Origin of the sequence: Mycolicibacterium duvalii (assembly GCF_010726645.1) — a bacterium.
In the GTDB taxonomy this organism is placed as follows: Bacteria; Actinomycetota; Actinomycetes; order Mycobacteriales; family Mycobacteriaceae; genus Mycobacterium; species Mycobacterium duvalii.
This window is the reverse complement of sequence record NZ_AP022563.1, coordinates 684,352-742,022: the sequence shown is the minus strand read 5'-3', so window position 1 is coordinate 742,022 and position 57,671 is coordinate 684,352. Positions and strand designations below refer to the sequence as shown.

The window sequence follows — 57,671 nt, the reverse complement described above, 5'->3', positions numbered from 1 at the left end:
TGCCGCCCCATCGCCAGCAGGAACGCCGGCATCATGCGCAGTTCCTCGCGCGGGGTCTGCCGCCACCGGCCGGGCGGATCCCACAGCGCCGCGGCCCCGAGACCGCCGTCGCGGCCGGCGACTTCGGTCGCGTCGCCGGCCAGGAAGTGATGCCGGGTCATGGCCGCGAAGATCCGTGGCAGCGCCCGGGCGCGACGCGCGTCGTCGGGCATCATCCACGTCATCAGCGGATCGTCGTAGAACGCCCGGCCGAGCACCCGCGCCAGCGATTTCACCTCGGCGCGGCGCGCAGGCGCGACATCGATCGTCATCACGGGCAGACTACGCCGCAGGACCCTCAGCCCTGGGTGATGTAAGCCTGCAATTGCTGGTGTTCGTGTTCGAGCTCTTCCATCCGGGTCTTGACGACGTCGCCGATGCTCACGATGCCGGCCAACCGCCCCGCCACCATCACCGGCACGTGCCGGACCCGGTTGGTGGTCATCAACGCCGCCAGGCTGTCGACCGAATCGTCGGGTGAGCAGGTCGCGACCAACGCGGTCATGATCTCCGACACCGGCCGCAGCAGCAGTTCGGCGCCGATCTCGTGGAGCTTGCGCACGACGTCGCGCTCGGACACGATGCCCAGCACTCCGTCCGGGGAGACGACGACCATCGCACCGATGTTGTGCACGGTCAGTTCGTTGAGCAGGCCGGAGACGGAGGTCTCCGGCGTGACGGTGGCTACGGAGTGACCCTTGTTGCGCAGCACGTCGGCGATTCGCATGAAACCCTCCTGGTGATCCAGCTCACACCCGGTCACACCAGGCTAGATCCCTTCGGGTGCGCCAGCCAACCCCTCGGCTGCGTCAATTTCGCCCTGCGCCGCGGGCTTCCCGGTATATGTGAGCCTCATGATCGAAGTGACTCTTCTCGGCACCGGCAGCCCGATTCCCGATGCCCGCCGCGCCGGTCCGTCCACGCTCGTCCGCGCGGGCGAACAGATCTTCCTGGTCGACTGCGGCCGCGGGGTGCTGCAGCGAGCCGCGGCCGTCGGGGTCGGCGCCAACAACCTCACGGCGCTGCTGATCACCCACCTGCACAGCGACCACATCGCCGACCTCGCCGACGTGCTCATCACGCGCTGGGTGTCGAACTTCGATCCGAACCTGCCGCCGTTGCCGATCATCGGTCCGCCCGGGATCGCCGAGGTCGTGGAGAGCACGCTGGCCGCGATGCGCTTCGACATCGGCTACCGCATCTCGCACCACGACGACCTGACCGCGCCCCCGCAGGTCGAGATCGAAGAGGTGGCCGACGGCGTGGTGTGGGGTCGCGACGGCGTGCAAATCCGGGTCGGTCCCACCGACCACCGCCCGGTCACCCCGAGCATCGGCTTCCGGGTCGAGCACGGTGGGGCGTCGGTCGTACTCGCTGGAGACACCGTGCCGTGCCAGTCCCTCGACGAGCTGGCGGCCGGCGCAGGCGCGCTCGTGCACACGGTGATCCGCGAGGACCTCATCGAAGCCCTGCCGATGCAGCGGCTGCGCGACATCTGCGGCTACCACTCCTCGGTCGAGCAGGCCGCCGACACCGCGGCCCGCGCCGGGGTCGGCATCCTCATCCTGACCCACTATGTCCCGGCGATTCAGCCGGGCCAGGAGGAGGACTGGCGCGCGTTGGCGGCGACCGTGTTCGACCGTCAGATCGAGATCGGAGACGACCTGCACCGGGTGCAGGTGCACCCGGGGGTGGGCGCTAAGCCAGCCGGGTGATCTCGACGATCACGTCGAGGTCGGTGGAACCCTCACCGGAGTAGATGCCCTTGAGCGGGCTGACGTCGGCGTAGTCCCGTCCCACCCCGACGCTGATGTACTGCTCGTTGATGTGGGCGTCGTTGGTGGGGTCGTAATGCCACCATTCGCCGGTCCACGCCTGGATCCAGGCGTGGCTCTGCCCGTCGACGGTGTCACCGATCGTGGCGTCACGTGAGGGGTGCAGGTAGCCCGAGACGTAGCGCGACGGTATCCCCATGCCGCGCAACACCATCAGTGTCAGGTGGGCGAAGTCCTGACAGACGCCCCTGCCTTCCCGCAGCGCCTCCACGCCCGAGGTGTGCACGCCGGTGGTGCCGGGCACGTACTCCAGCTCGCCCTGCGCCCAGCGCGCCGCCTCGATCACCGCCTCGGCGGGTTCGTGATACTTGGCGATCTTGCGGCCCACCCGCTCGATGCGCTTGCTGGCCGGCGCGTAGTGCGTCGGAGCGAGCACCTCGTCGTATTTGTCGACCGCGGCGTCGGTGGCCAGATCCGACCACGTCACCTTGGCCTTGGGTTCCTCCGGCGCGTCGGTCTCGACCACCGACGAGGCGGTGACCTCGAGCTCGGTGTGCGGTGCGTGCAGGTCGAACGCGGTCACCGCGGTGCCCCAGTAGTCGACATAGCGGTAGTTCCGGGTCGCCGGCACCGTCTCGACCCGGTTGAGGATGACGTTCTGCCGGGAGTCCGATCGCGGCGTCAACCGGGCCTCATTGAACGACGCCGTCACCGGCGACTTGTACGCGTAGCCCGTCGAGTGCACCACCCGCATCCGCCACATGTCAGATCTCCCCTTCCTCGATCACCAGCGCGTCGTGGCCGGCGTCGGTCCATGCCACCCAGGGCGCGGAGTGGAAATACTGCAGCGCCAACGCTTCTCCGACCTCGAAGCAGGTATTCTGCAGTCCCGCCAGCCGCGTTTCCAGAGTGTCCACCACCGCTCCGGGCTGCAGGAACTCGAGCTCACTGCGGGCCCGGCCGAGCAGTCGCTGCGCCTCGGCCGTGGCGCCGAGGCGCCCGTGCGGACGCTTGAGCAGTTCGTCGAGGCTGTGCTCGGCCAGCTTGAGCGAGTAGAAGATCGAGCGCGGGAACAAGCGGTCGAGCAGCATGAATTCCACCACGCGGCCGGCGTCGAGCGCGCCGCGGTAGGTCCGCAGGTAGGTGTCGTGGGCGCCGGCGGACCGCAGCAGCGTCACCCACGTCGGCGACGATCCACTGTCCCCGACGCGCGACAGCAGCAGACGCACCGTCATGTCCACCCGCTCGAGGGCCCGCCCGAGCACCATGAACCGGTACCCGTCATCGCGGGAGAGTGTCGAATCGGCCAGTCCCGCGAACATCGCGGCGCGGCCCTCCACATAGGACAGGAACTCGTGCGGTCCGAACCGCTTGGCGGCGCGTTCCCGTTCCGGCAGTGCGTTGTAGGTGCTGTTCAAGCACTCCCAGATCTCGGTCGACGTGACTTCCCTGGCTCCGCGGGCATTTTCGCGGGCTGCTGAGATGGCTTCGACGATCGAACAGCCACCGTAGGTCTCGCGGCTGAACGCCACGATATCGGTCAGCGACCACACGTCCAGCGGCTCGTCGGGGGGCTCGATGCCGAGCACCCGCAGCAGCGTGCGCGACGCCCAGTCCGGGTCGACGCTGGAATCCTCGAGCAGCTGATGCACAGTGACGTCGAGGATCCGGGCGGTGTCATCGGCACGCTCGACGTAGCGCCCGATCCAGTACAGCGATTCGGCGTTCCTGGCCAACATGGCTGTCTCCTACTGCTGCTGCTGCTGTTGCTGCTGCTGGTTGTTGTCGGACCCGGTGTCGGTTCGGCTCTTGCTCGGGGCGGCCGCAGGAAGTGAGCGCACCACCTCGGCCGCGCCGAGTTCGCGGTCCGCACCCGACGTACGAGACGCCAGCACCCAGGTGTCCTTCGAACCCCCGCCCTGGCTGGAGTTGACCACCAACGAGCCTTCGGGCAGCGCCACCCGGGTCAACCCGCCGGGCAGCACCCACACGTCGTCGCCGTCGTTGACCGCGAACGGACGCAGGTCGACGTGACGTGGCGCCAGCGTGTCGCCGATCTGGGTCGGCACAGTCGACAGCTGCATCACCGGCTGCGCGATCCAGCCGCGCGGATCGGCGATGATCTTCTTGGTGATCGTGGCGAGTTCCTTGTCCGAGGCTTCCGGGCCGAAGACGATGCCATACCCGCCGGAGCCTTCGACCGGCTTGATCACGAGCTCGTCGATCCGGTCGAGCACCTCCTCCCGCTCGGCGTCGAGCCAGCACCGGAAAGTGTCGACGTTGGCCAGAAGCGGCTTCTCCCCCAGGTAGTACTCGATGATCGTGGGCACGTAGGTGTAGACGAGTTTGTCGTCACCGACGCCGTTGCCGACCGCGCTGGAGATCACCACGTTCCCGGCCCGGGCGGCGTTGAGGATGCCTGCCACGCCGAGCACCGAGTCGGGCTTGAACTGCATCGGGTCCAGGTAGTCGTCGTCGATGCGCCGGTAGATCACGTCTACCTGGCGTTCGCCCTCGGTGGTGCGCATGTACACGGTGTTGTCGCGGCAGAACAGGTCGCGGCCCTCGACGAGCTCGACGCCCATCTGGCGGGCCAGCAGCGAGTGTTCGAAGTACGCGGAGTTGTAGACCCCCGGGGTCAGGACCACCACGGTCGGGTCGGCGACGTTGTTGGCCGCGGCGTTGCGAAGCGCACGCAGCAGATGCGCGGAGTAGTCACCGACCGCCCGCACCCGGTGGGTGGCGAACAGGTTCGGAAACACCCGCGCCATGGTGCGCCGGTTCTCCATCACATAGGACACACCCGACGGCGACCGCAGGTTGTCTTCCAGAACCCGGAAACTGCCCTGCTCGTCGCGGATCAGGTCGATTCCGGCGACGTGGATCCGCACGCCGTTGGGCGGGACGATGCCGACGGCCTCGCGATGGAAGTGCTCGCACGAGGTGACCAGCCGGCGCGGGATGACACCGTCACGCAGTATCTCCTGCTCGCCGTAGATGTCGTCGAGATACATCTCCAGCGCTTGCACCCGCTGCCGGATGCCGCGCTCCAGCCGGGTCCACTCAGCCGCGGAGATGACCCTGGGCACCAGGTCGAGCGGGAAGGGGCGTTCCTGACCGGACAGCGAGAAGGTGATGCCCTGGTCGGTGAACGCGCGGCCCAGCGCCTCGGCGCGGGCGCCGAGTTCGGACGCGTCGGACGGCGCCAGCTCCTTGTGGATGCCCTTGTAGGGGCCACGCACGTTGGCCTGGCCGTCGAACATCTCGTCGAAGGCTTCGGCGTAGGTGCCCAGGGCGTTGTAGCCCCCGAAGACGCCGTCATGCCGTTTGGCGGCTTTGGCGTTGCTACGTGCGGTCTTGACGGTCTCGGTCGGCAACGTGCCCCCTGCTCTGTGATGAGTACCTTCGGTGCGAGCGCTTGCTGCCATGCTGCAATACAATCGCCGTTCCGGCAGGCCAGCGACGCTCGCTTTGGGACTTCTACCCATTCGCTGCTACCCTGAACAGTCGCTGCCCCCAGGCGGGCGCCCACAGACTCCAGTTACCCCGTCGAGATTTACGAAGGAATACACGCGTGGCCAACATCAAGTCGCAGGAGAAGCGGAACCGCACCAACGAGCGCCGCAGACTGCGCAACAAGTCGGTGAAGTCGTCTCTTCACACGGCGGTCCGTGGATTCCGTGAGGCTGTCGAGGCCGGCGACAAGGACAAGGCCGGCGAGCTGCTCGTGGCCACCAGCCGCAAGCTCGACAAGGCGGCCAGCAAGGGCGTCATCCACAAGAACCAGGCCGCCAACCGCAAGTCGGCGCTGGCCCGGGCACTCAACAAGATCTGATCGGTCGTCTCAGTCGCTGACCAGCGACGCGACCCTGCGTACCGCCGTTTCCAACGCGTAGTCGGCGTCCGCCGCTGCCCCTTTGACGTCGGCGTTCAGTGCGGCCACCAGCCGCATCGCCTCGGCCACCGAATCCCGTGACCAGCGTCGCGCCTGCTTCTGCGCTTTCTGCACCCGCCACGGCGGCATGCCCAGCTCGCCGGCCAGCTGGAAGTGGTTGCCCGACAGCGGCCCGACCCGGGCGATGGTGTGCACCGCTTCGGCGAGTGCGTCGGCCAGCACCACGTGTGGTTCACCGGCCATCATCGCCCAGCGCAGCGCCTCGGCAGCGCCCGCGACGTCCCCGACCACCGCCTTGTCGGCGATGTCGAACCCCTTCACCTCGGCTTTGCCCGAGTGGTAGCGGCGCACCGCCGCGGCGTCGACGTCACCGCCGGTGTCGGCCACCAGCTGCGAGCACGTCGCGGCCAGCTCCCGGATGTCGGAGCCGATCGCGTCGAGCACCGCAGTGACGGTGTGGTCGTCGACCTTGACGCGCAGCGCCTTGAACTCCCGACGGACGAAGTCTGCGCGCTCGGCGGCCTTGGTGATGCGCGCGCACGGGTGCACCTGCGCGCCCAGCTTCTGCAGCTTGTCGGCCAGCGCCTTGGCCCGCCCGCCACCGGAGTGCACGACCACCAGCACGGTGCCGGCGGGCAGGTCGGCGGCGGCGTTCTCGATGAGCGTCACGGCGTCTTTTCCGGCCTCGGCGGCTGACTCCAGCACCACCACACGCTCGTCGGCGAACAGCGACGGGCTGAGAAGCTCGGCGAGTTCACTGACGCTGACCTCGCCGGCGCGCAGCCGGTCGACCGGTACGTCGGAGGTCCCCGCCGCGACGCGGACCTGCCGCAGCACGGCCGCCACGGCGCGCTCGACCAACAGTTCTTCGTCCCCCAGAACCAGGTGCAGTCCCGCCAGTTCAGTCACGCCACGATGGTGTCACGCCGACCCGACACCGCCCAATGCCAGCCCGCCGCGACGACGATCGCGCTCACCGCCACGACGGCGACCCCGGCCACCCCCGACGGCACAGGAACCGACGCCGCCGGTAGCGCGGCACACCAGCGCGCCACCGCGAGCAGCCACCACACCTCCGGCCCGGTGAATCGAATGAGCAGCTCGGCACCGGCCGGCCACACCGGGCACAGCGCCGCGGCGGCGGTGCCGAGCACTGTGACCGGCGGGATGACCGGCGCCGCAGCCAGATTCGCCAGCACGGCCACCAGACTGACCGATCCGGAGATGCCCGCGACCAGCGGAGCGGTGACCAGCTGGGCCGCGGTCGCGACGCTGACCGCTGCCGCCAGCGGCCGGGGCCAGCCGCGGTCGACAAGGCGCTGCGACCACACCGGCGCGATCAGCACGAGTGCGGCGGTGGCCGACACCGACAGAGCGAACCCGACGTCGACCGCCAGCTCGGGCGCACCGACCATCAACGCCACCACGGTGGCCGCCAGCGCCGGCAACGCTTGGCGACGGCGGTGCGACAGCACCGCCAGCAGCGTGATGGCGCCCATCACTGCCGCGCGCAGCACGCTGGCCGAGGGCTGCACGACGATGACGAAAGCCAGCAGCGTGAGCGCCGCGAGCCCGACCGCCGCCCGCGGCCCGAGCACTGCCGCCGACAGCAGCACCGCGCCGCACACGATGGTCACGTTCGCGCCGGACACCGCCGTCAGGTGGGTAAGCCCCGCCACCCGGAACTGCGCGGTCACCGGCGGCGGCACCGTCGAGGTGTCCCCGAGCACCAGTGCGGGCAGCATGGCGGCCTGGTCGGCCGGCAGCGCCGACCGGGTGGCGTCGGCGAAAGCCGTGCGCACCGCCTGCGCAGCCCGGTGCACGTCGGCGGCCTCCCCAGGCACCGGTGGCCCTGTGGCCGATAGCACCGCGACAGTCAGGTCTCGGCGCTTCGGGGCGCTCGCGACGGCCCGGAAGGCCGCCGGCTGGCCCGGTTGCAGGCGGGCGTACTCGGTTCCCGAGGCGAACACCAGCACCCGCCCCGAGGACGGGACACCGTCGACGTTGTGCAGCACACCCCGGAACATGGTGCGTCCCCCGGCGAGCACGCGCGGTGTCTCGGCCGGGGAGACCACCACCGAGATCGCCGACCCGGTGCCGGCGGTGAGCGGATGCCGACGCACCGCATCTTCGCGCAGCGTCACCGCGACCGCGAAGCCCGCACCGACGACCGCCACGGCGAGCACGCCGGCGACCCAGGTCGGCCGCTGCCCGATCGACCGTCGCCGCGACGCCCACCACCCCGCCGCCGCCGTCGCGGCGACCGCCACCGAGGCGGCCAGCGCCGCCCCGCCCCCCGCCCAGGTGATGCCGGCGGCGGTGACGACCCAGCTGGTCATTGCGGCCGGGACCAGCCTCAGGTCCATCGCCGTCAGACCCGCACGTGGTCACGCAGCTTGTCCAGCCGGGCGGGACCGATCCCGTCGACGTCGCCGAGCTGGTCGACGCTGTCGAAGCGGCCGTGGGCGTCGCGCCACGCCACGATCGCCGCCGCGGTCACCGGCCCGATACCCGGCAACGTGTCGAGCTCCTCGAGCGTCGCGGAGTTCAGATCGACCAGCCCCGTTGCGCCACCCGCCTGCTCTGCCGGCGCAGCGGCCGGCGCCGCCGGGTCGGACACCACCGAGCTGCCCATCTGCCCGGGCTGGCCGGCCGGCGCGTCGATACCCACGACAATCTGTTCGCCGTCGGCGACGCGGCGGGCCATGTTCAGTCCGAGGACGTCGGCACCGTCTACCGCGCCGCCCGCGGCCTCGAGCGCGTCGGCGATTCGGGCACCGGGCGGCAGGGTCACCAGGCCGGGCGTGTGCACCAGGCCCACGACGCTGACGATCACCGGGTCGGCCGGTGTCGGAGCCGCCGACTGCGCGCTCGACGATGCGGCCATCTCCACCGGCGGCAGCTTGGCCGCCACCACCGGCGGCGGCCGATCGCCGATCAGCGTCACGACGGTCACCAGGATCGCGACCACCGCCACCGTGCCCAGGGCGAGCACCCCGGCCCGGCCCGGGTCAGCCCGGATCTTGGCCAGCCAGGCCGCCGGCGACGACGTTGTCGTCGGCGGCTGGTCCGGCAACCAGCGGGACAGCGACCGCTCCGAGGTCTCGTCGGCACCGGTGACCTCGTCGTCGAGTTCGGGCCCGAGCCGGCGGCGGAGCCGGTCTGTGGCAGATTCGGTGGACATGGGCCCGACCGTATGCGCGCGGTCGGACTCCGCGGTTGCGCCAGCGCGGTCGCAGCGGTCCGGCTGTGGATGAAGTCCGCTTTGGGGATGGCCATGGCTACGATGACTTCTCAATGAACCGACGAGCCCCGATGATCGCTGGTGTCGCGTTCGCGGTGCTCTACGCCACGGCCGTGCTGATCCTGCCCGCCGCCGGGGGCGGCGACCCGTCCGTACTGCGGGCACGAGCTCTGCTGCTGGTGTTCGCGGCCCTGGCGTTGGGATGGCTGGCCGCGGTGGTGCGGGACCGGCTGACGGGTCCACCGGCCCATCTGTTCACGATCGGTGCCACGTTGTTGCTCGCGCAACTCTGCGTGGCGACCTGGTTGAGCGCGGGCCCGGCGATCCGGCCGGGTCAGGTGACCGAGGGCACCGCGGCGACCCTCGCTGACCTCGCGTCGCTGTGGCTACCGACCGCGACCATTGGCCATATCCTGGTGGCGGTCCCGATTCTGTTGGCCGCCAACGACGATCACCTGCCCCGCTGGATCGGAACGGCAGCGGCGGTGTTCATCGTCGAGCAACTCATCGAGACGATCACCATCATCGGTCCGCCCGGTAGCTTCATCTCCCCCGGCGGTCCGATGAACGTGTACCTCGGTGCCAGCTTGACGGCGGCGTTCTTCGGCGCGCTCGGCGTCGCGGTGTCACGGTCGCGTCCCGAGCCGACGGACATCCGCGACGAAGTAGTGTCCGACGAACCGGTAGGAGAATGAATGGCCTTGCCCCCGCTGGTACCCCGCCCGACAGTCGAGCCGTCGGCCGCTCGCGACCTTCGTGCCGAGGTGCGCGCTTTCCTGGCCGAGCAGCTCGCCGCCGGCGCGTTCCGACCCGCAGTGGACGCCTGGCTGACCGGGTGGGACGAGAACTTCACCGCCGCGCTCGCGGCTCGGGGCTGGCTGGGGATGACGGTGCCCCAGGAGTACGGCGGGCACGGGCGGTCGTTCCTCGAACGGTTCGTCGTCACCGAGGAACTGCTGGCCGCAGGCGCACCGGTCGCCGCGCACTGGATCGCCGACCGCCAGATCGTGCCGTCACTGCTGAAATACGGCACCGAAGTACAGAAGTCACGGTTCCTTCCGGCCGTCGTGCGCGGCGAATGTTTCTTCGGGATCGGCATGAGCGAACCCGATTCCGGTTCCGACCTCGCCAGCGTGCGCACCCGTGCCGAGCGGGTCGACGGGGGATGGACACTGACCGGCACGAAAGTCTGGACCTCAGGTGCCCATCGCGCCCATGCGTTCATCGCGTTGGCCCGCACCGCGCCGGTCGATTCAACTCACCGGCACGCCGGCCTGAGCCAATTCATCGTCGATCTCCGCGGGCCCGGCGTCGACATCCGCCCGATCGAATCGATGAACGGGGCTCACCATTTCAACGAGGTGATCCTCGACGGCGTGTTCGTTTCCGACGACATGGTGTTCGGCGCGATCGGCGATGGTTGGCATCAGGTCACCTCCGAGTTGGCGTTCGAGCGCAGCGGTCCGGAGCGGCTGCTGTCCACGTTCGTCCTGCTCGACGCCTACGCCGCGGAGGCGGCCGCACACCGTGCCCCCGCCGACGCCGAACTCGGCCGGTTGGTGGCCCGCATCGCGGGGCTGCACCAGATGTCGGCCGCGGTGGCAGGAGCACTGCAGCGCGAGGAGCCGGCCGATATCCCGGCCGCGGTGGTCAAGGTGTTGGGGACTTCGACAGAGGGTGACATCGCCGAGTTCGCGCACCTGGTCACCGACCCCGAGGCCGACTTCGCCGATCTGGTCTGCGGCGCGGTGGATCAGCGCCCGGGCTTCACCCTGCGGGGCGGCACCAACGAAGTGTTGCGCGGTGTGATCGCGCGCGGATTGGGGATCCGGTGAGTGTCGTCGATGTCGACCCCGCCCTGCTGGACATGATGGAGGCGGTGTTCGCCCAGCACGGGCGCGACCACGATCCCACCGACCTGTGGAACCGGCTGGACGGTCTGGGTCTGGTGCGGCTCACCGGGCCGGAAGCCGCCGGCGGTAGCGACGCGGGGTGGCCCGAGGCGGCAGCGCTGCTGTCGACCGCGGTGCGCCACGGTGTGCGGATTCCGTTGGCCGAACACGATCTTCTCGCCTGCTGGCTGCTCGACGCCGCGGGTATCGGAGGCGACGCCGCGCCGCGGACGGTGTGCGTGCTCGACCGAGACGGGGTGGCCCGCGCCGTGCCGTGGGCGTCACACGTGCGACGCATCGTGGTCGTCACCGCGCGCGGGGACGACTACACCGTCGCTGACCGAGACATCGCCGAGGTCTCGATCACCAGCGGCGCCAATATGATCGGCGAGCCTCGCGACACGGTCACGGCGACCGACGGCGTCACCGGGGCGGAGGTGCCGGCGGCGTTGGTCGAACAGCTGCGACTCAAGTCGGCGCTGGTTCGGGCGATCCAGGTGTGTGCGGCACTGGACGGTGCGCTGGCCTCCTCGATCGAGCACACCCGGTCACGCGAGCAGTTCGGCCGGCCGTTGACGAAGTTCCAGGCTGTGCAACATCTTCTCGCCGACATGGCGGCCAAAGCCGCACTGGCCCGCACCGCCACCGAGGCCGCCCTGGCCACTGCGGTCGAAAGTGACTGGTCGGCAACCCAACTGGAGTTCCTGGTCGCGGTGGCGCGGTCGTGTGCGGGCCACGCCGCGTCGGTGGTGGTGCGCCACGCGCACCAGCTGCACGGCGCGATCGGGACCACCAAAGAACACCGACTGCACGAGTTCACGCGGGCCGCCCTGGCCTGGCGCTCGGAGTTCGGCACGGTGCGCGACTTCGATGAGCAGCTGACGCGGCTGGCGATCGGTGCCGGCCCCGGGAAGCTGTGGCCGACGATCTGTCCGTGATTCAGCGCACCACAACCGAGCTCGGCTCGCGAGGAGCGCCCAGCATGTTGCGGTGAGACGGCGGTCGCCGCCCGCCTTCGTCGGTGATGCCGTAGCGTTCGGCGACCTCGGCCGCGATCACCGCGTGACCGCTGACCGCGGCACTACCCGGGTCTCGGTACAGCGCATCGATGACTCGGCCGGCGAACTCGGGGGTTTCGGTCTGGGCGCTGAATTGGGCCAACGCGTCGGCATTGTCGCGGAAGGCCGCTCGCAACCGATCGGTGAGCAGGATGCCCAACCACAACGACACGACGGTGACCGTGGTGTCGGCGAAGTCGACCGCCATGTCGGCGACCATCTTGTCGACACCGGCTTTCTGCGCGCCGTATGCGGGGCCGTGCATGTAGCAGACCGATCCCGGCGACGACGTGAACACCATCAAGCCGCGCTCCTGAGCGGTCAACAACGGTGCCGCGTGCCACGCCGCGACGTAGGAGGAACGCAGCCCGGTATCGAGCACGTCGGCCAGCTCGATCGGCTTCTGCCAGAACGGTTTCGGGTCGACCAGGTGGTCCGAGACCGCGGCAGCATTGTTGACCAGCAGATCGAGCCGCCCGCACTCGCCGTGTACCCGTTCGAACACCCGGCCCACGGCCGCATCGTCGCGGTGATCGACCACCAGACCGACGCCCCAGGCCGGTGACTCCTCGATACTGCGCCCGGTTCCGTACACCCGCCAGCCGGACTTCGCGAGGGCGTTCGCGATCCCCTGGCCCGCGCCGCGGCTGGCGCCGGTCACCACCGCGACCGGCGCGGTGTCGTCGGTCACGGCGCCTCCACCCGCAGGGCGACGCCGACAGCGCCGGCGCCGACGTGGATGGACAACAGCGGGCCCATATCGGCGACGGTCAGCGAGGAGAGCTGCGGAAGGCGTTGTGTCAGTGCGGCACCGAGTTTGTCGGCGTCGTCGTGGTTGTCGACGTGATGCACCACCACCTCGGCCGACCGCTCCCCGACCACCTCGACGACGCGGGCCACCATCGCTGCGTGCGCCTTGGTCACGGTGCGGATCCGCTGGTCGAGCACCAGGCGGCCGTCGATGTCCAGGCGTAGCAGCGGTTTGAGTGACAGCGCCGTGCCCAGCCAGGACGCCGTGGTGCGGATGCGACCGCTGCGGCGCAGGTTGTCGAGCCGGTGCACCACGAGAAACACGTGAGTGTGGCGCACCGCCGCGCGTGCCGCCGCCTCGACGTCGTCGAGGCCGTCGCCGGCGCGGGCACTGCGAGCCGCCTCCAGCGCGATCAATCCCACACCCATCGCCGCTGAGCGTGAGTTGACCACCCGCACCGCGGGGCCGAATTCACGGGCGGCCATCACCGCGGCGCTGTACGTGCTCGACAGTGCCGCGGAGATGTGGACGGCCACGACACCGTCGCCGCCGCTGTCGGCGAGGGCCTGCCGGTACACGTCGGCCAAGTCGGCCGGCGTGGCTCCGGCGGTGGTGACCTTCGGCCGGGCGTGCACGTCGAACGGAATCTCGTCGCACCCGTCCCGGAGATCCTCGCCGTCGATCAGGACGTGTAGCGGCACCTGGCGGATGTCCCAGCGGGCGAGCTCGTCGGGATGCAGACGCGACGACGAATCGCTGACGACTACAACGGGCATGGACGGTCATCCATGCGAATCGGGAACCTGAACACCGGCTTCGGCCAATCCCTTGAGCATCAAATCGGCAACCGCCTGGTGCGCTTCGAAGTTCCAATGGATTCCATCGGGATTGCCCCGGCCGCCGAGCACCTCGTCCTCGACCGCCGCCTTGAGATCGACCAGCGGAACGTCGTGCTCGGTCGCCCACCGGGTGATCGCCGCGACGGTGCCCGCGCGACCGTGATGGGCCATTCCATAGGTCGGCGCGATGTGCACCGAGGGCAGCGACGCCACGACCGGAATCCCGGGACGATTGAAATCAATGGCTGCTCTTGTCATCTCGAGATATTCGACGCTCAGGTGCGGCGGCAGCGCTGGCCGGGCCACCGGAGACAGCCGCGGCTGCACCCAACCGTATCCGTCGCGGGCCCAGCGGCGCAGCGGCGCCGGCCGCACGTAGCGGATGAGTTCACGCAGCGCGGTCGGCAGCGGCGACGGCAACGAGTCCATACCCGAGGTCGCGAAGATCACCGCGCCCGCGCGCGGCAGCGCGGCCCACGAGCGCGGGTCCTGGGTGGCCGCCCACCACACGTCCCGACTAGTCCACCCGATCCGCCCGATCAATTCCACATCCCAGTCGAGTTCACGGGCAACGAGATTCGGCCAGATCCTGGGGTCATCGGACGGCAGTCCGCCGGTGGGCCCGTAGTAGGACAGCGAGTCACAGAAGACCAAAAGCGTGCGGCGCGATGCGGTCACTACAGCACGTCCCCCGCCACCTGCGCCGAGGCGTTCCACACGTCCAACCGCCAATGGACGTCGTCGAAGGACTCTGCTGCGCCACCGGCCCGGGTGTGCCCGGCCAGCTGCACCCAGCTGGCGTTGCCCATGCCGCCCAGCGCGGGCCAGTTGTCCACCGGAAGACCCAGTAATGCTGCGGTCAGCGCCGCGATCAGTCCGCCGTGGGCGACCAGGACCACCGGACGGTCGTCAAGCCCCCAGTCCGCCTGCTGGTCCACCAGTTCCCTGACCAACGGCACCCCGCGCCCGGCGACGTCGACGCGGCTCTCGCCGCCGTGCGGCGCCCACCGCGCGTCCTCGCGCCAGGCCAGTCGCGCACCGGGGGCGGCGGCGTCAACCTCCAGGTGGGTCATGCCCTGCCAGTCCCCCAGGTGGGTTTCGCGCAGTCGGGTGTCGATGTTGACCGGAAGTCCGCAGCGGTCGCCCAGTGCGACGGCGGTGTCGAGCGCGCGCCGCAGATCCGACGACACGATCAACAGCGGTTCCCGCTTGGCCAGCGACTGCGCCGCTGCGACGGCCTGATCCCGGCCCAGCTCGCTCAGTTCCGTGTCCAGCTGCCCCTGCATGCGGCTTCCCGCGTTGTATTCGGTCTGGCCGTGGCGCAGCATGACCAGGCGGCGGATCGTCATTCGGTGTCCTCGCCGGCGCCGGGGGCTCCGAGATCCACCTCCAGGACCGGGCAGTCCCGCCAGAGCCGGTCCAGCGCATAGAACTCGCGTTCATCGGTGTGCTGGATGTGCACCACGATGTCGACGTAATCCAGCAGCGTCCACCGGCCCTCGCGGGTGCCTTCGCGACGGGCCGGCTTGTAGCCCGCCTGCCGCATCTTCTCCGCCACCTCGTCGACGATCGCGTTGACCTGCCGGTCGTTGGCTCCCGACGCGATGACGAAGAGATCGGTGATGACGAGCTGGTTGGACACGTCGATGACGACGATGTCCTCGGCGAGCTTGGCCGCCGCCGCCCGCGCGGCGACTGTCGCCATGTCGATGGCTTCCTGTGTAGCGGTCAGGGATGCTCTCCTTGTCCTGCGTTGCCGGAACTGCGGTACAGCTTGCGCTTGGCGACATACTGCACCACACCGTCGGGAACCAGATACCAGATGGGTCTCGACTGCCGGGCGCGTAGCCGGCAGTCTGTCGACGAGATCGCCAGCGCGGGCACCTCGACGAGGTGCAGCGCATCGGACGGCAGTTCGGCCATCGCCGCGGTGATGTGGCTTCCGTCGAGCTCGTAGCCCGGCCGGCTGACGCCGATGAAGCTGGCGATCGCGAACATCTCCTCCCAGTTCTGCCAGGACAGGATGGAGGCCAGCGCATCGGCGCCGGTGATGAAGTACAGGTCCGCGTCGGGGTTGTGGGCCCGCAGATCGCGCAGCGTGTCCTTGGTGTAGGTCGGTCCGCCCCGGTCGATGTCGACCCGGCTGACCGAGAACTGCGGGTTGGATGCGGTGGCGATGACCGTCATCAGGTAGCGGTCTTCGGCGGCGGTGACGTCGCCGCTGCGCTTCTGCCACGGCTGGCCGGTCGGGACGAACACCACCTCGTCGAGGCCGAAGAGGTCGGCGACCTCGCTGGCCGCTACCAGGTGCCCGTTGTGGACGGGGTCGAAGGTGCCGCCCATCACGCCCAGCCTTCTCCGCCGTTGGCCGCCTGCTTGCACAAATAGCCAGCTTACGGGACCTCCGATGTCCGTCACCTGCTCGGTTGCGATGAGCTACGCGGGCGACGACAGTCAGTTCATCGTCCATCGACGACGAGGAGAACCATGGTGCAACTGGTGAAGGTGCAGAACTTCAATGTGTCGCGCGACGGTTTCGGAGCGGGCAGTGATCAGAGTCTGGAGCACCCGTTCGGGCATGCCGACCCGACCATCATGTTCGCGTGGGCCGGCGCCACCGCGAGTTGGCCGAACCGCACCGATCCCGGCGGAAGCCGCGGTCTCGACGACTACTTCACCCGGGATTTCGCCAACAACATCGGCGCCGAGATCATGGGCCGCAACAAGTTCAGCCCGCACCGCGGGCCGTGGACCGACCATGACTGGCTCGGCTGGTGGGGCGACGAGCCACCCTTCCACACCCCGGTGTTCGTCATGACCCATCATCTGCGGCCGTCGTTCACGCTGAGCGACACGACGTTTCACTTCGTCGATGCCGAACCCGCCGAGGTGCTGGACCGTGCCAAGCGCGCGGCTGACGGCAAGGACGTCCGGCTCGGGGGCGGCGCGGCGACCATCCGGCAGTTCCTCGACGCCGACCTCGTCGACACGATGCACGTGGCGGTGTCCGACATCGAACTCGGAGCCGGGTCACAGCTGTGGCGCTCCCCCGACGAATTCGACGATCGGTTCCACCACGAGGTGGTGCCGAGTCCCAGCGGGGTGACCCACCACCTGCTGTGGCGGCGCTGACCGCACCGGACGTGCCCTCACAGGGGTGAGGGCGTCACCGAGAGAACCGTGACGGTTCCGTCCTGGCCGTTGGCGACGTACACCCGGTCGCCGGCGGCGGCGACCACCGCGGCGACCGGGAAGTCTCCGACAGCCAGCGTTTCGACCACATCGCCGGTGGCGGTGTCGATGATCGAGACTGTGTCGTCGGCAGTGTTGGTGACGAGAAGCAGCGAACCCACCGGAGTGAAGGTCAGCGCGGTCGGGAAGTCGCCGACGGCGATGGTGTCGCTCACCGCGCGGGTGGCAGTGTCGATCACCGAGACGGTGTCGACCTCCGCGTTGGCGACATAGGCGATCGTCCCGTCCGGGCTGAAGACGAGTTGCCGTGGGCTGTCGCCCACCCCGAAGGTGTCGGTCACCTGGTGGGTCGCAGTGTCGACAACCGACACCGTGTCGTCGGATGCGTTGCTGACATAGGCGAAGGCGCCATTCGGAGCGAACGCGATGCCGCGCGGCTCCTCACCCACCATGACGGTGGTGATCACGGTGTTGGTGGCGGTGTCGATGACATTGATGAGGTCGTCACTCGGTCCGAGCCGGCTGGTGACGTAGACCAGCGAGCCGTCCGGGCTGACCGCGATGGCGTCCGGCTGGGCCCCCACTGCGATCGTCTTGACGACCGCGCCCGTCGACGTGTCGACGACGGACACGGTGTTGGCGATGTTGTTGGCGGTGTATACGCGGTCACCGTCCGGGTCGACGGCCACCCCGGTGACGAACGTGCCACCGTTGGCTGCGGTGACGCCGTTGGTCGCGGTGTTGATCACCGACACAGTGCCGTCGAGGCGAGCCACGTAGACGCGGGATCCGTCCGTGGGCGCCGCGGCGGCGACGGGAGTGGATCCCACCGCGATGGTGGTCACCACCTCGACGTCCGGCGGCGCCACCGGGGCCGGGGGTGCCACCGTCACTGTCGAGACCGTGTTGTCGGCGGCGTTGGTTACGAACGCGCGACCGTCGGGCGTGAACACCACTCCGTACGGTGAATCGCCGACTGCGAACGTGGTGATGACCGTGTTCGTGGCGGCGTCGATCACCGACACGCTGTCGTCGTTGTAGTTGGCGACATAGACCACCGTGGCATCGGGGCTCACCGCGGCGAAGGCCGGTGCCGACCCGACCTCGACGGTCGCAACGACGGCATTGGAAGCAGTGTCGATCACCGAGACGGTGTTGTCATTCATGTTGACCACGTAGACGCGGGTCCCGGTTGGGCTGACCGTCACCGTGTTCGCGTTGTCACCGACACCGACGGTCGCGACCTCGGTGTTGGTGGTCGTGTCGATCACCGACAGAGTGTCGTCGGTCTGGTTGACCACGTAGACCCGGCTGCCGTCGGGGCTGACGGCCACCCCGAACGGGCCGGCGCCCACGTCGACGGTGTCGATGACGGTGTTGGTCGCGGTGTCGATCACCGAGACGCTGGCGTCGAAGGGGGTGGCGACGTAGACCCGGGTTCCGGTGTTGTTGACCGCCACGCCCAGCGGGAACTGGCCCACGGAGATGGTATCGATCACGGTGTTGGCGCTGGTGTCGATCACCGACACCGTGCCGTCGATGCCATTGGTGACGTACGCGCGGTCTCCGACCGGGCTGACCGCAATCCCGAACGGGAAGTCGCCGACGGCGATGGAAGCGATCACCTCGTTGGTGGCGGTGTCGATCACCGACACGTTGTCGTCCACCTGGTTGGTCACATAGATCCTGCTGCCGTCCGCGCTGGCGGCCACCACCTGGGGCAGCTCGCCGACCCCGACCGCCTCGCTCGCGACCGGCAGGGCCGGCCCGATGGGCACATCCTCGACGGCGACGGTGACTGCCGGGTTGACGCCGTCGCTGATCTCCACGGTGAACGAGTCGACGTCCGCGGCCGGGGTGTCGGAGGCGGCCAGGCGCGCAGCCAGCGTCGGGATGTAGGTGAAGGTGCCGTTCGGGTTGAGCAGCAGTGAACCCGACAGCGGCGCGTCGGTGACGGTGTAGGTCAGCGCATCGCCGTCGGGGTCGATGGCGTTGAGCGAACCGGCGACGGCTCCGTCGGCATCCGGCATCCCGAAGGTCGGTGCGGCGGTTGGCGCTTCGTTGTTCACGACGGAACCGACGGTGACCGTGACGGTGGCTGTGCCGGTCCCGCCCCTGGGGTCGGTCACGGTATAGGTGAAGGTGTTGACCCCGCTGAAATCGGTGTCGGGGGTGTAGATCACCGACTGCCCGTCGAAGGCGATGGCGGCTGTTCCGTTGAGCGGTTCGCCGACTGCGGTGATGGTGAGCGCACCGTCGGCGTCACTGTCGTTGGCCAACACGTCGATCACGTTGTCGGTGCTGTCCTGGTCGACGGTGACGGTGTCATCGCCCACCACCGCGGGAGTGTCGGGGGTACTCACCAGCGAGATCACCGACACGGTGTCGTTGTCGTAGGTGGTGACCAGAGCGAAGGTGCCGTCCGGGCTGAACGCAACACCGGTCGGGGTGACGTCCTGGAAGGAGTAGTCCAGGACGACGGTGGAGATCACCGTGCTGGTGGCGGTGTCGATCACCGAGACGGAATCGCCGCTGTAGTTGGCGACATAGGCCAGGGTGGAGTCAGGGCTGACCGCCACCGTGGTCGGGAAGTCGCCGACGTCGACAGTGGCGATGACGGAGTTGGTGGCGGTATCGATCACCGAGACCGAGTCGCCGTCGCCATTGGTGACATAGGCACGGGAGCCGTCGGGGCTGACCGTCACCCCGAACGGGCCCAGACCCACGTCTATGGCAGCGCCGACCGCGGTGTTGGTGGCGGTGTCGATCACCGTGACCGAGTTGTCCCAGGTGTTGGCCACGTAGACGCGACTGCCGTCCGGAGCCACCGCCACGCGGACCGATCCCAGTCCGGCATCGGGCGTCGCGATCACGGTGTTGGTGGCGGTGTCGATCACCGACACGCTGGCGTCGTAGAAGTTCGCGACGTACACGCGGCTGCCGTCGGGACTGACCGCCACGCCTTCCGGGTTGTAGCCCACCTCGATGCTTTCGCTGGCGTGGGTGGTCGTGTTGACCACCACCAGGGTGCCGATGCTGTCGAGAATCGGTCCCGTCCTCGTCAGGTAGATGTGGGTGCCGTCGGGGCTGATCGCCATCTGCTGGGTCCGGCTCGCGATGGGGATCGTGTCGATCACGGTGCTGGTCGCGGTGTCGATCACCGAGATGATGTCGCTGCTGCCGCCGTTGGCGACGTAGGCCCGGGACCCGTCCGGACTGAACACGACACCATCGGGATTCGTAATACCGGCGATGGTGTCCGTGACGGCCGGGGCGCCCGGCAGGATCGGCAGGTCGGCGACGGTGACGGTGACCGCCGGGTTGACGCCGTCGCTGATCTCGACGGTGAACGAGTCGACATCAGCGCCCGGGGTGGCGAACGCGGCCAGCCGGGCGGCCAGCGTGGGCGTGTAGGTGAAGGTGCCGTCGGAACTCAGCAGCAGCGAGCCCGACAGAGCCGCGTCGGTGACCGTATAGGTCAGCGCGTCGCCGTCGGGGTCGGTCGCACCCAGGTCGCCGGTGATGACACCGTCATCGTCGGGCATTCCGAAAGTCGGTGCAGCGGTAGGTGCTTCGTTGTCGCCGATGGCGCTGACGGTCACGGTGACGGTGGCGGTGGAGCCGCCGTTGAGGGTGTAGGTGAAGGTGTCGGTGCCGGTGAAATCGGTGCCCGGGGTGTAGTTGATCTGGTCGTCGACGATGGCCACCGTTGCACCGTTGCCGCCCTGGGTCACGCTTTCGACGTCCAGTGGCCCACCGTCGACATCGGTGTCATTGGCCACCACATCGATGGTCACCGTGGTGTTCTCGGCCGTCGACGCCGAATCGGCGACCGCGACCGGCGCGTCGTCGACCGGGCTGATCGTCACCGTCACCGTCGCGCTGTTGCTGACCGCCCCCTCCACATCGGCCACCGTGTAGGTGAAGCTGTCGGCCACCACCTCCGCACCATCGGACACATAGGTGACGGTGCCGTCCGGATTGGCCGTCACCGTGCCATGCAATGGCTGGGACACCACGACCGAGGCCGGATCCAACTCACCGTCGGCATCGGAATCGTTGGCCAACACATCGATCACGACCGTGGACCCCTCGGCCACCGTCGCCCCGTCGGCACCGGCCACCGGCCTGATGTTGGGGTCGGGCTGTCCGTACACGGTCTGCCCGTCGCCCGGCCCGGTGTCGGCGATCAAGCTGCTACCCAGCGAGATTGCCGTGTTATCGGTGCCGGGGCCCGCGATCGCCACGGAGTCCGTCCCCCACACCAGGGCGGTGTTGTCCTCGCCGAGCGCGCTCGCCGAACTCGACTCTCCCCGCACTCTGGCGACGCTGCCGGCGCCGTCGGCGATAGCGGTGTTCTGGTCGCCGGAGATCCGGGCCCGCGCGTTGGTGGCCTCGGCGACGTTCCCGTCGCCGGAGATCCGGGTTGAGGCGTTGCCGTCGCCGTCGGCGTCGGAGACCCCGGTGTTGTCGTCACCGTAGATGCGCGCCAGCGCCACGGAGTCCTGATCTGCCGCAGCGGATCCAGAATTACGGTCACCGCGGATGGTGACCCGCGCGAGCGAACCCTCGGTGGCCTCGGCGGTGGCGTCGTTGTCGAAGCCGGTCAATGACACCGCGGCCCGGCCGCCGTCGGCGACCACGGTGGCGTCGTTGTCGTACCCGACGATCCGGGCGTCGGCGCTGCCGCCGGCTGAGGATAGCGACACCGTGTTTCCGTCGAAAAGGATGCGTGCACTGTTGCCGGATCCGGCGCTGTCGACGGTGTTGTTGTTGCCGACTACCCGCGCACGGCTGAAGTCTCCGTCGACATCGACGGTGTTGGTGTCGCCGCTGACGCGCACCCCGGCACTGCGCCCATCCGCAGCGCCGGTGTTGCCGTCACCGCGCAGCGAGACCGACGCCGAGCCGCCCGACGCATCTCCGTCATTGTTGTCACCGACGATCCGCACGCTGTTGAACCAGCCACCGGTCGCCGTCGCCTCGTTGTCGTCGCCGTACACCCGGGCGCGATTGAAGTTGCCGTCACCGGCCTCGGCGGTGGAGTTGTCTCCGCGGGCGACTGCGCGATTGAACAGACCCGTCGCCGTCGCGGTCGCGTTCTCCCCGTACGCGATCGCAATCGAGCCGAAGCCCTCCGAAGTGGCATAGGCGGTGCCGGTCTGCACGATCTGCCGCCCGCCGATGGAGATGCTGACATTGGCAAAGGTGTCCTCGAGCTCACGCCGGACCCACGCCAGCACGCCCCACATCGCCGGCGCCGCCGCCGGTGCCGCGGGCGCGGAGGCGGGCGCCATGAACGGTGCGATCACGGCCGACAACAGCGAGCTCGCCACACCCAGGAAGGTGCCCGGCTGGGCCTGCAACGCCTTGTCGGGCGGCGGCGTCACCGGCGTGCTGTCGGCGCTGGAGCGAGTGTCCGACATCGGAACCATCGACACCTGGGCGGCCGCCGCCAGTGGCTCGGTGGATGGGCCGCCGTTCGATGGCGACAACGGCGACTCGCCGTCGACGTCGAACCGTGCCGCCACCGCGCGCCGCTCCCGAGTCGGCTCGGCTGACACAGGCGCGGACTCGGCGTCGTGCGACGTCTCCCGGTTCGCGGCCGGGTCGGCTGGCACGCGGGTGGCCGGTGGTGACGACTTCCGAGAACCCGACCGCGGCGCCGAGTCGTCGTCGCTGACCGGCGCAGCGAGTTCTTCGTCGACGGGCTCGTCGGCCACCTCGGCGTCCCCGTCTCCCCCGAGCTCGTCGAGCTCGATCAGATCGTCGAGCTCCTCGTCCGCCTGCTCGGCATCCGCGTCGCCGTCGGCCGAGTCTGTGTCGACGTCGATGTCGGACGTGTCGCTGGAGATGTCGTCGGCGCTGTCGACGGAGGCCACCGGTTCGCGGTCGGTCACCGCCGTCGACGGGCCCGCCTTCCGCGGTGAGGACGTCGCAGTGTCACTCTTGGTCGACGAGCCGGCAGACTCGGTGTCGGCGGCTGCGGTCCACGGCGCTGCGAAGAGCATGACGCCCACACCCAGCGCCGCGGCCAGCCCGCCCACCCGGCCGATACAGTCCGCCGCCGAACGCGGCGACCTGTGCGATGTGGCTGCTGCCGATCCGAAGACCTGCCCGACGTTGTGCGTGTTCATCCGAACCCCCGACTCGCCGAAGAAGCAGACCCGCCAACGCGCACCGGGCACGGGTCGACTCTGCGGAAGCGTTGAATATTGACTCTGATGAAACTAGGGCGCTGCGCTTGTCCGTGAATCAGGGAAATCCCTATTTCTTTGCTGTCCGGCAGTCAGGTGCTTCTCGGACGCGCCGAGGCATGAACGCTGCCAGCAGCGAGGCTTCGGCGTTGGCATTGATGCGGGCGTCGACCCCGACACTGACACGGTCGGCGGGGAAACCGGCCCGCGCACACACCTGCACGACCGACTCCAGCGACGGTGCCCAGAACAGGCTGTAGAGCACCTCGTCGACGGGCGCGCACACCGTGAACAGCAGTCGCGCGCCCGTGGCTTCCGAGGCGGCCGCGAGGTCGAGTTGCGTCATGGCCTCGTCGAGGGGCGGGCCGGCAAGCTGTGGCCGATAGCATTCGGCCAAGTACCAGCCGTCCGTAGCGGGTGCGGACATCACGATTCGACGTTAGAACCGGTGAACCCGGGTTGAATCAGGGGTTTCCCTAACGTCGGTTCCTCGCCGATTCGTCGCATAGACCGCGCGCTGAGCGTCAATATGTGCCATAGTCGAATGAGTCCAAACTTCAGGCTGCAGAACACGCAGGCGTAGCCGGCGTGTGAGTTTGCGAGGCGGCCTGCCCGGCAGTACGCATGGGTGGCGGGTGCGGGTTGACAGTTGGTTCGCGCCTACCCGCGAGGAGGCGCAGCAGTTATGCCGCTACGGCTGGTCAGCCGTCCGGGCGAGGACGGCGCGGTCGCCGGCTTACTGGATCGTGCCTGCGCTTCCCCATCGGCTCTGGTGCTCGAGGGCGAGGCCGGTATCGGCAAGACCACCGTGTGGTTCAACGCGCTCGATCTCGCGCGACAGCGCGCGTTCACCGTGCTGTCGGCCCGGACCGCCGAAACCGAGTCGGTGCTGGCTTACGCGGGGCTCGCCGATCTTCTCGGCACTGTGGACGTTTCCGCGTGGACGAACCTGCCGCCGGCCCAGCGGCTCGCGCTGGAACGGGTTCTGCTGCACAGCGACGACGGCCGTCACGAAACGGACCGACGCGCGGTGGCCGCCGGATTCCTCTCGGTGATCGAGGGTTTGGCCCAGCAAGCCCCGGTGTTGTTGGCCGTGGACGACCTGCAGTGGCTGGACGCTTCGAGTAGGCATGCGGTCGCGTTCGCGGCCAGAAGACTGCGGGGCCGGGTCGCGGTATTGGTCACCGAGCGCATTGATCCCGCCGTGGGCAGTACATGTGCGTGGCTGCAACTGCCCCGCCCCGAGGATCTCACGCGGGTGCGCGTCCGTCCGCTGAGCTTGGGCGGATTGACCGCGGTGGTGTCCGACCGGCTCGGGCGCTCGGTCTCCCGACCGAAGATGGTGCGCATCGCCGAGATCTCGGGCGGCAACCCGTTCTACGCCCTCGAGCTGGCTCGGGTGATGGGCACCGGCCCGGCGGGCGCCGGGGCTCCGTTGCCGAGCACGCTCGCCGACCTGGTGCGCACCCGCGTCGGCAGTGTCACGTCCGACGTCGGGAACTTTTGCTGGCAGCGGCGTGTGTGAAGTCTCCGACCATCGAGTTGGTCGCGCGCGCGGTCGGCGAGGACACCGAACGGGCGGCAAAGCTCCTGGAGGAAACCGCCGACGAAGGCCTGGTGTCCATCGAGGGCCAGCGGATCCGCTTCACGCACCCGCTCCTGGCCAGAGGCGTGTACACCCGAGCCAGCCACACCCGTCGCCGCGCATTGCACCGTCGCCTGGCCGACCTGGTCGACGAGCCGGAACTGCAGGCCCGGCATCTGGCCTTGGCGTCGGTCAAGGGTGAACCCAAAACGCTGACCACACTGGACAAAGCCGCGAAGACCGCTCGGGCGCGCGGGGCTCCCGCGGAAGCGGCCGAACTGCTCGACCTTGCGCTGGGGCTGGGCGGCGACACCTCTGAGCGGCGAATCCGTTCAGCTCAATACCACTGCGATGCAGGGGATTTTGCCCGGGCGCAGGATCTGTTGGAGACCACCATCGACCAGTTGGCGCCCGGCACGCAGCGGGCCGAGGCGCTGAGCCGCCTCGCCGCGGTGGCGGTGTACGACAGCAACTTCCGTCGCGCCGCGGACCTGCTCGAGCGCGCCCTCCACGAAGTCGGGGATGACGCGACCTTGTGCGCGCAGATCCTGGTGACTCTGGCGTTCGCCCAGTTCAACAGCGGCCAGATGCCGGCTGCGGCGCAGACCGTGGAGGCCGCGGTCACTGCTGCGGCGGAGGCCGACCAGCCCGAACTGCTGTGCCAGGCGCTGAGCCTGCGGGTCAACCAGCGCTTCCTGCGCGGGGAAGGTCTCGACGAGGAGAGCTTGCAGCGCGCGCTGCAATTGGAGACGCCGGACCTGCACATGCCGATGGCTTTTCGTCCCAGCGTGCAGAACGCGTCGTTCCTGTCCTGGACGGGTCAGCTGGAGGCGGCGCGCGCCGAGTTCGCCGAGATCCGGCGACGCTGCATCGAACGCGGCGAAGAGAACGACCTGCTGCACGTCACGTTCAACAGCTTTCAGGTGGAGGTGTGGCTGGGCAATGTCTCCGCGGCCGCGGAGATCGCCCGGGAGGCAATGGAGCGGGCCCGTCAGCTCGGTGGGGACCTCGCACTGGCCATGGCACTGACCATGCGGGCCGTCCTCGCCGCGCTGGCCGGCCGCGAAGCCGACACCCGGGCGGACGCCGACGCTGCGTTGGCGGCCAGTATGCGGTGCGGCGCCTACTTCCTGACGGTGTGGCCGCTGACCGCCCTGGGCATGCTCGAGGTGTCACTGGGCAACCACGACGCCGCCCTGACCACGCTCAAACCGCTACAGGCACAGCTGGATGCGATGCCGGATGCGACCGAGATCATCACATCTTCCTATGTTCCCGACGCTGCCGAGGCCATGATCGGCGTCGGAATCCTCGACGACGCCGAAGAGTTGATCGGGCGGCTCGAACGCAACGGTCGACGGCTCAACCGGGCGTGGATGATGGCCACCGGGGCGCGCTGCCGCAGCATGCTGCTGGCCGCGCGGGGCGAGCTCGCCGGCGCCGCCGCAGCCGCGCGGTCCGCGCTCACCCACCATGACCGCGTGGCGATGCCGTTCGAGCGCGCACGCAGCCTGCTGGTGTGGGGTCAGCTGCAACGGCGACAGCGGCGACGCGACGCCGCTGCCTCCACCATCCGGGAAGCATTGACCATCTTCGAGGATCTCGGTTGTGCGATCTGGGCCACGCGCGCCCGCACCGAGCTCGATCGCGTCGCCGTCGCCCGCAGACCGGAGACCGGCCAGCTCACGGAATCCGAACGCCGAATCGCCGAGCTGGCGGCTTCGGGCCGCACCAACCGGGAGATCGCCACCACCTTGTTCATCAGTCCCAAGACGGTGGAAGTCAACCTGTCCCGCGCCTATCGCAAGCTGGGCATCCGCTCCCGCGCCGAGCTGGCGCGGCGGATCGACCAGCCTCCGGAGGCCGGCGGCACCCGGTGACGCCTCAGACCGGCAACAACGCGTCGATCACCGAGGCCAGCTGCTTGGCCGACCGGCATTCGTGCATGGTGATCAGGTCCTCGTAGCGGGGCACCGCCGAATCACCGCTGCCCCACAGGTGCCGTGGCTCGGGGTTTAGCCAGTGCGCATGCCGGCTTGCATTGACCATGTGCGCCAGCAGTTCGGTCTCCGGGTTGCGGTAGTTGTTGCGGCCGTCGCCGAGGATCAGCAGAGCGCTGCGCGGAGAGAGCACGTTGGGGTACTTGTCGAGGAACGACACGAATGCGTGCCCGTAGTCGGAATGCCCGTCGCGGGTGTAGACCCCGGCCTCGCGGGTGATGCGCTGAACCGCGACCGCGAGATCGGCGTCGGGGCCGAACAATTCGGTGACCTCGTCGGTGGTGTCGATGAAGGCGAAGACGCGGACCCTACTGAACTGCTGACGCAGCGCGTGTACCAACAGCAGGGTGAAGTGGCTGAAGCCGGCCACCGAGCCCGACACGTCGCACAGCACCACGAGCTCGGGCCGGGCCGGGTGCGGCTTCTTGAGCACCACGTCGATCGGGACGCCGCCGGTGGACATCGACTTGCGCAGCGTCTTGCGCAGGTCGATCTCCCCGGCGCGCGACCGGCGGCGCCGTGCCGCCAGCCGGGTGGCCAGCGTGCGCGCCAACGGGGCGACGACGCGGCGCATCTGGCGCAGCTGCTCGCCGGATGCCCGCAAGAACTCCACGTTCTCGGCCAGCTGCGGCACACCGTAGGTCTGCACATGGTCGCGGCCCAGCTGCTCGGCGGTACGCCGTTTCGTCTCTGCTTCGACCATCCTGCGCAACTGCGTGATGCGTTGCGCAGCAAGCGCTTTGGCGATCTGCTCCTGGGTCGGGGTGGGCTCGTCGCCGTACGGTGCCAGCAGTCCGGCCAGCAGCCGCCCCTCCAGGTCGTCCAGGCTCATTGCCTTGAGCGCCTGGTATGACGAATACGACGGTCCACGGCTCGAGTTGTACCGCCCGTAGGCCTCCACGATCTGGGCGATCATCGCGGCCAACCGTTCGTCGAGGTTGGCCAGTTCCTCGTTGTCGCTGAGCATGTCGACCAGCGCCTGGCGCAGCGCGTCGATGTCCTCGGGTGGCAGCCCGTCCTCGGAGTCGGCGTCGTCGTCGAGGACCGTCTTGGCGCCCAGCGCAGCCGGGAAGTACAGGTCGAACAGCACGTCATAGGTCTCGCGGTGATCGGGGCGGCGCAGCACCGCACACGCGATGCCCTCGCGCAACACCTGCCGGTCCCCCAGCCCGAGCGTGGCCATCACCCGGCCGGCGTCGACGGTTTCCGACGGACCCACCGAGATCCCCTGCGCACGCAGCGCTTCGACGAACTCGACGAGGTGCCCCGGAATCCCGTGCGGGGCCAGCGGCTGGGGCGGGCGGGTGCGGCGGACGGCCATCAGTTCAGCCTCAGCTCCCCGGCCGCCTTTACCTGGTCGGACTGGTGCTTGAGGACGACGCCCAGCGTCGCCGCGATGACCTCGTCGTCGATGGTGTCGAGGCCCAGCGCCAGCAGGGTGCGGCCCCAGTCGATCGTCTCGGCCACCGACGGCAACTTCTTCAACGCCATGCCGCGCAGCACCCCGATGATCCGCACCAGCTCGTCGGCCAGATGGGCCGGCAGCTCCGGCACCCGGGACAGCAGGATGCGCCGCTCCAGGTCGGGATCCGGGAAGTCGATGTGCAGGAACAGGCAGCGCCGCTTGAGCGCCTCGGACAGCTCGCGGGTGGCATTGGAGGTGAGCACCACCAGCGGGCGCCGCTCGGCGGTGATGGTGCCGAGCTCGGGCACCGTTACGGCGAAGTCGCTGAGCACCTCGAGCAGCAGGCCCTCGATCTCGATGTCGGCCTTGTCGGTCTCGTCGATCAGCAGCACCGTCGGCTCGGTGCGCCGGATGGCGGTCAGCAACGGCCGGCTGAGCAGGAACTCCTCGGAGAACACGTCGCCTCGGGTGCGGTCCCAGGCTTCACCGTCGCCTCCGGCGCCTGCGTTGCCGGCCTGGATGCGCAGGATCTGTTTGGCGTGGTTCCACTCATAGAGCGCCCGCGCCTCGTCCACGCCCTCGTAACACTGCAACCGCACCAGGCCCGAACCGGTGGACTGCGCGATCGCACGCGCCAGTTCGGTTTTGCCGACCCCGGCGGGACCTTCGACCAGCAACGGCTTGCCCAGCCGGTCGGCGAGGAATACCGCAGTCGCGGTGGCGGTGTCGGGCAGATAGCCCGTCTCGGCCAGCCGGCGCGCGACATCATCGATGTCGGCGAACAGCGGCACGGTGTGTGCGGGAAGACTCACGTGTTCACTCCTGTCTAAGCCGGACGGGTGTGGCCGTCTCCCCAGACGATCCACTTGGTCGAGGTCAGCTCCGGCAGCCCCATCGGGCCTCGCGCGTGCAGTTTCTGGGTGGAGATGCCGATCTCGGCGCCGAAACCGAACTGCTCTCCGTCGGTGAACGCCGTCGACGCGTTCACCATCACCGCCGCGGCGTCGACGCGGTCGCTGAACCGTTGCGCCGCAGCGAGATCGGTGGTCACGATGGCTTCGGTGTGGCCGGTGCCGTATTCGTTGATGTGCGCAATGGCGCCGTCGACTCCGTCGACCACCGCCAAAGCGATGTCCATCGAAAGGAATTCGGCGCGCAACTCCTCCTCGGACGGGTCGACGTGCACCGTCACGCCGGCCTGCTGCAGCGCCGCGGTCAACCGTGGCACCGCCGTCTCGGCGACGGCCGCGTCGATCAGCACCGACTCTGCGGCGTTGCACACGCTGGGGCGGCGCGTCTTGGCGTTCAGCAGGATCTTCTCGGCCATGTCGAGGTCGGCCGACTTGTCGACGTACACATGGCAGTTGCCGACGCCCGTCTCGATGGTGGGCACCTGCGCGTCGCGCACCACGGCGTCGATCAGGCCCGCACCCCCACGCGGAATGACCACGTCCACCAGCCCTCGCGCCTGGATCAGGTGGGTGACGCTGGCGCGATCGGAGCTGGGCAGCAACTGCACGGCGTCGCAGTCGAGTCGCTCGGTGGCCAGAGCGGCGCGCAGCGCGTTGACCAGCGCCTCGTTGGAGTGCGCGGCCGACGAGCTGCCGCGCAGCAACACGGCGTTGCCCGACTTGAGCGTCAGCCCGAACGCGTCGACCGTGACATTGGGGCGGCCCTCGTAGACGATGCCGACGACCCCGAGCGGCACCCGCTGCTGACGCAGCTGCAGACCGTTGACCAGCGTGCGGCCGCGCAGCACCTCCCCGACGGGGTCGGGCAGGCTCGCGACCTGACGCAGTCCGTCGGCGATCCCTTCGATGCGGCTCGGGTTCAGCGCCAGCCGGTCGAGCATCGACGCAGGCGTCCCAGCGGCGCGCGCCGCGGCCAGATCGGTCTCGTTGGCATCGAGGATGACCCGCGTGTTCATCAAGACGTGGTCGGCGGCCGTGCGCAACGCGCGGTTCTTCACCTCGGTGCTCAACGTGGCCAGCGCGCGGGCCGCGCTGCGGGCGCGCCGGGCCGCGTCATGGACCTGTTCCCGCAGATCGGGTGCTGATGGTGCCTGCACACTCATCAGGCCAGGGTATCGGGTCGTGCGCTGCGCACCCGGTCAAGGGTGACGGTTGTGCGACCCCCGATCCAGTCCCTAACGTCGTCGGACGTGGCGCGGGTGTGCGTGGTCGGCAGCGTCAACGCCGACCTGATCTTCACCGTGGAGGAGCTGCCGCGTGCCGGCCAGACGGTGCTGGCGTCCGGACTGACCACGGTGCCGGGCGGCAAGGGCGCCAATCAGGCCGTCGCGGCAGCGCGCGCCGGCGCCGAGGTGGCGCTGGTGGCTGCGCTGGGCAGCGATGCCACGGCCGGCGACCTGCGGCGCCATCTGCTCGACAACGGTGTCGACGTGACCGCGGTCGGCACGGTGTCCGGCCCCAGTGGAACCGCGGTGATCGCCGTCGACGCCGCGGCCGAGAACACCATCGTCGTCGCACCCGGCGCCAACGCACACCTGAGTGCCGGCTCGCCCGGCCTGCGCGAAGCGGTCACCGTCGCCGACGTGGTGCTGTTGCAGCTCGAGATCCCGCTCGAGACGGCGGTCGCCGCGGCCCGAATGGCTCGCACCGCCGGGGCGGTGGTGCTGGTCAACGCCTCGCCGGGGGGATACGACCCTGCGCAGTTGGCCGCGCTGGCCGCGCACTCCGACGTGGTCATCGTCAACGACAGCGAGGCGCCCGGTTGGCTGGACGACGACCGGCTCCTCGTCGAGCACCTGGTCATCACCCGCGGCGCGCGCGGCGCCCGCCACATCACCGCCGGGCGGGCACACGACATACCCGCCCCCGCGGTGCGGCCGGTCGACACCACCGGCGCCGGCGATGTGTTCGCCGGCGTCCTGGCCGCCCACTGGCCGATCGGGCCCGAGGTTGCCCTGCCGCGTGCGTGCGCGGCGGGAGCATTGGCGACGCTGGTGGCCGGGGCCGGCAACTGCGCGCCCTACAGTAAGGCGATCGACAACGCCATGACAGGAGCTCCCGATGACCACCGCGCCCCGCCCCCCTGATGGTGACTGGCTCGGCACCCCCTTCCTGAGGTTCACCCGCGAAGCCGGTTTCGGGGTGTGCACGCTGGACCGTCCCGAGGCGCGCAACGCGATGACCCCGGCGATGTACTTCGGCATCCGCTACGCGGTGCGCCACGTCGACGCCGACCCTGACCTGGCGGGCCTGCTGATCACCGGTACCGGGGACGTCTTCGCTCCCGGCGGTGATATGGGCGGCGGCGACGGGTCCGACGACTGGCTGACGTTCGGCTCGGCGCTCGGCATGGACGTCACCCCGTTCGAGACGCTGCGCCAGTCCACCAAACCCGTGGTCGCCGCGGTCAACGGGCTGTGCCAGGGCGGCGGGCTGCAGATCGCGCTGTGTTCGGACATGGCGGTGGTCAGCGACCGGGCCACCTTCCGCGTGCCCGAACTCTTCCGCGGCATCGCCGACACCTACTACAGCCACATGCTGGCCCGCCTGATCGGGCCGGTGCGCACCCGGGACCTGATGTTCACCGGCCGCACGCTGACGGCGGCCGAGGCCCTGGACTGGGGTCTGGTGGCCCGCGTGGTGCCCCACGACGAACTCCCCGACGCCGCCCGGGAGGTGCTGGCCCAGTGCTGTCGCACGGCACCGCACGCCCGCACGGTCATCAAGTCCAGCCTCGACAACTACCTCGGGCTCTACGACCGCATCGGAATGCAGGCCAGCCTGGGCGCCCCAGAATCGATCGAGGGTTTCCTGGCGTTCAAGGAGCGCCGGTCCCCGAACTGGGTGCACCCGGATCTGCGCCTCGACGGCCGGCTGTGAGCGGTCGGAGTAGCTGAGGACCAAAGCCTCTGGCGGCGACGCGGTCGCCGTGCGACCGTGACATCGTGGATCACCTGACGACCCTGGACGCGGGCTTCTTGGAGGCCGAGGATTCCGATCCCCACATCAGTCTCGCCATCGGCGGCGTCGCGGTCCTGGACGGGCCGATCCCTCAATTCGATCGTCTGACAGAGGTTTTCGCCCAACGCGCGGCGCGATTTCCCCGACTGACCCAGCAGCTGCGTCTGCATCCTCTCGACCTGGCCGCACCGGAATGGGTGCCCGACAACGGCTTCGACATCACTCACCACATCCGGCGTGCGGCCCTTCCGATGCCGGGTGACGACGACGCGCTGCACCGCCTGGTCGCCGACATCATGGAACGGCGGCTGGACCGGGACCACCCGCTGTGGGAGTGCTGGGTGATCGAGGGACTGGGACGCAGGCGCTGGGCTTTGCTGCTGAGGATCCACCACTGCCTGGTCGACGGTATCGCCGCAACCCATCTGCTGACCGCGCTGTGCGACGAAGCCCACCACACCGACCGCCGCGTGGTCAGGGTCTCCGAGCAGTCCCCGCCGCCGGGCCGGCCGAACCCGGTCACCTGGTTGACCGGTGCCATCAACACCGTGGCCGGGCTCGGCGCCACGGCTGCCAACGCTGTGCGCGGCGTGCTGGATATCGCCGGAGGCCTGCTGAGCCCGTCGGCCTCGACGCTGAACGGGCCGATGGGTGCCATGCGCCGCTATGTCTCCGCCGAGGTGCCCCGTGCTGATGTGGAGCGCATCTGCGCCCACTTCGATGTCACGGTCAACGACGTCGCGCTGGCGGCCATCACCGACAGCTACCGCTCGCTGCTCCTGGGCCGGGGCGAGCGGCTCCGACGGGACTCGCTGCGCACACTGGTCCCGGTGTCGGTGCGCAGCGACGACGCCGCGGACCGACCCGACAACCGGGTCTCGCTGATGTTGCCGTGTCTACCGGTGGATGAAAGCGATCCCATCCGGCAACTCGAGGCGGTGCACTCGCGGCTGAATCGGGTGAAGACGAGCGGACAGCGGCACGCCGGCAGCGCGGTCTTCGCGGCCGCTGGCCTGGTGCCGTTCCCGCTGTCGGCGTGGGCGGTGCGCGCGTTCACCCGGCTTCCGCAGCGCGGCGTGGTCACGTTGGCCACGAACGTGCCCGGCCCGCCCGAGCCGCTGACGGTGCTGGGCTGCCGGATCACCAAACTGCTGCCGATCCCGCCGCTGGCGCTGCAGCTGCGCACCGGCATCGCGATCCTGAGCTACGCCGACCGGCTGGCGTTCGGAGTTCTGGCCGACTACGACGCCGCCCCCGACGTGGACGTGCTGGCCCGCGGTATCGAAGGCGCGGTGGCGCGCCTGGCCGATCTGACCACGGTGCCGCACCGCAGCACCCCGCTGGGCACACTGGCCCTGGTGCCCTGACCGCTGCTCAGCTCTCCGGGACCGACCGCTCGATCTCCTCGAGCCAGGTCCGCGCCGACATATCCGACGGCGCCCGCCAGTCGCCGCGCGGCGACAGTGACCCGCCGGCCGACACCTTCGGACCGTTGGGCAGCGCCGAGCGCTTGAACTGGCTGAACGAATAGAACCGCTGCGCGAAGACCTGCAGCCAGTGGCGGATCTCCTTCAGGGAGAATGAGGGTCGCTCGTCCTCCGGCAACCCGACCGGCCAGTCACCGCGCTGAGGGTCGCTCCAAGCATGCCAGGCCAGAAACGCCACCTTCGACGGCCGGAAACCGTACCGCAACACCTGGAACAGGGAGAAGTCCTGCAGGACATACGGTCCGACCTTGCTCTCGCTGCTCTGGATTTCCTCGTCCTCACCGGCGGGCACCAGTTCGGGGCTGATCTCGGTGTCGAGCACGGACTGCAGCACCTCGTTGACCGTCCGGTCGAACTGCTCCGACGAGATGACCCACCGAATCAGGTGCTGGATCAACGTTTTCGGGACCCCGCCGTTGACGTTGTAGTGCGACATCTGGTCGCCGACACCGTAGGTCGACCACCCCAGCGCCAGCTCGGAGAGGTCGCCGGTGCCCAGCACGATGCCGCCGCGTTGATTGGCCAACCGGAACAGGTAGTCGGTGCGCAGACCAGCCTGCACATTTTCGAACGTGACGTCGTAGACCTTCTCCCCGCGGGCGAACGGGTGGTCCATCTCGGAGAGCATCAACTGCGCGGTGGACGAGATGTCGATGGTCTCGAAGGTCACCCCGAGGGCTTCGGCGAGCCGTGTCGCGTTGTTCTTGGTTCGGTCGCCGGTGGCGAAACCGGGCAAGGTAAACGCCAGGATGTCGCTGCGCGGCCGCTGCTCACGATCCATCGCGCGCGCCGCGACGATCAACGCGTGGGTGGAATCCAGGCCACCGGACAGACCGAGCACGATCTTCGGGTAGTCCAGGGCGCGCAACCGCTGTTCGAGCCCGGATACCTGGATGTTGTAGGCCTCGTAGCAGTCCTGCTCCAGACGGGCCGGGTCGGCCGGCACGAACGGGAAGCGCTCCACCTCGCGCAGCAGGCCGATGTCCTCGGAGGGCGGGTCGAGGTGGAACTCGATGCGCCGGAACGAGTCGTCGTCGATCACATGCTGACGGCGGTTGTCGTCGAAGGTGCCCATCCGGATGCGTTCGTTGCGCAACAGTTCGACGTCGACGTCGGCCACCGAGCGTCGCGCCCCCTTCGGGAACCGTTCGGATTGCGCCAGGCACACCCCGTTCTCCCAGATCATCGTCTGCCCGTCCCAGGCCAGGTCGGTGGTGGACTCTCCCTCCCCCGCCGCGGCGTACACATAGGCGGCCAGGCACCGCGACGACGCCGAACGGGCCAGCAGGCACCGGTCCTCCGCGCGGCCGATCGTGATCGGGCTGCCGGACAGGTTGGCCAGCACCGTCGCTCCGGCCAGCGCCGCCTCCGCACTCGGGGGGATCGGCACGAACATGTCCTCGCAGATCTCGACGTGCAGCACGAATGCGGGGATGTCCTCGGCCGCGAACAACAGATCGGGCCCGAAGGGCACGTCGGTTCCGCCGAGCCGGATCTCACCGGCTTCGTCGTGGCCGGACGCGATCTGGCGCTTCTCGTAGAACTCCCGATAGGTCGGTAGGTAGGACTTCGGCACCACCCCGAGCACACGGCCCCGGTGGATCACCACCGCGGTGTTGTAGATCCGGTTGCGGTGCCGCAGCGGGGCCCCGACCACCAGTACGGGCATCAGGTCGGACGATCCGGCCACCACCGCCGACACCGCCTGTTCGGCGGCCTCGAGCAGCGCGTCCTGCAGCACGATGTCCTCGATGGAGTATCCCGTCAGGTTCATCTCCGGGAACACGGCCAAAGCCACACCGTCGTCGTGGCATTCGCGGGCGATGCCCAGCACCGTCTCGGCGTTGGCTGCCGGCTCGGCCAGCGCGGTGTGGTGGGTGCATGCGGCGACCCGGACGAAGCCATGCCGGTAGGCGGAGTAGAAATCCATGCCTCATTGTTGCCCGTAAACCAAATGGGGTATGCACGTGGCCATGAGCAACACCGCGGTGCTGATCATCGACATGATGAACACCTACGATCATCCCGACGCCGAGAAACTGACGCCCAGCGTCGAGGCGATCGTCGACCCGTTGGCGAAACTCGTCGCCGACTCCCGGTCCCGTGACGATGTCGACCTCATCTACGTCAACGACAACTACGGTGACTTCAGCGCCGAGTTCAGCGACATCGTGCGCTCGGCGCTCAACGGCGAACGCCCCGACCTCGTCGAACCGATCGTTCCGCAGCACGGGTGCCGGGTCATGACCAAGGTGCGTCACAGCGCCTTCTACGCCACGTCGCTGGCCTATCTGCTCAATCAGCTCAAACCCGAGCGGGTCGTGCTGACCGGGCAGGTGACCGAACAGTGCATTCTCTACACCGCGCTCGACGCCTACGTCCGCCACTTTCCGGTGGTCATCCCCCGCGATGCGGTAGCCCACATCGATGCCGAGCTGGGCGATGCGGCGCTGCGGATGATGGAGCAGAACATGAGCGCCGAGCTGATCGCCGCCGCGGACTGCCTGCACTGACCAGCGGTGTCGGTATCGGCGCCTACTGTGGAGGCCGTGGAGTCACCCGAACTGGTCGCGCTGCTGCGGGGTCGGCGCGTGGCGGTGCTCACCGGCGCGGGCATGTCGACCGACTCGGGCATCCCCGACTACCGCGGGCCCGACTCGCCGCCCAGCAGCCCCATGACCATCCGGCAGTTCATCTCCGATCCGGTCTTCCGGCAGCGGTACTGGGCGCGCAACCACGTCGGCTGGCGCCACATGGACCAGAAATTGCCCAACGCCGGGCATCGGGCGCTCGCCGCGCTGGAACGTACCGGCGTGGTGACCGGTTTGATCACCCAGAACGTGGACCTGCTGCACACCAAGGCCGGCAGTCAGGCGGTGGTCGATCTGCACGGCACCTACGCGAGGGTGGTCTGCCTGGATTGCGGGCACACGATGTCGCGCGCCGCGCTGCACGACCTGCTCGACGCCGCGAATCCAGGATTCCTGCAGCGCGCCGAGTCGGTGGGCGCCATCGCGGTGGCCCCGGACGCCGACGCGATGCTCGACGACACCGCGCAGTTCTCCATCATCGACTGTCCGGCGTGCGGCGGCATGCTCAAGCCCGATATCGTCTACTTCGGCGAAAGTGTCCCCAAAGCACGTGTGGAGGTTGCTTTTTCGATGGTCGACAGCGCCGATGCGCTGCTGGTGGCGGGGTCGTCGCTGACGGTGTACTCCGGCTACCGCTTCGTCCGGCACGCCGTTGCGCGTGGTATCCCGGTCGCAATCGTCAACCGCGGCCGTACCCGCGGAGACAACCTGGCGACGGTCAAGGTCGACAACGGCTGCTCGCCGATGCTGGCGTTGCTGGCCGACGAACTCCCCGCACTGGCGACCCCCGCGTGAATCGATGAGCACACCACTGGCACGCTTGCGCCCGGACACGGGACCGGTTCGAGGCCGCTGGGGCTTGGGCTTCGGCGATTTGGCCGCGCGCCTGACCCGTGCCCCCGAACCCCTCGACGGCGTACTGCGTCAGCTCAACCACTTCGGTGCTCTGGTGATCAGCGACGACGCGGTCGAGTTCGACGGCGACTCGGTCGACTGGTCCGACATCAAGGACATCGAGACCCACAGCCTCATCGGTTATCTCGCCTCGGGCGCTCTGGACAAACAGATCGGCAAGCTGCCCCTGCCCTGGTTCCCGGGCCGGCGGCTTCTGCTGGGTCTGGCCTCGGATGCCGCGCTGACCGCATTGGTCGCGCTCACCGGCGACGCGTTCAGAAACGTCTTCGAGGTGCGCATCCCCGCGGAGGTCAACTACAAGGCCCTCCTGCGCCACCGCACACTCAGCCCGGGCGTGCTGTCCACGCTGCTGATGGCCGACCCCGCCGTGCGCGACGCACTGATACAGACAGCCAAGGCCCACGGCGTCACTGTTCGTCGAGCTGACAGCGACGCCGTCGACGATGCCGAGGAGAGACTCAGGCGCATCAAGGCCGTCTGGGACAGAGTCGCCGAGATCTCCGAAAACCGCTCTCGCTGAGCCAGATACGTCTTTTTTGTCAGACCCTGCTGCTTGTATGGGGTCATGTCTTCCACTGCGCTGTTGGCCGATGACGAGGTCGAGCCTGCGTCGAGTCGGGCGGCTCGGTTGGATGCGTTGTTCGACGAGTTGTCGGAGTTGGCGGGGCAGCGCAATGCCATCGATGGCCGGATTGTGGAGATCGTGGCCCAGATCGACGGGGACGGGTTGTGGGGCAACACCGGGTGCCGGTCGATCGAAGCGTTGGTGGCGTGGAAGATCGGGTGTTCGCCGAACAACGCCGAGACCGTGACCGCGATCGCCGACCGGCTGGCCGAGTTCCCGCGCTGTGCGGCCCTGTTGCGGGAGGGCCGGTTGTCGTTGGATCAGGTCGGGGTGATCGCCCAGCGCGGCGGGCAGGGCTCCGATGCCCACTATGCGGGGTTGGCCGAGAACATGACGGTGGCGCAGTTGCGCACGGCGGTCAAGGTCGAGCCGCAACCGGCGCCGGTGCCGCGCGGTGAGCCCCAGCGCGGGATCAGCAAGACCACCAAGGGTGAGTTGATCCGGTGGACGATCACGCTGTCGACCCTTGAGTCGGCGAAGTTCGAGGCCGGGTTGGCGTCCCAGCACGATGGGCTGATCGCGGAGTGGAAACGCGACCACGCCGGTGAGGACTCCGCCGACGCCGCCCCTCGCGATGATGAGGACGATGACGAGGATGCGGTCGGTGTGCGGCCGCCGATGCCGACGCGGGTGGATGCGTTCACGGCGTTGGTCGAGGCGGGGTGGGACGCCGATGTGGCGGCCCGCCCGCACGGGCAGCGCACCACCGTGGTGGTCCATGTCGACGTCAAGGACAAGGTCGCCTCGCTGCATCTGGGTCCGCTGCTCTCCGATGCCGAGCGCCGCTATCTGAGCTGTGATGCCACCTGCGAGGTGTGGTTCCAACGCGCGGGCCGGGTGATCGGGGCCGGGCGCAGCACCCGCACCATCAGCCGGCGGTTGCGCCGCGCCCTGGAGCGCCGCCATCGCACGTGCGCGGTGCCCGGATGCGGGGCCACCCGCGGCCTGCACGCCCATCACCTGCAGCACTGGGAGGACGGCGGAGCCACCGAGTTGGACAACCTGGTGCTGCTGTGCCCGTGGCATCACCGCCAACACCACCGCGGGGTCATCACCATCACCGGACCCGCCCCGACCATCACCGTCACCGACCGCCAAGGCCGACCGCTGCAGCCCGGCTCGCTGGCCCGCCCACCCACCCAGCCACCCCCCGACGTCCCGCCCTATCGCGGCCCCACCGGCGAACGCGCCGGCTGGAAGTGGTACCACCCCTACGAGCCACCACCACCCAACGCCAACTGACTCGTCCGCTGATGGCACTCGCCGTCACGAAGCGTCAAAAGCCTTTGTCGCACAAAAACTTCGTGCACCATCACGTCGTCAGGGTCAGACCGCGACCAGATCGTCGGCGTGCACCGCGGGCCGGCGCATCTCGGCGGGTAACTGCGAGGTGGAGCGGCCCAGCATCCCCGCCAGCTCGGTGGCGTCGTAGGCGACGACACCGCGAGCCACCATCGAGGCATCCTGCGCCCGCAGCTCGACGACGTCGCCGCCGTAGAAACGGCCCGACAACGCCGTGATGCCGGCCGGGAGCAGTGAGCGGCGCTGCCGCACAACGGCGTTCACCGCTCCATCATCGAGGGTCAGGGTGCCTGCCGCTTCGGCGGCATAGCGCACCCAGAAGCGGCGTGCCGACATCCGCTGGGCCCGGGGCGCGAACACGGTGCCCACCGAGGCATCGGTCAACGCGGCCGCGGCATCGGATGCCGCGGCCAGCAGCACCGGCACCCCGGCATCCGCGGCCAGCAGCGCTGAGGACAGTTTGGAAACCATCCCCCCGGTTCCCAGACTGCTGCCGCGTCCGGCGGTGACCCCGTCCAGGTCGTCGGGTCCGGCCACCTCGGGGATGAAGCGTGCCGGGTTGTCCGCGGACGCCTTCCGGGGATCCCCGTCGTAGAGGCCGTCGATATCGGAGAGCAGGATCAGCGCGTCGGCGCCGACCAGGTGAGCCACCAGCGCCGAGAGCCGGTCGTTGTCGCCGAAACGGATCTCGTTGGTGGCCACGGTGTCGTTCTCGTTGACGATCGCCACCGCGTGCAGCGCGCGCAGCCGGTCCAGCGTGCGCGCGGCGTTGGTGTGCTGCACCCGCATCGAGATGTCATGCGCAGTCAGCAGCACTTGGCCGACGGTGCGCTGATAGCGGGTGAACGCAGCGCTCCAGGAGTTGACGAGCGCCACCTGCCCGACGCTGGCGGCGGCCTGCTTGGTGGCCAGGTCGGTGGGGCGCCGGCTCAGTCCGAGCGGTTCGATCCCGGCCGCGATCGCACCGGAGGACACGATGACCACGTCCGAGCCGGCCTTCATCCGGGCCTCGATCGCGTCGGCGAGACCCTCCAGTCGGCTGGCGTCGAACTTTCCCGACGACGTGGTCAACGCGGTGGTCCCGATCTTGACGACCACCGAACGTGCGGTCCGGATGGCTGTCCGGTGAATGGAGTCGACGCTCACTGATCGCTCTCCCGACGAGCTTTGCGGGCGGCCTTCCGCTCGTCGGCCGAGATCCGGCCGGTCTGTTCCAGGCGCGCGTCGGTGCCGCGCCCGGACAGCGGAACGTCGACGCCGGCCGGGGTCTGGGGCTCCCAGTCGAAGGTCATGTCGCCGATCGTGACGGCGCAGCCGGGTTTGGCTCCCAGCTTGAGCAGTTCGTCTTCCACACCCAACCGGGCCAGCCGGTCACCCAGGTATCCGACCGCCTCGTCGTTGTCGAAGTTCGTCTGCGCGACCCATCGGCGCGGGCGGGTGCCGTGCACGATGAAGCCGCCGTCACCGTCGGCTTCCACCGAGAACGCCGTCTCGTCGACGGGGACCGGCCGGATCACCGGCCGGCGCGCCACCACTTCCGGCTGCGCCGCGCGGTACGTCGACACCATGTCCCACAACGCGAAAGTCAACGGCCGTAACCCTTCTCGGGTCACGGTGGACACCTCGAAGACCGGCCAGCCGAACTTCTCGGTGACGTCGGCGCGGACGAAATCGGCGAGTTCGCGCGCGTCCGGAACATCGATCTTGTTCAGGACCACCGCGCGGGGCCGCTGCGCGAGGTCACCGAGCGTGCTGTCACCCTGCAGGGTCGGCGTGTACGCGGCGAGCTCGGCCTCCAGCGCCTCGATGTCGGACACCGGGTCGCGGTCGGGTTCGAGGGTGGCGCAGTCGACGACATGCACCAGCACCGCGCACCGCTCGATATGACGCAGGAAATCCAGGCCCAGACCGCGGCCCTCGGAGGCGCCCGGGATCAGCCCGGGCACATCGGCGACGGTGAAGGTGTGTTCCCCCGCCGAGACGACGCCCAGGTTCGGGACCAGCGTGGTGAACGGGTAGTCGGCGACCTTCGGCTTGGCCGCCGAGATCGCCGAGACCAGCGAGGACTTGCCGGCCGACGGGAACCCGACCAGGCCGACGTCGGCGACGGTCTTGAGTTCGAGGGTGAGCTCGCGAACCTCGCCCTTCTCGCCCAGCAGCGCGAATCCGGGGGCTTTACGGGCTCGTGAGGCCAGTGCCGCGTTACCCAGGCCGCCACGTCCGCCGGCGGCGGCCTCGAACCGGGTGCCGGCACCGACGAGGTCGGCCAGCAACCTGCCCTGTTCGTCGAGGACGACCGTGCCGTCGGGGACCTTCACCTCGAGGTCGGCGCCCGCGGCTCCGTCGCGATTGCTGCCCGCGCCCTGCTTACCGGACGGGGCCACCACGTGCGGGTGGAAGTGGAAGTCGAGCAGGGTGTGCACCTGCGGGTCGACGACGAACACGACGCTGCCGCCGCGACCGCCGTTGCCACCGTCGGGTCCACCGAGCGGCTTGAACTTCTCGCGGTGCACCGAGGCGCACCCGTTGCCGCCGTTACCGGCGCGCGCGTGAACCACGACGCGGTCGATGAACCGGGGCATCGGACTTCCTTTCCATGACGAAATCTACGTTTTGCGGGCGACGTGCGAGAGCCCTGCGAGCAAAACGCCGATCTCGACGCGGAAGTCAGGCCTCGCTGCGGGTGACGCGAACGATGTTGACGAACTTGCGGCCGCGCTTCATGCCGAACTCAACGGCGCCGGGCGCCGTCGCGAACAGGGTGTCGTCACCACCACGACCGACATTGACGCCGGGGTGGAAGTGCGTGCCACGCTGGCGGACCAGGATCTCGCCGGCCTTGACGACCTGGCCGCCGAACCGCTTGACGCCCAGCCGCTGCGCGGCGGAGTCGCGACCGTTGCGTGAGCTCGAAGCGCCCTTCTTGTGTGCCATCTCTCTCGCTCCCGTCGTTACTTGATGCCGGTGACCTTGAGCACCGTCAGCTGCTGACGATGGCCCTGGCGCTTGTGATAACCGGTCTTGTTCTTGAACTTGTGGATCCGGATCTTCGGACCCTTGGTGTGTTCGAGCACCTCGCCGGTGACGGCCACTTTCTCCAACGCCTTGGCGTCGGTGGTCACCTTCGCGCCGTCGACCACGAGAGCCACGGGCAGGGACACCGAGGCACCGGGCTCGGCGTCGAGCTTCTCCACCTTGACGATGTCGCCGGCCGCCACCTTGTACTGCTTGCCGCCGGTCTTCACGATCGCGTACGTGGCTGTTTGCGCTGCCATCGTTGGTCTTCCTCTGCTCGCGTGCGGGCGCGCATCACCGGTGGGTGTGCGTGCGGGTCTGGGTGCGGGACGTCAATCCCGCTCTCCGGCCGGCCGGGGGCAGGCCCTGGAGACAACTGCTCAAGGTTACGTGACCAGCGGCTGGAGAATCAAACCGCTCAGTCCTGGCTGGGTGGGCCGGCCGGGCGGGCGGCTGCGCGGCGCCGGTGCCGGCCCGGACGCGAGACGGCGACAGGCACCTCATCCTCGGAGTCGTTGTCGTCGTTCTCGGAGTCGTCCGAGTTCACGACGTCGATGTCGTCCTCGATCTCCTCCTCGTCGTCGTCGAGGTCGATCTCGTCCTCGTCGTCCTCGTCCTCGTCGTTCTCGTCGTTCTCGTCGTCGTCGGTGTCGTCATCCTCGGTGTCGTCCTCGTCGCCGTCGTCGGTGTCGCCGACGGCCTGGCGGATCGTGTCCGGTTCGAGCTCGGCGACGTCTTGCGCCGATTCCTCGGCGTCGCCGGTGTCATCGTCATCGTCCTCGTGCTTGCCGTTGGCGGCGGCCATCGCCTTGAACATCGGGTGGTCGCCGGGGCTGTGCGAGGGCAGCTTCGCGACCTGCACGTCCTGCTCACGATTGCCGCGCTTGCCCCGCTTGCCGCGGCGGCCGCCCCCGCCACCGGACTCGGACTTCTTGCCGCCGCCGGACGAGGTGGAGTCCACGGGGTCGCCGTGCAACATGATTCCGCGCCCACCGCAGTGGGTGCATGACGTGGAGAAGGCCTCGACGAGTCCGGTGCCGAGCCGCTTGCGGGTCAGCTGCACCAGACCCAGCGACGTCACCTCCGAAACCTGATGGCGGGTCCGGTCGCGGGCCAGCGCCTCGGTCAGCCGGCGCAGGACCAGGTCGCGGTTGGACTCCAGGACCATGTCGATGAAGTCGATGACCACGATGCCGCCGATGTCTCGCAGTCGCAGCTGACGCACGATCTCCTCGGCGGCTTCGAGGTTGTTGCGCGTCACGGTCTGCTCGAGGTTGCCGCCGGACCCGGTGAACTTGCCGGTGTTGACGTCGACGACGGTCATCGCCTCGGTGCGGTCGATGACCAGGGTTCCACCCGACGGCAGCCACACCTTGCGGTCCAGCGCCTTGGTCAGCTGTTCGTCGATACGGTGCACGGCGAACACGTCGGGTCCCGACCCGTCGCCCGATCCTGCGGGTTCGTATTTGGTCAGGCGCGGCATCAGTTCGGGCGCCACGGCTTCGACGTAGTCGTTGATCGTCTTCCAGGCGTCGTCGCCGGAGACGATCAGTCCGGAGAAGTCTTCGTTGAACAGGTCGCGAATGACCTTGACCAGCACGTCAGGCTCTTCGTAGAGCGCGACCGCGGCACCGGCCTTCTTCGCGGTGATCTCGGCAGCCTTGGCCTCGATCTCGCTCCAGCGCTTCTGCAGCCGCTCGACGTCGGCGCGGATGTCGTCTTCCTTGACGCCTTCAGAGGCGGTCCGGATGATCACGCCGGCATCGGACGGCACGACCTCTTTCAGGATCTCCTTGAGCCGCTGTCGCTCGGTGTCGGGCAGCTTGCGGCTGATGCCGGTCGACGAGGCGCCCGGCACGTACACCAGATACCGGCCGGCGAGACTGACCTGGGTGGTCAGGCGGGCACCCTTGTGCCCGACGGGGTCCTTGCTGACTTGGACGACGACGTAGTCGCCGGGTTTGAGGGCCTGTTCGATCTTGCGGTTCTGCCCGCCCAGGCCGGCGGCCTCCCAGTTCACCTCGCCGGCGTAGAGCACACCGTTGCGGCCCCGGCCGATGTCGACGAACGCCGCTTCCATCGACGGCAGCACGTTCTGCACGATGCCCAGGTAGATGTTGCCGACCAGCGAGGCCGACGCCGCGGAGGTCACGAAGTGCTCGACGACCACCCCGTCTTCGAGCACCGCGATCTGGGTGTAGCGGGCGCCCTCGTGCGGCGGCTCGGTACGGACCTTGTCGCGCACCACCATCACCCGCTCGACGGCCTCCCGGCGCGCCAGGAATTCGGCTTCGGACAGGATCGGCGGCCGACGTCGGCCCGCGTCGCGGCCGTCGCGGCGGCGCTGCCGTTTGGCCTCGAGGCGGGTGGAACCGCTGATGCCCTGGATCGCGTCGGGATCCGCGGTGGATTTCTCGTTCTTGCGGGGTTCGCGCTCGTGGACGACGGTGTTGGGCGGGTCGTCGGAGGAGCCGTTGCTGTCGCTGTCGTCGCCCGAGCCGGACTTGCGACGACGCCTGCGGCGCCGGCGCCGGCTGGTGCCGTCGCCGCCGTTCTGGTCCTCATCGCCGTTGTCGTCGTCAGAATCCGCGTCGGAGTCGGCACCGCCTCCGTCGGAATCGGTCTGGTTGTCTCCGTCACCGTCGGACGACGCGTCGTCGCCGTTCTGTTCGCCCCGGCCCCGGCCGCGGCCCCGGCGACCGCGCCGGCGCCGCTTGGCGGCCGGCCGCCCGTTCTGGTCGTCGTCGGCGTCGGTGTCGTCGTCCGAGTCGGCATCAGAGTCGGCGGCGTCGTCGTCGGCATCGTCGGAATCGTCGCCGCTGCGCACCTCGTCGAACCGCACCGGCTGCGGGGCGACGAACAACGGCAGATAGTCGGCGGGCTCGGCGGCCGGCGGGGTCGGTGCCTCCAGGATCAGGCGCGATTCGGGCTCTTCTTCCGCCGTCACCTCGGCGGGGCTGCTCCCGGCGTCGGACGCGGCCGGTTCCGGCTCAGCCGGGGTCTCGGCCGCGGGCTGCGACTCGGCCTCGGCCGCGGCCTCCGGCTGAGCGAGCACCTCGCGCACACGGTCGGCTTCTTCGCGGCCGACGGTGGAGTGGGCGCTGCGCGCCCGGCCATCGAGCTCGACCAGCGCATCGATGATCCGCCGGCTGGTGGTGCCGAGCACCCGCGCCAGCGAGTGCACCCTCAGCCGTTCGGGCGGCGCTTCCTGCACTTCACCGGCAGAGTCAGCAGGTTGCTGGGCCTCTTCCGGGAGATCGTGGGTCGGTGCTGGAAAGTTCTCATTGTCGGCCACGTATTCTCCTCAAGCCCCCGGGCGCGTCGTGTTGCTGACGCGGCCACGCGAGGGCTCCCGATTTGGCGTCCGAGCTCCGATTTCTCGGTACTCCCGGACTCGTTATGGTCTTGCTCCGAGTCGATCCCGTGGGTCCGAGCTCGCAGCCGGTCTGAATGATGGCTGGACGGGCCCGCGCCGCACCGCGTCACCGGTGGTCGCGCTCGTCGAAGTCTTCATTCGGGTAGCCGGCCCGGGTCTGTCAGGACGGTCACCCGAGGCCAGTATCCCACACCACAACGAGTGATCCGTTCAGGCCGGGTCAGTCGCGTCGTCGACGGCAGTTAGCCCGCGGGAAACCAGAGTTCGATCTCGCGGGCCGCCGACTCCGGCGAGTCCGACCCGTGCACGAGGTTGAACTGCGTTTCCAGGCCGAGGTCGCCACGGATGGTGCCCGGGACGGCCTTCTCGACGGGATCGGTGCCCCCGGCCAGTTGCCGGAACGCCGCGATGGCCCGGGGACCCTCCAGAACGGCCGCTACCACCGGTCCGGAGGTGATGAACTCCAGCAGCGAGCCGAAGAACGGCTTGCCGTCGTGCTCGGCGTAATGAGCGCGCGCGAGGTCGTCGCTGACGCTCTTGAGCTCGAGGGCGACGATGTCCAGGCCTTTGGCTTCGATACGGCTGATGATCTCCCCGACGAGCCGGCGCTGCACACCGTCGGGCTTGATCAGAACCAGGGTTCGCTCAGTCACGGCCGACAGCCTACCGAGTGCTCACTCGGGGTCGGCCTGCTGACCGGGCAGCAGACCGCGCCGTTGCCGGCGCAGCACCTCGGCCCGCAGGTACGCGATCAGCAACCACACCACCAGGAACAGCACCCCGATGAAACCCAGCCCCGGATAGATCACCCAGCCGCCGACCAGGAGCAGCTGGACGGCCAGGTTCGCCCAGATGGCCCAGGACCGTCCCTGCACGCCCGCCATCAGCACCAGCAGGACCGCCGCGCCGATGACATAGCTGGTCGACACCGGCGTCAGGCCGCCGCCGACCGCACCGACAACGGGCAGCGCCAGCAAGACCACGATCGCCTCGAGGATCAATGTGCCGGCCATCACGCCGCGGAAGCTGCGCCACGGGTCGGGAGCCGAGTTGGGTACACTCACGCCGGATCCTTTCCGAAGAGGGTGCGCGCCGCACCGGCGGTCACCACCGAGCCGGTGATCACGATCCCGGCGCCGCTCATCCCGGCTCCGGATTCGTCGTCGGTGCCGGAGTCCTCGACCAAGGCGGTGGCCGTTTCGATCGAGTCGGGCAGGGTCGCTGCGACGATCACCCGCTCGGGGCCGAACACCTCCTCGGCCTTGACGGCCAGCGCGTCGACCTCCAGCGCGCGCGGCGAGCCATTGTGGGTGACGACGAGCTGATCGAAGGCCGGCTCCAGAGCGGCGAGAATCCCGTCGACGTCCTTGTCGGCCATCACCGACACCACGCCGACCAGGAAGCGGAAGTCGAACTCCTCCCCCAGCGCCTGCGCGAGCGCCGCGGCGCCGGCCGGATTGTGCGCGGCGTCGATGAAGACGGTGGGGGCGCTGCGCATTCTCTCCATCCGTCCGGGCGAGGTGACGCTGGCGAAACCCGCCCGTACGGCGTCGACGTCGAGTTGGCGCTGGGCCCCCGCCCCGAAGAACGCCTCGACCGCGGCGAGCGCGAGCACCGCGTTGTGCGCCTGGTGTTCGCCGTGCAGTGGGACGAAGATCTCCGGGTAGACGCCGCCGAGGCCTTGCAGTTCGAGCAGCTGACCGCCGATGGCCAGCGCACGGCTGCGCACAGCGAACTCGGAATCCTCGCGCGCGACCGCCGCGTCGGCGCGCAGCGCCTGCGCCAGCAGGGCTTCCATGGCTTCCGGGGCCTGGCGCGCGATCACCGCGACGGTGTCGGTGGGGACGAGGTCGTCGCGCTGCCGGTGGATGATGCCGGCCTTCTCGCCGGCGATCGTCGCCAGGTTGTCGCCCAGGTAGTCGGTGTGGTCCAACCCGATCGGAGTGATGACGGCCACCGGCGCGTTGACGACGTTGGTGGCGTCCCAGCGCCCCCCGAGACCGACCTCCACGACGGCGACGTCGATCGGCGCATCAGCGAACGCGGCGAACGCCATCGCGGTGACGACCTCGAACTTGCTCATCCTCGGGCCCGGCTCGCCGAGTGCACCGGACTCGGACTGCTGGTCGACGAGTTCGACGAAAGGCTCGATCTCGCGGTAGGTCTCGACGTAGGTGGCCGGACTGATCGGGGCACCGTCGATGCTGATGCGCTCGACCGCCGACTGCAGGTGGGGGCTGGTGGTGCGGCCGGTGCGGCGGTGCAGCGCGGTCAGCAAGGCGTCGATCATGCGCGCCACCGACGTCTTGCCGTTGGTGCCGGCGACGTGGATGGACGGGTAGCCCAACTGCGGGGACCCCAGCATCTCCATCAGCGCCGCGATCCGCGCCGTGCTGGGCTCGATCTTGGTCTCCGGCCACCGCTGGTCGAGCAGATGCTCGACCTGCAGCAGCGCCGCGACCTCGTCGGGTGTCGGCTCGGGGGCGTGCGGGTTCGTCATTCCCGCAGCGCAGCCAGGCGTGCCGTGATCCGCGCGACTTCCTCGTCGGCCACCTGCTGGCGGGCGCGGATCTTGTCGACGACGTCGGCCGGCGCCTTGGCCAGGAACGCGTCGTTGCCCAGTTTCGCCGAGGTGCCCGCCAGTTCCTTCTGCGCGGCGGCCAGGTCCTTTTCCAGCCGTCGCCGCTCGGCGGCGACGTCGACGGTGCCGGAGGTGTCGACCTCGACCACCACGGTGGCGTCCGACAGCCGCACCTCGACCGCGGCCGATGCGGAGAAGTCCGCCGAAGGCGGGGTCAGCCAGGCCAGGGCGCTGATCGCCGGCACGTGGCTGTCCAGACCAGCCGCAGTGATCTCGGACAGCCGCGCCGGCACCCGCTGGCGATCGGCCAGCCCCTGATCGCTGCGGAACCGCCGCACCTCGGTGATCAGCTTCTGCATGTCGGTCACGCGTTGCGCCGCAGCCGGATCGACGGTGATGCCGCTGGGTTCGGGCCAGTCGGCGATGACCAGCGACTCGCCTCCGGTCAGGGTCTTCCACAGCACCTCGGTGACGAACGGCATCACCGGGTGCAGCAGTTTGAGCAGCGTGTCCAGCACGGCCGCCAACACCGCGGTCGTGTGAGAGATGTCTTGTCCGAGCTGAACTTTGGCCAACTCGACGTACCAGTCGCAGAACTCGTCCCACGCGAAGTGATAGAGCGCCTCGCACGCCCGGCTGAACTCGTATCCCTCGAAGGCCGAATCAACCTCGGCACGAACCTCTTCCAGCCGGCCGAGAATCCAGCGGTCGGCGTCGGTGAGTTGTTCCAGCGGCGGCAGCGGCGCCGGGGCGGCGCCGTTGAGCAAGGCGAATCGCGTGGCGTTGAACAGCTTGGTGGCGAAGTTACGCGACGCACGCGCATGGTCCTCGCCGATGGACAGGTCGCCGCCGGGGCTGGCACCACGGGCCAGGGTGAACCGCAGCGCGTCCGCTCCGAACTTCTCCACCCAGTCCAGCGGATCGATCCCGTTGCCGCGCGACTTGCTCATCTTGCGGCCGTGCTCGTCGCGGATCAGCCCGTGCAGGAACACGTTCTCGAAGGGCACCCGAGGTCGAGCGTCCGGGCCCGACCCATCGCCGGTGATCGCCGGGTCGTTGCCGACGAAGGTGCCGAACATCATCATCCGCGCCACCCAGAAGAACAGGATGTCGTAGCCGGTGACGAGCACCGTGGTGGGATAGAACTTCTCCAGCTCGGGGGTGCGGTCGGGCCACCCCATCGTCGAGAACGGCCACAGCGCGGAACTGAACCACGTGTCGAGCACGTCGGGGTCCTGTTCCCACCCGTCCGGCGGGGTTTCATCCGGTCCGACACAGGCGATCTGGCCATCGGGCCCGTGCCAGATCGGGATGCGGTGACCCCACCACAGCTGCCGCGAGATGCACCAGTCGTGCATGTTGTCGACCCATCCGAACCACCGCGGTTCCAGGCTGGCCGGGTGAATCACGGTGTCACCGTTGCGGACTGCGTCACCGGCAGCCTTGGCCAGAGCTTCCACCTTGACCCACCACTGCAGGCTCAGCCGTGGCTCGATCGGTTCACCGCTGCGCTCGGAGTGGCCCACGCTGTGCAGATAGGGGCGTTTTTCGGCGACGATGCGCCCCTCGGCGGCCAGCGCCTCCCGCACCGCGACCCGCGCCTCGAACCGGTCCATCCCGTCGAAACGGGTTCCGGTGTCGGTGATGCGGCCCTTGGTGTCGAGGATCGACGGCATCGGCAGCTGGTGCCGCAGCCCGATCTCGAAGTCGTTCGGGTCGTGCGCGGGCGTGACTTTGACTGCGCCGGTACCGAATTCGGGGTCGACGTGCTCGTCGGCAACAATGCTGATGCGACGATCCAGAAACGGGTGCGGCAGCGTCTGCCCGACCAGATGGCGGTAGCGGTCGTCATCGGGGTGCACTGCGATCGCGGTGTCGCCGAGCATCGTTTCCAGCCGGGTGGTGGCCACCACGATGTGGGGTTCGGCGTCGGACAGTGCGCCGTAGCGGAACGACACCAGTTCGCCCTCGACGTCCTCGTATTTCACCTCGAGGTCCGAGATCGCGGTCTGCAGCACCGGTGACCAGTTCACCAATCGCTCGGCCTGGTAGATCAGCCCCGCGTCGAAGAGCCGTTTGAAGATGGTGCGCACCGCCCGCGAGAGCGTTTCGTCCATGGTGAAGCGGTCGCGGCTCCAGTCGACCCCGTCGCCGAGGCGCCGCATCTGGGCACCGATGGTGCCGCCGGACTCGCGCTTCCAGTCCCACACCTTCTCGATGAACAGCTCGCGACCGAAATCCTCTTTGGTCTTGCCGTCCACGGCGAGTTGCTTCTCCACCACGGTTTGGGTGGCGATGCCCGCGTGGTCCATGCCGGGCAGCCACAACACCTCATACCCCTGCATCCGCTTGCGCCGGGTCAGCGCATCCATCAGCGTGTGGTCCAGCGCGTGGCCCATGTGCAGGCTGCCCGTGACGTTGGGCGGTGGCAGCACGATGGAGTAGGCCGGTTTGGCGCTGCCGGGGTCGGCGGTGAAATATCCGGCCTGCACCCAGCCGTCGTAGAGCCCGGTTTCCACCGCCGCCGGCTCCCATGTCTTGGGCAGGGCGTCGAGACCGGGATTGGTGAGAGGCTGGGAGGTCACCGAGCCATTCTAGGAAGGCGGCGCGGTCAGAGCCGAGAGACCTCCAACGACACCCCCGCCGCCGGCAGGCGTTCCAGCAGCGCGTCGCCCATCGCCGCCGCCGGGGTCAGCACTCCGTGCAGGTCAGACAGCTTGTCCCGGTCCAGCGCCAGGGCCAGCCCGCTTTCGGCGAGCAGCACCGAGGTGGCTTTGTAGCCGGGATCGCCCTGCTGGGACATCGTCGCCCGGTAGCGCGCGCCGCCGGAGGTGGTGGTGTAGGTCTCGACGGTGTAGTGACCGCGTTCGCGGGTTTGTTCGTTGGGTCCGGTTCCCGGCTTGGGCAGCACCCGCTCCAGCAGCCCGCGGGGCACCCGATTCAGGAACCGGCTGCCCAGCCCCATCGTCGCGACGTTGCCGCCGGTGGCCATCGCCGCGGCCACCGGCGCGGCGATCGAACGTCCGACGCTCATCTGCTCGGCGTATTCGAAGCGGCGGCCGTAGGGATAGTCCAGCAGCGCGTTGGTGCGTCGCACGATGCGCGTGTTGGGCAGCGCCATCGCGAAGGCGCCGACCCAGTAGCCGTCGAGCTCCGGGGCGATCTCGCGGCCGCGGCGCCACCGCGCGTCGGGTTGTCCCCCGAGTTCGGGCTCGGCGGCGCGGTCCGGGGTCAGCGTGTACGGGTCGTTGAGCAGCCGGCGCGCCTCGGGATCCAGGGAGGCTTCGCGGGCCAGCTCGGTCATCGAGGCCACGGTGCCGCCCGACACTCCCCCGGCGAAGCGCCGCACGACGAAGTTGGTGTCCTCGAGCTCGCCGGTGCCGTCGCGCTGGGCCTGCCGGTACAGCGCGAAGACGGTCAGATCCGAGGGGATGGAGTCGAACCCACACGAGTTCACGATGCGCGCACCGGTGTCCTGGGCCTGCTTGTGGTAGGTGTCGATGCACCGCCGGATGAACAGCGTCTCGCCGGTCAGGTCGGCGTAGTCGGTGCCGGCGGCCGCGCACGCGGCCACCAACGGTTCGCCGTAGCGCAGATACGGTCCGACGGTGGTGACCACGACCTGGGTCCGGGCAGCCATGTCGGCCAGCGTGGACGGCTGGGATGCATCGGCGGTGATCAGCGGCCAGGACTGTGCCTGCGGGCCGAGCGATTCGCGGACCGCGAGCAGTCGGTCGGCAGAGCGCCCGGCCAGCGCGATCCGCGCCCCGGGCCCGGTGGCCGTCGTGGCGAGGTACTCGGCCGTCAGCTTGCCGACGAATCCGGTCGCGCCGTAGAGGACAATGTCGAATTCGCGATCAGCATCAACCATGATTCGACGTTACCCGAGCAGTTCGGGCCACTCGCCGTCCCGCCCGAGCACGTGACGGGCCAGGAACGCCAGCACGGTCTGATACCAGAGCTTGGCATGTTGCGGGTTGAGCACCCAGTGATTCTCCGACGGGAAGTACAGGAACCGGTGCTCGGTGCTGCCATCGTCGGCTGCGGGCAATCCCGAGGCGCTGAGCAGTTCGTACCAGAGCCTCAGCGCCTCGCCGATCGGAACCCGGTAGTCCTTGTCACCGTGGATGACCAGCATCGGGGTGACGATGTCGGAGACGAAGCGGTGCGGCGAGTTCGCCGCGGTCATCTCCGGCGTCATCTCCCGCGCCCACCAGTACGCGCCGTCGGTGGTCGCGCCGAACTGGTCGAGCGCCCACAGACTGGCGTGGGTCACGATCGCGCAGAAGCGGTCGGTGTGCCCGGCGATCCAGTTGGCCAGATAGCCGCCGAACGATCCGCCCATCGCCGCGGCGCGGCGCGCGTCGACCTTCGGGTGCGCGCAGGCGGCGTCGGTGGCCGCCATCACGTCCGTATACGGGGCCGCCCCCCAGGCGCCCCAACCCCGTTGGATGAAGTGCTGACCGTACCCGGTCGACAGCGCAGGATCGGGCAACAGCACCGCGTAGCCCGCGGCCACCATCACCCAGGGGTTCCACCGCCAGTGCCAGGCATTCCAACTGGCCAACGGTCCGCCGTGGATCCACACCAGCAGTGGTGCCGGAGCGTCGTCGCGCGGCAGCGCCAGCCAGGACCGGACGGTGTGTCCATCGGCCGTCCGGGCGGTGACCTCCTCCAACGCGCCGGGGATGGCGGGCATATCGACACACGGCAGCACCGCGACCGAGCCGTCGGGATCGATACGCACCGGGTGCGGCGGCGCGAGATAGGAACTGCGCAGCGCGTACACCACCCCGCCCGGGGCTGCGCGCACATCGGTGTAGGTGTAGTCGTCGGCGACCAGTGCGCGCACCTCCGGGCCGGACGGGTCGACGACGAAGATCGGCCCGCGCCCGTTGTCGTCGGCGGTCACGAGCAACGACGAGCCGTCACAGCTCCACGTCACTGACGTGGGCCAACGGTCCCAGGCGCCGGTCAGCTCGACAGCGTGCCCGTCGAAGTGTTTGAGCCACAACGTGATCCGCGGCACGCTCTGCGGGGTGGACAACGTCTCCCGCAGGTAGGCCACCGACCGTCCGTCCGGTGAGATGGCCGGAGTGCCCAGGTCGGCGTCGGGATCGTCGGCCACCGTGGTGCGGCGGGCGCTGTCGACGTCGATGCGCACCAGAACGCTGCGCCGCCCTCCGCGCGGCGCCGGCTGTCGCCACGTCGTCACGAGGAAGGCGCCGTCGCGACTGAGGTCGATGTCGGCCTCCCGCAGCGCATCACCGGGATGCGGTGTGAGGTGACGGGCTTCGGCAGCCCCGTCGTCGGCGAACAGGTGGGCCTGCCCCGGCCCGAGGTCGTGATCCCAGTACCGCACCGGGTAGCCGGTGTGGAGCAGCGCCGAGACCTTGGTGTCCTTGCGCAGGGTGCGCAGTCGTCGGTCGTCGTCGACGGTGTCCGCCAAGGTCAGCATCGAGGCGCCCAGCACCGTGGTCGTCGCGGCGCGCGCCGACAGGACCCGGTCCGCCCCGCCGGGAAAGGTGATCAGCTCGGCGGCTTCCCCGCCGCCGGCGGGCAGCCGCCAGACCGAGCGCGGTGGGGCGTCGTCATCCGGGCCGGGCCGCACCGCGAGGAACAACAGGTCGTTGTCGACGGTGAACTCCGGCGCCGACTCACCCTTGATGCCGTAGGTCAGCCGACGGGCCGACCGTTGCCCTTCGGGGTCGAGTTCCCATACGGCGCTGACGAATTCGGTGCGCTTGTCGTTGAGCTCGGACACCGTGGTGACCACACGGGTGCCGTCGGCAGACACCGCGAGCCCGGACACCCGCGGCAGGGCGAGGAAGTCGTCGAGGTCGTGAAAGGGCGCCGGCAAGGCTGTCGGCGACGTTCTCGCGGCGGGATCTTCGTCAGCGGGAGGCACCCGAATGTCGTAACACACTGCTGCCCGGAGTTGACGCGACGCGACCGCGTGCTGGCGGGGCCGCCTCGATACAGTCGCTGCATGTCCGCTCGGATCGTCGTCGTCGGGGCCGGGATCGCGGGGTTGACCACGGCGGTCGCGTTGCAGCAGGCCGGACATGACGTCGCGGTGTTCGAGCAGCGCATCGATGTCGCCAGCGGTGCCGGCATCAGCATCTGGCCCAACGCGCTGGCCGCACTCGACGAACTCGGCCTCGGCGATCCGGTGCGGCGCGCCGGCGGCCGGGTCAGCGCCGGCGCGTTGCGGTGGCGTGACGGCTCCTGGCTGCGCCGCCCTGCCGCGCAGCGCATCGTCACTGCGCTCGGAGAACCGCTGGTGGTGATCCACCGCGCGGAGTTGACCGACATCCTGCGCGCAGCGCTGCGCGCGGGGACCGTGCGCACCGGCTGCACCGTGACCGGGGTCGGGATCGACGCGTCGTCGGTTCAGCTGCACCTGGCCGACGGGCACGCAGTGGACGCCCAGGCCGTGGTCGGTGCGGACGGGGTGGGCTCAGTACTGGCCCGCGTCCTCAACGGGCCGTTGCGCGCCCGCTACGTCGGGTACACCGCGTGGCGCGGCATCGCCGCCTACCCCTTGGACCCTGCGCTGTCCGGGGAGACGATGGGGCCGGGCACCGAATTCGGTCACGTCCCCCTGGGCGACGAGCACACCTATTGGTTCGCCACCGAACGTGTCCCGGAGAATGCCCGGTCTCCCGAAGGGAAGCAGGACCATCTGCGGCAGCTGTTCGAGGGCTGGGCCGACCCGATACCGGCGTTGATCGACGCGACGGAGCCGGCCGGCCTGCTGCGTAACGACCTCTACGACCGCCAGCGGGCGCGCCGGTGGTCGCGCGGTCCGGTGGTCCTGGTGGGCGATGCCGCCCACCCGATGCGGCCGCACCTCGGCCAAGGCGGTTGCCAAGGCATCGAGGACGGGGTCATCCTGGCGCGGTTTGTCGAGCTCGCCGACGGGCTGACCGCCGCATTCGACGGCTTCGCGGCGTTCCGGCGCCGGCGGGTCGCCCCGCTGATACGGGAGTCGGCGCTGATCGGGCGGATCGTCAATCTACGACCCGCGGCGCTCAGTGGGGTCGCCAGCCGCGCGTCGGCGCTGATCCCGGAGGCCGCCGTGACCGCACATCTGTCCTCGATCGCTGCGCGCAGCGCCTTCCGGCTGCCGACGGCGGCGCAGGTCAGCGGGCGGCGCGCGGGATGAACAGCGCGGTGCACATCTGGCGCAGGTCGATGATGCCGCCGAACACCGATGTCGGCATTCCCGCGCATCCGTTGGCGCGGGCCGGCGCCGGGGCGGCGGGTGCAGTCGGGGCGGGAGTGGTGGTCCAGCTGGCGGTGGTCAGGCCCTTGGGACCGCACTTCGGCCAGGCCTTGATGCCCTGCGTGCGCAGGACGTTCTCGGCGACCCGGATCTGCTCGGCGCGGGAGGCGCGGGCCGGGTTGCCCTGACCGCCGTTGGCCGTCCAGGTGGCCGGCTTGAACTGCAGGCCTCCGTAGTGGCCGTTGCCGGTGTTGATCGACCAGTTGCCGCCGGACTCGCACTGCGCGATGGCGTCCCAGTTGACCGAGTCGGCATGGGCCGTGGCGGTGGTGCTGTCCGACAGTGCCATCGGCACGACGGCGAGCGCTCCGGTGATTGCGGTGGCCATCAAACCCTTGGAAACCAGCTTGCTCATGTTCATCGTTGCGGTCCTTCCCCGACCGTTGTGACTCAAGGTCCGCGTGTGAAGTGCTGAGCGCTCTCACGTTGCGGTTATCCGGTCTGTCGGGTGACCCACATCACCTGTTACCTGCGTGGCGAAAGTTTTAGGCGTTACTTATCTGGCGTAAGAGACCCCTGAGAGACGAGAGGCGGTGCCGGCAGAATGCCGGCACCGCCTTCTCGCAGTGTCTGCTGAGGTCAGCCGCGACCGCCGCAGGTCGGCCATGCGCCGATGCCCTGCGTCTGCAGCACGTTCTCCGCCACGCGGATCTGCTCCTCACGGCTGGCGTTGTGGGGCGAGCCGGAGCCGCCGTTGGAACGCCAGGTGCTCATGCTGAACTGCAGGCCGCCGTAGTAGCCGTTGCCCGTGTTGATAGACCAGTTACCGCCGGACTCACATGCAGCCACGGCGTCCCAATTGACGCTGTCCGCGTGAGCGGTCCCGGCCGCCAGCCCGGTCACCGCAGCCATCGGCGCGACAGTGAGCGCGCCGGCGATGGTGGCCAGTCCAAAAGTCTTGCGGATGTTCTTCAACTTCGATCCTTTCGCCGAGCGCATGCCGAGGTACGGCCGCGTGGACACGCGGTCGCACTGCCTGGTGATCAGGCCCCTGGTTCGGGCCGCGCCGTCTCGGTCAGGCGCGACTGGGTGGTTGGCAACCCACCGGGCCCGCAGGCCCAGCGCCCGGGAGAGCGTGATCGCCTCCCGCGGTGCCCCACACACGCTGGTTCGTGGTTTTGGTTGTTTGCTCCCTCAGGAGTCGTTTGGGACCGTACAAAGCGTCCGACGCAAAGTCACTTCGGCATCCGCGAGTGTCGCGAGCAGATCACGGAATGATCACGACCCCTCACTGGAGGCGTCCGTGCAGGTCACCGTCGGGTTTGACGCCGTCGTTCGGTGACCTCGCAGTCGGCATCCGCGTGATCCAAATCACGACTGAAATGTGAGCCAGCCCACGCTTGAACTAGCAGCATGTCGGGTGAGCGCACTCAGAAGTGCTGGGCTGTGCCACAATTCGCTGACGCCGACCACGATTGGGCCGAGATGGTTCGCTGCCAGGAGCAAGGTCTCTAAAACCCTCTGATGTTGGCGCGCAACATATTTGGTTCAGAACCCGAAATCGAATCTGATGAAGTTGTCGAATACCAATGTGCTGCAACAGCTTTAGAGGAGCATCGGAGGCGCTGTGCGTTCAGACAATGCGCCGCCGCCGGGATGGGAAAGAAATCCTTGGAGTCGCCTCGGCCTGCGCCGCCGCAACACCGCCTAACCGAAGCAACGATAAGTGCCGATGCTCATTGACTTCCAGTGAAACCGTTGTCGTGCAACATTTTCAGTAATGCCTCGTGCGCACCCATCCCGGCCGACAGTGGGCGAAAATACGACGATTATCTCGTTCCGATTTCAGAATGGCCTGTGATCGAATTCGCGATCGGGATGAAAGAATTGCGCCATTTTTCGCAATTCACATTTGCTGGCGCAGTGCAGGAGGTTCGAGGGCCGCGAACTCGTCGGCGGTATTGACGTTGGTCAAGGCGGCCTGCTCGGCCAAAACGATGCGCTGGGTGTCGACGCGGTCGACCAGCGCGCGCATGCTGCGGTGACCGGCATCGATGAGAGCGCTCACCGTGGCGCTCAGCGCAGTGCGGTAGACGCCGGCCAGGAAGTGGTCACGTCCGTCCCAGGGCAGGACGACGTCGACACCCAGCCGGTGCGCCGGCCCGGCGAGAATGTCGATCACGTCGGCGGTGAGCCGGGGCATGTCGACGGCGCAGACGAAGGCGTACTCGACACCCGCATCGGCGGCGGCACGCAGCCCGCGGCCGGTGGCCAGCAGCGGCCCTACTCCGGCCACCTGGTCCCGCAGGATCGTCGCGTCCGGTAGCTCGGGCAGTGCCTGTCCCGGCGCGGCGACCACGAAGACCGGGGCACAGCGGGTGGCGACGACGTCGACGATCCGTTCGACCATCGTGGTGGTGCCCGACGGGCCGGCCACAGGCAAGGTGGCCTTGTCGCGCCCCATCCGGCGGGAGGCGCCCCCGGCCAACACCAAAGCGGCCAACGGCGGTGAGGTCGTCACAAGGTGACGTTAACCCACCGGCCACATCATCGAGGGCAGCTGCTCAGTCGACAGTCCACGTGTCTTTGCCGCGCAGGAGCGCCTGGAGCGCCGCCGTGTCGTGCGGTTTGGCGTCGCGTGCCGAAGCGATCTGGTCGCGGGCGGCGTCGTCGTAGGTGGGCTTGCTGACCTGGCGGAAGATGCCCATCACCATGTGGTCGAGGTTCTGCTCCGACAACCGGGACAG

Annotated in this window: 51 protein-coding genes (2 of these 51 only partly in view); 16 read left to right on the top strand and 35 right to left on the bottom strand. The window is 69.1% G+C overall.

Translation table 11 applies throughout. From position 1 onward, the window contains the following. A protein-coding gene (locus G6N31_RS03375; RefSeq protein WP_179964260.1) for a GNAT family N-acetyltransferase crosses the window boundary here: on the bottom strand, positions 1–311 show its 5' portion. It extends 295 nt beyond the left edge of the window; only the first 311 of its 606 coding nucleotides appear in the window; the start codon lies at positions 309–311; its stop codon lies beyond the left edge, outside the window. A 26-nt stretch (positions 312–337) separates the two neighbouring features. After that, the gene (locus G6N31_RS03370) at positions 338–766 is read right to left on the bottom strand and encodes a CBS domain-containing protein (RefSeq protein WP_098003630.1); all 429 of its coding nucleotides are present in this window, start codon (positions 764–766) and stop codon (positions 338–340) included. 127 nt (positions 767–893) lie between these two features. Between G6N31_RS03370 and G6N31_RS03365 the strand changes: the two genes are divergently transcribed. Beyond that, complete coding sequence (locus tag G6N31_RS03365; protein WP_098003595.1) at positions 894–1,754, top strand: ribonuclease Z; 861 nt, start codon at positions 894–896, stop codon at positions 1,752–1,754. Here the strand turns inward: G6N31_RS03365 and G6N31_RS03360 are convergent. The 3 genes from G6N31_RS03360 to G6N31_RS03350 are packed head-to-tail and all read right to left on the bottom strand — an operon-like array spanning position 1,738 to position 5,242. After that, positions 1,738–2,577 carry a transglutaminase family protein gene (locus tag G6N31_RS03360; RefSeq protein ID WP_098003596.1) on the bottom strand — a complete coding sequence of 280 codons (840 nt, stop codon included), beginning with the start codon at positions 2,575–2,577 and terminating at the stop codon, positions 1,738–1,740. The two genes, G6N31_RS03365 and G6N31_RS03360, sit on opposite strands and share 17 nt — an antisense overlap. Before the next feature lies 1 nt (position 2,578). Then, positions 2,579–3,553 carry an alpha-E domain-containing protein gene (locus tag G6N31_RS03355; protein WP_098003597.1) on the bottom strand — a complete coding sequence of 325 codons (975 nt, stop codon included), beginning with the start codon at positions 3,551–3,553 and terminating at the stop codon, positions 2,579–2,581. A gap of 9 nt (positions 3,554–3,562) precedes the next feature. Continuing rightward, the gene (locus tag G6N31_RS03350; RefSeq protein ID WP_234815296.1) at positions 3,563–5,242 is read right to left on the bottom strand and encodes a circularly permuted type 2 ATP-grasp protein; all 1,680 of its coding nucleotides are present in this window, start codon (positions 5,240–5,242) and stop codon (positions 3,563–3,565) included. Positions 5,243–5,388: 146 nt separating this feature from the next. On the opposite strand from G6N31_RS03350, the gene rpsT reads away from it, so the two are divergent. Further along, positions 5,389–5,649: a 30S ribosomal protein S20 gene (rpsT, locus tag G6N31_RS03345; RefSeq protein ID WP_098003599.1), complete on the top strand. Its 261-nt coding sequence runs from the start codon at positions 5,389–5,391 to the stop codon at positions 5,647–5,649. A 9-nt stretch (positions 5,650–5,658) separates the two neighbouring features. Here rpsT and holA read toward each other — a convergent pair whose 3' ends face one another. From holA to G6N31_RS03330, 3 genes are read right to left on the bottom strand one after another with little or no spacing between them, the layout of a single operon-like run. Continuing rightward, a complete protein-coding gene (gene holA, locus G6N31_RS03340; protein WP_276057438.1) occupies positions 5,659–6,609 on the bottom strand; it encodes a DNA polymerase III subunit delta in 951 nt (316 codons plus the stop codon). A 5-nt stretch (positions 6,610–6,614) separates the two neighbouring features. Then, positions 6,615–8,048, bottom strand: a complete 1,434-nt coding sequence (locus G6N31_RS03335; protein WP_435404825.1) for a ComEC/Rec2 family competence protein — start codon at positions 8,046–8,048, stop codon at positions 6,615–6,617. A gap of 32 nt (positions 8,049–8,080) precedes the next feature. Beyond that, complete coding sequence (locus G6N31_RS03330; protein WP_098003602.1) at positions 8,081–8,893, bottom strand: ComEA family DNA-binding protein; 813 nt, start codon at positions 8,891–8,893, stop codon at positions 8,081–8,083. Positions 8,894–9,006: 113 nt separating this feature from the next. On the opposite strand from G6N31_RS03330, the gene G6N31_RS03325 reads away from it, so the two are divergent. The 3 genes from G6N31_RS03325 to G6N31_RS03315 are packed head-to-tail and all read left to right on the top strand — an operon-like array spanning position 9,007 to position 11,783. Continuing rightward, complete coding sequence (locus G6N31_RS03325) at positions 9,007–9,648, top strand: hypothetical protein (RefSeq protein ID WP_098003603.1); 642 nt, start codon at positions 9,007–9,009, stop codon at positions 9,646–9,648. Continuing rightward, a complete protein-coding gene (locus tag G6N31_RS03320) occupies positions 9,649–10,788 on the top strand; it encodes an acyl-CoA dehydrogenase family protein (protein ID WP_098003604.1) in 1,140 nt (379 codons plus the stop codon). Positions 10,789–10,820: 32 nt separating this feature from the next. After that, a complete protein-coding gene (locus G6N31_RS03315) occupies positions 10,821–11,783 on the top strand; it encodes an acyl-CoA dehydrogenase family protein (RefSeq protein ID WP_098003631.1) in 963 nt (320 codons plus the stop codon). 1 nt (position 11,784) lies between these two features. Here the strand turns inward: G6N31_RS03315 and G6N31_RS03310 are convergent, their stop codons facing one another. Genes G6N31_RS03310 through nadD form a run of 6 tightly spaced genes read right to left on the bottom strand, consistent with a single transcriptional unit; the run spans position 11,785 to position 15,836 of the window. Further along, positions 11,785–12,594 (bottom strand): SDR family NAD(P)-dependent oxidoreductase, encoded by an 810-nt coding sequence (locus tag G6N31_RS03310; protein WP_098003605.1) that lies wholly within the window; start codon positions 12,592–12,594, stop codon positions 11,785–11,787. After that, the gene (locus G6N31_RS03305; RefSeq protein WP_098003606.1) at positions 12,591–13,430 is read right to left on the bottom strand and encodes a DegV family protein; all 840 of its coding nucleotides are present in this window, start codon (positions 13,428–13,430) and stop codon (positions 12,591–12,593) included. Before G6N31_RS03305 ends, G6N31_RS03310 begins: the two co-directional genes overlap by 4 nt. A gap of 6 nt (positions 13,431–13,436) precedes the next feature. Continuing rightward, complete coding sequence (gene octT, locus G6N31_RS03300) at positions 13,437–14,171, bottom strand: diglucosylglycerate octanoyltransferase (protein ID WP_098003607.1); 735 nt, start codon at positions 14,169–14,171, stop codon at positions 13,437–13,439. Next, positions 14,171–14,842 (bottom strand): glucosyl-3-phosphoglycerate phosphatase, encoded by a 672-nt coding sequence (gpgP, locus tag G6N31_RS03295; RefSeq protein ID WP_098003608.1) that lies wholly within the window; start codon positions 14,840–14,842, stop codon positions 14,171–14,173. The genes octT and gpgP overlap by 1 nt, the downstream gene beginning before the upstream one ends. Further along, positions 14,839–15,225, bottom strand: a complete 387-nt coding sequence (gene rsfS, locus G6N31_RS03290; RefSeq protein WP_098003632.1) for a ribosome silencing factor — start codon at positions 15,223–15,225, stop codon at positions 14,839–14,841. Before rsfS ends, gpgP begins: the two co-directional genes overlap by 4 nt. Continuing rightward, positions 15,222–15,836 carry a nicotinate-nucleotide adenylyltransferase gene (nadD, locus tag G6N31_RS03285; protein ID WP_234815297.1) on the bottom strand — a complete coding sequence of 205 codons (615 nt, stop codon included), beginning with the start codon at positions 15,834–15,836 and terminating at the stop codon, positions 15,222–15,224. Before nadD ends, rsfS begins: the two co-directional genes overlap by 4 nt. 144 nt (positions 15,837–15,980) lie before the next feature. Between nadD and G6N31_RS03280 the strand changes: the two genes are divergently transcribed. Continuing rightward, complete coding sequence (locus G6N31_RS03280; RefSeq protein WP_098003610.1) at positions 15,981–16,625, top strand: dihydrofolate reductase family protein; 645 nt, start codon at positions 15,981–15,983, stop codon at positions 16,623–16,625. Between the two features lie 17 nt (positions 16,626–16,642). Here G6N31_RS03280 and G6N31_RS03275 read toward each other — a convergent pair whose 3' ends face one another. Both G6N31_RS03275 and G6N31_RS03270 read right to left on the bottom strand, forming a co-directional pair. Then, positions 16,643–22,873, bottom strand: a complete 6,231-nt coding sequence (locus G6N31_RS03275) for an Ig-like domain-containing protein (protein WP_098003611.1) — start codon at positions 22,871–22,873, stop codon at positions 16,643–16,645. Between the two features lie 79 nt (positions 22,874–22,952). Then, a complete protein-coding gene (locus tag G6N31_RS03270) occupies positions 22,953–23,312 on the bottom strand; it encodes a hypothetical protein (protein ID WP_133117683.1) in 360 nt (119 codons plus the stop codon). 255 nt (positions 23,313–23,567) lie between these two features. On the opposite strand from G6N31_RS03270, the gene G6N31_RS27710 reads away from it, so the two are divergent. Beyond that, positions 23,568–24,407, top strand: coding sequence for an AAA family ATPase (locus tag G6N31_RS27710; protein ID WP_308207636.1), 840 nt, complete (start codon positions 23,568–23,570; stop codon positions 24,405–24,407). After that, positions 24,404–26,347: a LuxR family transcriptional regulator gene (locus G6N31_RS03265; RefSeq protein ID WP_308207637.1), complete on the top strand. Its 1,944-nt coding sequence runs from the start codon at positions 24,404–24,406 to the stop codon at positions 26,345–26,347. Before G6N31_RS27710 ends, G6N31_RS03265 begins: the two co-directional genes overlap by 4 nt. 4 nt (positions 26,348–26,351) lie before the next feature. Here G6N31_RS03265 and G6N31_RS03260 read toward each other — a convergent pair whose 3' ends face one another. From G6N31_RS03260 to G6N31_RS03250, 3 genes are read right to left on the bottom strand one after another with little or no spacing between them, the layout of a single operon-like run. Further along, positions 26,352–27,788: a vWA domain-containing protein gene (locus tag G6N31_RS03260; RefSeq protein ID WP_098003613.1), complete on the bottom strand. Its 1,437-nt coding sequence runs from the start codon at positions 27,786–27,788 to the stop codon at positions 26,352–26,354. Beyond that, on the bottom strand, positions 27,788–28,684 hold the full coding sequence (locus G6N31_RS03255) for an AAA family ATPase (protein ID WP_098003614.1): 897 nt from the start codon (positions 28,682–28,684) through the stop codon (positions 27,788–27,790). The genes G6N31_RS03260 and G6N31_RS03255 overlap by 1 nt, the downstream gene beginning before the upstream one ends. A gap of 14 nt (positions 28,685–28,698) precedes the next feature. Beyond that, positions 28,699–29,946, bottom strand: coding sequence for a glutamate-5-semialdehyde dehydrogenase (locus G6N31_RS03250; protein WP_098003615.1), 1,248 nt, complete (start codon positions 29,944–29,946; stop codon positions 28,699–28,701). A gap of 51 nt (positions 29,947–29,997) precedes the next feature. Here G6N31_RS03250 and G6N31_RS03245 point away from each other — a divergent pair, with 51 nt between their 5' ends. From G6N31_RS03245 to G6N31_RS03235, 3 genes are all read left to right on the top strand, one after another. Then, positions 29,998–30,930 (top strand): ribokinase, encoded by a 933-nt coding sequence (locus tag G6N31_RS03245; protein ID WP_234815298.1) that lies wholly within the window; start codon positions 29,998–30,000, stop codon positions 30,928–30,930. Further along, the gene (locus G6N31_RS03240; protein ID WP_098003616.1) at positions 30,905–31,723 is read left to right on the top strand and encodes an enoyl-CoA hydratase/isomerase family protein; all 819 of its coding nucleotides are present in this window, start codon (positions 30,905–30,907) and stop codon (positions 31,721–31,723) included. Before G6N31_RS03245 ends, G6N31_RS03240 begins: the two co-directional genes overlap by 26 nt. 65 nt (positions 31,724–31,788) lie before the next feature. Continuing rightward, positions 31,789–33,171 carry a WS/DGAT/MGAT family O-acyltransferase gene (locus G6N31_RS03235; RefSeq protein ID WP_098003617.1) on the top strand — a complete coding sequence of 461 codons (1,383 nt, stop codon included), beginning with the start codon at positions 31,789–31,791 and terminating at the stop codon, positions 33,169–33,171. Positions 33,172–33,178: 7 nt separating this feature from the next. Here the strand turns inward: G6N31_RS03235 and G6N31_RS03230 are convergent, their stop codons facing one another. Beyond that, entirely contained in the window at positions 33,179–35,221 is a 2,043-nt protein-coding gene (locus G6N31_RS03230; protein ID WP_098003618.1) for an NAD(+) synthase, read from the bottom strand. Positions 35,222–35,264: 43 nt separating this feature from the next. On the opposite strand from G6N31_RS03230, the gene G6N31_RS03225 reads away from it, so the two are divergent. From G6N31_RS03225 to G6N31_RS03210, 4 genes are read left to right on the top strand one after another with little or no spacing between them, the layout of a single operon-like run. Next, positions 35,265–35,804 carry a cysteine hydrolase family protein gene (locus G6N31_RS03225; protein WP_098003634.1) on the top strand — a complete coding sequence of 180 codons (540 nt, stop codon included), beginning with the start codon at positions 35,265–35,267 and terminating at the stop codon, positions 35,802–35,804. Positions 35,805–35,840: 36 nt separating this feature from the next. Next, positions 35,841–36,677 carry an NAD-dependent protein deacetylase gene (locus tag G6N31_RS03220; protein WP_098003635.1) on the top strand — a complete coding sequence of 279 codons (837 nt, stop codon included), beginning with the start codon at positions 35,841–35,843 and terminating at the stop codon, positions 36,675–36,677. A gap of 4 nt (positions 36,678–36,681) precedes the next feature. Further along, positions 36,682–37,317, top strand: coding sequence for a hypothetical protein (locus G6N31_RS03215; protein WP_098003619.1), 636 nt, complete (start codon positions 36,682–36,684; stop codon positions 37,315–37,317). 45 nt (positions 37,318–37,362) lie between these two features. Next, positions 37,363–38,664, top strand: coding sequence for an HNH endonuclease signature motif containing protein (locus G6N31_RS03210; RefSeq protein ID WP_163722018.1), 1,302 nt, complete (start codon positions 37,363–37,365; stop codon positions 38,662–38,664). A gap of 84 nt (positions 38,665–38,748) precedes the next feature. On the opposite strand, the gene proB is transcribed toward G6N31_RS03210, so the two are convergent. From proB to G6N31_RS03155, 11 genes are all read right to left on the bottom strand, one after another. Next, positions 38,749–39,870: a glutamate 5-kinase gene (gene proB / locus G6N31_RS03205; RefSeq protein WP_098004607.1), complete on the bottom strand. Its 1,122-nt coding sequence runs from the start codon at positions 39,868–39,870 to the stop codon at positions 38,749–38,751. Beyond that, positions 39,867–41,306, bottom strand: a complete 1,440-nt coding sequence (gene obgE / locus G6N31_RS03200; protein ID WP_098004606.1) for a GTPase ObgE — start codon at positions 41,304–41,306, stop codon at positions 39,867–39,869. Before obgE ends, proB begins: the two co-directional genes overlap by 4 nt. Before the next feature lie 85 nt (positions 41,307–41,391). After that, a complete protein-coding gene (rpmA, locus tag G6N31_RS03195; RefSeq protein WP_098004605.1) occupies positions 41,392–41,658 on the bottom strand; it encodes a 50S ribosomal protein L27 in 267 nt (88 codons plus the stop codon). 17 nt (positions 41,659–41,675) lie between these two features. Next, on the bottom strand, positions 41,676–41,999 hold the full coding sequence (gene rplU, locus G6N31_RS03190) for a 50S ribosomal protein L21 (protein ID WP_098004604.1): 324 nt from the start codon (positions 41,997–41,999) through the stop codon (positions 41,676–41,678). 158 nt (positions 42,000–42,157) lie between these two features. Further along, positions 42,158–45,034, bottom strand: a complete 2,877-nt coding sequence (rne, locus tag G6N31_RS03185; RefSeq protein WP_098004603.1) for a ribonuclease E — start codon at positions 45,032–45,034, stop codon at positions 42,158–42,160. A gap of 323 nt (positions 45,035–45,357) precedes the next feature. After that, positions 45,358–45,768, bottom strand: a complete 411-nt coding sequence (ndk, locus tag G6N31_RS03180) for a nucleoside-diphosphate kinase (protein ID WP_098004602.1) — start codon at positions 45,766–45,768, stop codon at positions 45,358–45,360. A gap of 21 nt (positions 45,769–45,789) precedes the next feature. Then, positions 45,790–46,128 carry a DUF4233 domain-containing protein gene (locus G6N31_RS03175; RefSeq protein ID WP_098004617.1) on the bottom strand — a complete coding sequence of 113 codons (339 nt, stop codon included), beginning with the start codon at positions 46,126–46,128 and terminating at the stop codon, positions 45,790–45,792. Positions 46,129–46,175: 47 nt separating this feature from the next. Further along, a complete protein-coding gene (gene folC / locus G6N31_RS03170) occupies positions 46,176–47,615 on the bottom strand; it encodes a bifunctional tetrahydrofolate synthase/dihydrofolate synthase (RefSeq protein ID WP_098004601.1) in 1,440 nt (479 codons plus the stop codon). Then, positions 47,612–50,281, bottom strand: coding sequence for a valine--tRNA ligase (locus tag G6N31_RS03165; RefSeq protein ID WP_098004600.1), 2,670 nt, complete (start codon positions 50,279–50,281; stop codon positions 47,612–47,614). Before G6N31_RS03165 ends, folC begins: the two co-directional genes overlap by 4 nt. A 26-nt stretch (positions 50,282–50,307) precedes the next feature. Further along, on the bottom strand, positions 50,308–51,567 hold the full coding sequence (locus tag G6N31_RS03160; RefSeq protein ID WP_098004599.1) for a saccharopine dehydrogenase family protein: 1,260 nt from the start codon (positions 51,565–51,567) through the stop codon (positions 50,308–50,310). 9 nt (positions 51,568–51,576) lie between these two features. Next, positions 51,577–53,604: a S9 family peptidase gene (locus G6N31_RS03155; protein ID WP_234815397.1), complete on the bottom strand. Its 2,028-nt coding sequence runs from the start codon at positions 53,602–53,604 to the stop codon at positions 51,577–51,579. 81 nt (positions 53,605–53,685) lie between these two features. Here G6N31_RS03155 and G6N31_RS03150 point away from each other — a divergent pair, with 81 nt between their 5' ends. Further along, positions 53,686–54,864: an FAD-dependent oxidoreductase gene (locus tag G6N31_RS03150; RefSeq protein WP_098004597.1), complete on the top strand. Its 1,179-nt coding sequence runs from the start codon at positions 53,686–53,688 to the stop codon at positions 54,862–54,864. Here G6N31_RS03150 and G6N31_RS03145 read toward each other — a convergent pair. From G6N31_RS03145 to G6N31_RS03130, 4 genes are all read right to left on the bottom strand, one after another. Further along, on the bottom strand, positions 54,842–55,345 hold the full coding sequence (locus G6N31_RS03145) for a transglycosylase family protein (RefSeq protein WP_098004596.1): 504 nt from the start codon (positions 55,343–55,345) through the stop codon (positions 54,842–54,844). The two genes, G6N31_RS03150 and G6N31_RS03145, sit on opposite strands and share 23 nt — an antisense overlap. A 218-nt stretch (positions 55,346–55,563) precedes the next feature. Beyond that, complete coding sequence (locus G6N31_RS03140) at positions 55,564–55,899, bottom strand: transglycosylase family protein (RefSeq protein ID WP_098004616.1); 336 nt, start codon at positions 55,897–55,899, stop codon at positions 55,564–55,566. Between the two features lie 931 nt (positions 55,900–56,830). Then, complete coding sequence (gene mobA / locus G6N31_RS03135) at positions 56,831–57,445, bottom strand: molybdenum cofactor guanylyltransferase (protein WP_098004595.1); 615 nt, start codon at positions 57,443–57,445, stop codon at positions 56,831–56,833. Between the two features lie 43 nt (positions 57,446–57,488). Beyond that, on the bottom strand, positions 57,489–57,671 hold the end of the coding sequence (locus G6N31_RS03130; RefSeq protein ID WP_098004594.1) for a 2-oxoacid:ferredoxin oxidoreductase subunit beta. Its footprint extends 903 nt past the window's final position; 183 of the gene's 1,086 nt are visible here — the last part of the coding sequence; its start codon lies off the right edge, out of view; its stop codon occupies positions 57,489–57,491.

Bases quoted from the DNA above. Each gene is read 5' to 3' on its own strand.
- G6N31_RS03145 (WP_098004596.1), bottom strand. From the start codon at position 55,345: ATGAACATGAGCAAGCTGGTTTCCAAGGGTTTGATGGCCACCGCAATC.
- G6N31_RS03335 (WP_435404825.1), bottom strand. From the start codon at position 8,048: ATGACCAGCTGGGTCGTCACCGCCGCCGGCATCACCTGGGCGGGGGGC.
- G6N31_RS03305 (WP_098003606.1), bottom strand. From the start codon at position 13,430: ATGCCCGTTGTAGTCGTCAGCGATTCGTCGTCGCGTCTGCATCCCGAC.
- G6N31_RS03370 (WP_098003630.1), bottom strand. From the start codon at position 766: ATGCGAATCGCCGACGTGCTGCGCAACAAGGGTCACTCCGTAGCCACC.
- G6N31_RS03150 (WP_098004597.1), top strand. From the start codon at position 53,686: ATGTCCGCTCGGATCGTCGTCGTCGGGGCCGGGATCGCGGGGTTGACC.
- G6N31_RS03360 (WP_098003596.1), bottom strand. From the start codon at position 2,577: ATGTGGCGGATGCGGGTGGTGCACTCGACGGGCTACGCGTACAAGTCG.
- rpmA (WP_098004605.1), bottom strand. From the start codon at position 41,658: ATGGCACACAAGAAGGGCGCTTCGAGCTCACGCAACGGTCGCGACTCC.
- obgE (WP_098004606.1), bottom strand. From the start codon at position 41,306: ATGCCCCGGTTCATCGACCGCGTCGTGGTTCACGCGCGCGCCGGTAAC.
- nadD (WP_234815297.1), bottom strand. From the start codon at position 15,836: ATGGGCGGCACCTTCGACCCCGTCCACAACGGGCACCTGGTAGCGGCC.
- G6N31_RS03315 (WP_098003631.1), top strand. From the start codon at position 10,821: ATGATGGAGGCGGTGTTCGCCCAGCACGGGCGCGACCACGATCCCACC.
- G6N31_RS03225 (WP_098003634.1), top strand. From the start codon at position 35,265: ATGAGCAACACCGCGGTGCTGATCATCGACATGATGAACACCTACGAT.
- G6N31_RS03215 (WP_098003619.1), top strand. From the start codon at position 36,682: ATGAGCACACCACTGGCACGCTTGCGCCCGGACACGGGACCGGTTCGA.
- G6N31_RS03330 (WP_098003602.1), bottom strand. From the start codon at position 8,893: ATGTCCACCGAATCTGCCACAGACCGGCTCCGCCGCCGGCTCGGGCCC.
- G6N31_RS03260 (WP_098003613.1), bottom strand. From the start codon at position 27,788: ATGGCCGTCCGCCGCACCCGCCCGCCCCAGCCGCTGGCCCCGCACGGG.
- G6N31_RS03250 (WP_098003615.1), bottom strand. From the start codon at position 29,946: ATGAGTGTGCAGGCACCATCAGCACCCGATCTGCGGGAACAGGTCCAT.
- G6N31_RS03240 (WP_098003616.1), top strand. From the start codon at position 30,905: ATGACCACCGCGCCCCGCCCCCCTGATGGTGACTGGCTCGGCACCCCC.
- G6N31_RS03160 (WP_098004599.1), bottom strand. From the start codon at position 51,567: ATGGTTGATGCTGATCGCGAATTCGACATTGTCCTCTACGGCGCGACC.
- G6N31_RS03320 (WP_098003604.1), top strand. From the start codon at position 9,649: ATGGCCTTGCCCCCGCTGGTACCCCGCCCGACAGTCGAGCCGTCGGCC.
- G6N31_RS03355 (WP_098003597.1), bottom strand. From the start codon at position 3,553: ATGTTGGCCAGGAACGCCGAATCGCTGTACTGGATCGGGCGCTACGTC.
- folC (WP_098004601.1), bottom strand. From the start codon at position 47,615: ATGACGAACCCGCACGCCCCCGAGCCGACACCCGACGAGGTCGCGGCG.
- gpgP (WP_098003608.1), bottom strand. From the start codon at position 14,842: ATGACGATCCGCCGCCTGGTCATGCTGCGCCACGGCCAGACCGAATAC.
- G6N31_RS27710 (WP_308207636.1), top strand. From the start codon at position 23,568: ATGCCGCTACGGCTGGTCAGCCGTCCGGGCGAGGACGGCGCGGTCGCC.
- rplU (WP_098004604.1), bottom strand. From the start codon at position 41,999: ATGGCAGCGCAAACAGCCACGTACGCGATCGTGAAGACCGGCGGCAAG.
- G6N31_RS03175 (WP_098004617.1), bottom strand. From the start codon at position 46,128: ATGGCCGGCACATTGATCCTCGAGGCGATCGTGGTCTTGCTGGCGCTG.
- G6N31_RS03280 (WP_098003610.1), top strand. From the start codon at position 15,981: ATGGTGCAACTGGTGAAGGTGCAGAACTTCAATGTGTCGCGCGACGGT.
- G6N31_RS03325 (WP_098003603.1), top strand. From the start codon at position 9,007: ATGAACCGACGAGCCCCGATGATCGCTGGTGTCGCGTTCGCGGTGCTC.
- G6N31_RS03230 (WP_098003618.1), bottom strand. From the start codon at position 35,221: ATGGATTTCTACTCCGCCTACCGGCATGGCTTCGTCCGGGTCGCCGCA.
- G6N31_RS03210 (WP_163722018.1), top strand. From the start codon at position 37,363: ATGTCTTCCACTGCGCTGTTGGCCGATGACGAGGTCGAGCCTGCGTCG.
- G6N31_RS03350 (WP_234815296.1), bottom strand. From the start codon at position 5,242: ATGGCAGCAAGCGCTCGCACCGAAGGTACTCATCACAGAGCAGGGGGC.
- G6N31_RS03365 (WP_098003595.1), top strand. From the start codon at position 894: ATGATCGAAGTGACTCTTCTCGGCACCGGCAGCCCGATTCCCGATGCC.